This window comes from Achromobacter denitrificans NBRC 15125, assembly GCF_001571365.1.
GTDB classification, from domain to species: Bacteria; Pseudomonadota; Gammaproteobacteria; order Burkholderiales; family Burkholderiaceae_B; genus Achromobacter; species Achromobacter denitrificans.
Genome location: NZ_BCTQ01000045.1, coordinates 1 through 41,453, shown reverse-complemented (window position 1 = coordinate 41,453; position 41,453 = coordinate 1). Strand labels below are relative to the sequence as shown.

The following is a 41,453-nucleotide window of genomic DNA, read 5'->3' as shown; positions in this document are numbered from 1 at the left end:
CCGCCTTGGCGGCCGCCGGGGCAGCGGCAGAGGCGGCGGCAGGCGCGCTGCCCTCGACCACGACCACGATCGAACCCTTGGCGACCTTGTCGCCGACCTTGACCTTCACTTCCTTGACCACGCCGCCCTGCGAGGCGGGGATTTCCATCGAGGCCTTGTCCGACTCGACGGTGATCAGGCTCTGTTCGGCCTTGATCGTATCGCCCACGGCGACCATGACTTCGATGACTTCGACTTCCTTGAAGTCGCCGATGTCCGGCACTTCGATCTCGACCGGGCCGCTGGCCGCGGCCGGCGCGGCCGCTTCAGCCTTGGCGGCGGGCGCGGCGGCGGCGGCGGCCTGCTTGGGCGCTTCCTTGGCTTCCGCCTTGGGCGCGGCGGCCTCGGCCGAGGCGCCCTCTTCCACTTCCAGCACCACGGCGCCCTCGGCGACCTTGTCGCCGACCTTGACCGCGATGGACTTCACCACACCGCCCTGCGAGGCGGGGATTTCCATCGAGGCCTTGTCCGACTCGACGGTGATCAGGCTCTGCTCGGCCTTGATCGTGTCGCCCACCGCCACCAGCACTTCGATGACTTCCACTTCCTTGAAGTCGCCGATGTCGGGAACCTTGATTTGCACGACGTTGCTCATGTCTCTTTACCCTCAGGCGTATTGCGGGTTGGCTTTGTTCGGATTGATGCCGTACTTCTTGATGGCTTCGGCCACCTTTGCGACGGGCACCTTGCCTTCATCGGCCAGCGCGCGCAGCGCGGCGACCACGACGAAGTGGCGGTCCACTTCGAAGTGCTCGCGCAGCTTCGAGCGGAAATCCGAGCGGCCGAAACCGTCGGTGCCCAGCACCTTGTATTCGCGGCCCTTGGGCACGAACGGACGGATCTGGTCGGCGAACAGCTTCATGTAGTCGGTCGAGGCGATGATCGGGCCTTCCGTCTTGGCCAGCTGCTCGGTGACGTAGGCCACCTGCGGCTTCTTCTCTTCGGGATGCAGCATGTTGTGGCGCTCGGCATCCAGGCCGTTGCGACGCAGTTCGGTGAAGCTGGTGACGCTCCACAGGTCCGAGGCCACGCCCCAATCGGCTTCCAGCAGTTCCTGGGCGGCCATGACTTCGCGCAGGATCGTGCCCGAGCCCATCAGTTGCACGCGGTTCTTGCCCTTGCCGTGCGACTTCAGCTTGTACATGCCGCGGATGATGCCTTCCTCGTCGCCCTGCGTGAGGCCGGGCTGCGGGTAGTTCTCGTTCATCACGGTCAGGTAGTAGTACACGTTCTCCTGGTCTTCCACCATGCGCTTCAGGCCATGCTGGATGATCACGGCCAGCTCATGGCCGAACGTGGGATCGTACGAGACGCAGTTCGGGATCGTGGACGCCAGGATGTGGCTGTGGCCGTCCTCGTGCTGCAGGCCTTCGCCGTTGAGCGTGGTGCGCCCCGCGGTGCCGCCCAGCAGGAAGCCGCGCGCCTGCATGTCGCCGGCCGCCCAGGCCAGGTCGCCGATGCGCTGGAACCCGAACATCGAGTAGTAGATGAAGAACGGGATCATGATGCGGTTGTTCGAGGAGTACGACGTGGCCGCCGCGATCCACGAGCTCATGGCGCCCGCTTCGTTGATGCCTTCCTGCAGGAGCTGGCCGTCGGCCGCTTCCTTGTAGTACATGACCTGGTCCTTGTCGACCGGGGTGTACTTCTGGCCTTCCGGCGCGTAGATGCCGATCTGGCGGAACAGGCCTTCCATGCCGAAGGTGCGCGATTCGTCGGCCAGGATCGGCACGACGCGCGGACCCAGTTCCTTGTCGCGCAGGACCTGGTTCAGGATGCGCACGAAAGCCTGGGTGGTGGAGATCTCGCGGCCTTCCGCGGTGGGCTCCAGCACGGCCTTGAAGGCGTCCAGCGCCGGGGCCTTGAGGTGCTCGTCGGCCTTGGCGCGGCGGTGCGGCAGGTAGCCGCCCAGCGCGGCGCGGCGCTCGTGCAGGTACTTCATTTCGGGCGAGTCGTCGGCCGGCTTGAAGTACGGCAGGTCGGCCAGCTGGTCGTCCGGGATGGGAATGGCGAAGCGGTCGCGGAATTCGCGGATGGAATCCAGCTCCAGCTTCTTCTGCTGGTGAGTCGGGTTCTTGGCCTGGCCGACGTGGCCCATGCCGTAGCCCTTGATGGTCTTGGCCAGGATGACGGTGGGCTGGCCTTCGTGCTTGGTGGCGGCGTCGAACGCCGCGAACACCTTGTGCGGGTCATGGCCGCCGCGGTTCAGGCGCCAGATGTCCTCGTCGCTCATGCGCGACACGGCTTCCAGCAGCTTCGGATGCTTGCCGAAGAAGTGCTCGCGCACGAACTTGCCGTCGTTGGCCTTGTACGCCTGGTACTCGCCGTCCACGGTGTCTTCCATGATCTGGCGCAGGATGCCTTCCTTATCGTGCGCCAGCAGCGGATCCCAGTAGCCGCCCCAGATCAGCTTGATCACGTTCCAGCCCGAACCGCGGAAGTCGCCTTCCAGTTCCTGGATGATCTTGCCGTTGCCGCGCACCGGACCGTCCAGGCGCTGCAGGTTGCAGTTGATCACGAAGATCAGGTTGTCGAGCTTTTCGCGCGCGGCCAGGGCGATCGCGCCCAGCGATTCCGGCTCGTCCATTTCGCCGTCGCCGCAGAATACCCAGACCTTGCGGCGGCTGGTGTCGGCGATGCCGCGGGCGTGCAGGTACTTCAGGAAACGCGCCTGGTAGATGGCCATCAGCGGGCCCAGGCCCATCGACACCGTCGGGAACTGCCAGAATTCCGGCATCAGCTTCGGGTGCGGGTACGAGGACAGGCCCTTGCCGTCCACTTCCTGGCGGAAATGGTTCAGCTGGTCTTCGGTCAGGCGGCCTTCCAGGTAGGCGCGGCCGTACATGCCGGGCGAAGTGTGGCCCTGGAAGTAGACCAGGTCGCCGCCGTGGCTTTCGTCTTCCGCGTGCCAGAAGTGGTTCTGGCCGCAGCCGATCATGGTGGCCAGCGAGGCGAACGAGGCGATGTGGCCGCCCAGGTCGCCGCCATCGGGCGGGTTGTGCTTGTTGGCCTTGACCACCATGGCCATGGCGTTCCAGCGCACGTACGAACGGATGCGGGCTTCCAGCTCCAGGTTGCCGGGATGCGCCGGCTCCAGGCCGGGGGGAATCGTGTTGACGTACGCGGTGTTCGGCGAGAACGGAATGTGGGCGCCGGAACGACGGGCTTCGTCGATCAGGCGTTCGAGCAGATAGTGGGCGCGCTGAGGTCCTTCACGATCAAGGACTGCCGCCAGGGCTTCGAGCCACTCCTGGGTTTCAAGGGTGTCTTCGTCGTTGGCAGCCTGTACGGCGCCAGCCTGGGCGAAAGAGGACATCGTGTGTCTCCTGTTTGAGTTCGTTCGTGACCACACCCGCTTATTTATCTACTCGCGGACATTGCATGGTAGCCGGGATCATCCGGGCTACCATGTCATGCATGGGTCGGGGTGTTCTAGAGACCTGCCATCGGGGGGTTCCCTATCAGCCGGCATTCTAAGAAAGAAGAGTAACCGGTCGCAAGGAAAATTTCATGTTGCGGTACGGCATTTCATAATACGAAAAATTGACCGCAAACTGAACACTTTCGCCTCATCCTTTTTAGTATGTCCTCCAAAAGGAGGCGTTGATTCCCGGCAATTCCCCGCCAACACGCACTAAAATGCGCGGTCTATCCGCCCCGAATTCCATGTCCAGCGCGCCCAAGTCCAATATTCCTACGCCGTTCCACGATCACGCCCGCACTCGCCGGCGGGGGGTGTACTGGGTCACGCCCGCGATGGTGCTGATCCTCTACATCTGTGTGATGGCGGTGTTCTTCTGGTTGCAGCGCATCCATGACGACAGCGTCATGTTCGTGACGATCGACCAGGAAATGCGGCAGCAGCGCCTCATCTGGGTGGTGCTGGCCCTGTCCTGCGTGATCGTCATCAGCCTGCTGATGCTCTGGCGGTACACGCGCTTTCGCTCGTCGGCCGAGGCAGCGCTGATCGCCGAGACCGGTTTCCGCCGCGCGATGGAGAACTCCATGTCCACCGGCATGCGCGTGCTGGACATGGAAGGCCGCATCGCCTACGTGAACCCGGCTTTCTGCCGGATGATCGGCTGGAACGAGGCCGACCTGATCGGCCGCAGCCCGCCCTTCCCCTATTGGGTGCCGGGCCGCCACGAACAGCACCAGCACACCCTGGACGTGCTGATGTCCGGCAAGACGCCCAGCAGCGGCCTGGAAGTCGAGGCCCAGCGCCGCGACGGTTCGCGGTTCACGGCGCGCATGTACGTGTCCCCGCTGCTGGATCCCAACGGCAACCAGATCGGCTGGATGACCTCCATGACCGACATCACCGAGCCCAAGCGCATCCGCGAGGCCCTGACCGCCGCGCACGAGCGCTTCATGACGGTGCTGGAAGGCCTGGACGACGCCATTTCGGTCACGGCCGACACCCACGACGGCCTGGAACTGCTGTTCGCCAACCGCACCTACCGCCGCGTGTTCGGCGCGCAGACGGGCGGCCACGACGAGCTCCTGGCCGGCCGCCGCGGCCGCTTCACCGACGAATCCGTGGAGGTCTTCGCGCCCTCCGTGCAGCGCTGGTTCGAAGTGCACCACCGCATGCTGGCCTGGACCGACGGCCGCCGCGTGCGCATGCAGGTGGCGCGCGACATCACCGAGCGCCGCGTGCACGAAGAAGCGTCGCGCGTGCAGCAGGAAAAGATCCAGCTCACCAGCCGCCTGACCACCATGGGCGAAATGGCCTCGTCGCTGGCGCACGAGCTGAACCAGCCACTGACGGCCATCGCCAACTACAGCATGGGCGCCGTCGCCCTGGTCAAGGCCGGCCACACCAGCCCCAACATGCTGCTGCCCGCGCTGGAGAAGGCCGCCTCGCAGGCCGAACGCGCCGGCAAGATCATCAGCCGCATCCGCGAATTCGTGAAGCGCAGCGAGCCCCGCCGCCAGCGCGTGGCCATCGGCCGCATTGTCGACAACGCCATCGGCTTCGCCGAGATCGACGCGCGCAAGCGCCGCATCCGCATCGACAGCTTCGTGCCGTCGAACGCCCCGGACGTCCTGGCCGACCCGATCCTGATCGAACAGGTGCTCCTGAACCTGTTGAAAAACGGGCTGGAAGCCATGGAAAAGAGCGAATCCGACGAACTCAAGGTCGCCGTGATCCTGCACGACCAGCACATCGAAGTGGCGGTGGTCGACCGCGGCCACGGCCTGGCCGAACCCGAACGCCTGTTCGAACCTTTCTTCAGCACCAAGACCCAGGGCCTGGGCATGGGGCTGAATATCTGCCGTACCATTATCGAATCGCATCACGGCCGCCTGTGGGCAGACCCCAATCCCGCCGGCGGCACCATCTTCCGCTTTACCCTGCCCTGCGCTGCGACCCAGACGCAGGCCCAGAACGATCAGTCAGAGGAGTTGCACGCATGAACACGCCCCACCTGTCGAGCACGGTATTCATAGTTGACGACGACGAAGCGGTACGCGATTCGCTGCGCTGGCTATTGGAAGCCAATGGCTATCGCGTGCGCGCCTATGCCAGCGGCGAATCCTTCCTGGAAGACTACGACGCCGGCCAGATCGGCGTCCTGATCGCCGACGTGCGCATGCCCGGCATGAGCGGCCTGGAACTGCAGGAGCAGCTGATCGCCCGCAATGCCCCGCTGCCCATCGTGTTCATCACCGGCCACGGCGACGTGCCCATGGCCGTGTCGACCATGAAGAAGGGCGCGGTGGACTTCCTGGAAAAGCCGTTCAACGAATCCGACCTGCGCGAAATCGTGGCGCGCATGCTGGAGCAGGCGACGCAGCGCGTCAGCAAGCACCAGGCCCAGAAGGACCACGAAGCGATGCTGGCGCGCCTGACCGCGCGCGAGCAGCAGGTGCTGGAGCGCATCGTCGCCGGCCGCTTGAACAAGCAGATCGCCGACGACCTGGGCATCAGCATCAAGACCGTCGAGGCGCACCGCGCCAACATCATGGAGAAACTGGAAGTGACTACCGTAGCCGACCTGATGAAGGTCGCCTTGGCCAAACCGGAGGCGCATGCATGAGCCGCCGGGCAACCCCCAAGGCGAAGACCGAAGCGCGCAGCGCGGAGGTTTCCGTATGACAGCAAGGATTATCGATGGCGCCGCCCTGTCGCAGCGCATCCGCGAAGAAGTCGCCCAGCGCGTTTCCGCCCTGGCGGCGAAGGGAATCCGCCCCGGCCTGGCCGTGGTGCTGGTGGGTGAAGACCCCGCCTCCCAGGTTTACGTTCGCAACAAGGTCGCCGCCTGCGAAAAGGCCGGCCTGCATTCCGTGAAAGAGCAGTACCCCGCCGACATGACCGAGGCCGACCTGCTGGCCCGCATCGGCGAGCTGAACCGGGACCCGTCCATCCACGGCATCCTGGTGCAGTTGCCCCTGCCCAAGCACATGGACTCCCACAAGGTCATCGAGGCCATCGCGGCCGAGAAGGACGTGGACGGCTTCCATATCAGCAACGCCGGCCTGCTCATGACCGGCCAGCCGCTGTTCCGCCCCTGCACGCCCTACGGCGTGATGAAGATGCTGGAATCCGAGGGCGTGACCTTGCGCGGCGCCGAAGCCGTGATCGTTGGCGCCAGCAATATCGTCGGCAAGCCCATGGCGATGCTGCTGCTGCAGGCGGGCGCCACCATCACCATCTGCAACTCCAAGACGCGCGACCTGGCCGCCCAGACCCGGCGCGCCGACGTGCTGGTGGTCGCTACCGGCAAGCCCGGCATGATCGACGGTTCGATGATCAAGCCCGGCGCCGTCGTCATCGACGTCGGCATCAATCGCGGCGCCGACGGCAAGCTGTGCGGCGACGTGGACTTCGCCTCCGCCCGCGAAGTGGCCGGCGCTATCACGCCCGTGCCCGGCGGCGTGGGCCCCATGACCATCGCCATGCTGCTGGTCAACACCGTCGAAGCAGCCGAGCGCAAGGCATGACGTAGGATGGGTGAAGCGCGAGAGTTCCTAGGCAAGAACCCAGGTGCTCAACGCGCGAAACCCATGCGGCCGTGGGCAGACAGCGCCCCTGTGCAGGCCGAAAAAACAATCTGCCCACGGCCGCATGGGTTTCGCGCGCTGGAGGGCAGCGTTCTAGCTTGAGAACTCTCGCGCTCCACCCATCCTACTTGCATTCTCCGGAATCGCCCTTATCTGATTCCTGTACTCATTCCTGCCGCTACCGCCATGTCCCAGAACCCCCTGCTCGCCCCTGTTTCCGATCTGGTCGATTATGCGGCCGTCAAGCCCGGGCATATCGTGCCGGCCGTCGAGGAGCTGCTGGGCATCGCCCGCCAGGCCGTCGACGCGGCGGCCGACCCCAAGCTCGCGCCCACCTGGGAAGCCGTGGTCGAGCCGCTGGATACCGCTTCGGAGCGCCTGTGGCGCGCCTGGTCGGTGGCCGGCCACCTGAACGCCGTGGTCAACACGCCGGAGCTGCGCGAGGCCTATAACGCCGCCCTGCCCCTGGTGACCGAATTCTCCACCTGGGTCGGCCTGCACGAAGGCCTGTACAAGCAGTACCAGCGCCTGGCCGCCGCCCCCGATTTCGCGTCCTGGACGCCGGTGCGCCGCCGCATCGTGGAAATGGCGCTGCGCGATTTCCGCCTGAGCGGCGTCGAACTGCAAGGCGCCGACCGCGAGCGCTACGCGGCCATTTCCGACCGCGAGGCCCAGGCTTCGCAGAAGTTCTCCGAAAACGTGCTGGATTCGATCGACGCCTGGTCGCTGCTGGTCGAAGACGAATCCCGCCTGGCCGGGATTCCCGCCGACGTGCGGGCCGCCGCCCGCGCGGCCGCCGAGGAAGACGGCAAGCAAGGCTGGAAGCTCACGCTGAAGATGCCCTGCTACCTGCCCGTCATGCAGTACGCCCAGGATCGCTCGCTGCGCGAGGCGCTCTACCGCGGCTACGGCACGGTGGCGTCCGAACAGGGCGACGCCCAGTTCGACAATTCCCCCCTGATCGAAGAGCTGCTGGCGCTGCGCGCCGAAGAATCCGGCCTGCTGGGCCTGGGCACCTTCGCGGCGCTGCGCCTGCAGACCCGCATGGCGCGCGACGCCCGCGAAGTCACCGTGTTCCTGCGCGACCTGGCCGCGCGCGCCAAGCCCTACGCCCAGCGCGACCTGGCCGAACTGACGGCCTACGCGGCCGCCGAACTCGGCCTGGACGAACTCCAGCCCTGGGACGTGCCCTACGCCTCGGAGCGCCTGCGCGAATCGCGCTACGCCTATTCCGAAGACGAGGTGAAGCAGTATTTCACCGAGCCGCGCGTGCTCTCCGGCCTGTTCGAAGTCATCGAAACCCTGTTCGACGTGCGCCTGGCGGAAACGCCGGTGTCGTCGTGGCATGGCGACGTGCGCGGCGTGCGGGTGGAAAGCCCCGACGGCGCGCTCATCGGCCACCTTTACCTGGACCTGTACGCGCGCGCCGGCAAGCAGAGCGGCGCCTGGGTCGACAGCGAGCGCACCCGCCGCGTCGTAGCCGGCCAGGTGCAGACGCCCATCGCCTACCTCACCTGCAATTTCTCGCGCCCCAACGGCGACCGCGCCGCCGTCCTGACCCACGACGACGTGATCACGCTGTTCCATGAAACCGGCCATGCCCTGCATGCCCTGCTGTCCGAGGTGGACGAGCCGGGCGCGGCCGCCTTCGCCAGCGTGGAATGGGACGCCATCGAACTGCCTTCGCAGTTCATGGAGAACTTCTGCTGGGAATGGGCCGTGGTGCAGAAGCTGTCCGCCCACGTGGACACGGGCGAGCCGCTGCCGCGCGCGCTCTACGACCGCCTGGTCGCCGCGCGCAACTACCAGAGCGGCATGCAGACGGTGCGCCAGATCGAGTTCGCGCTGTTCGACATGCTGATGCACGACCGCGCCAAGGGCGCTTCCATCGGCGAGGTGCTGGAGCTGCTGCAGGAAGTGCGCAAGGAAGTGGCCGTGCTGTTCCCGCCGGCCTGGCACCGCCTGCCGCATGCGTTCTCGCACCTGTTCGCGGGCGGCTACGGCGCGGGCTACTACAGCTACAAGTGGGCGGAGGTGCTGTCGGCCGACGCCTACGAGGCCTTCGAGGAAGCCGCCGCCCGGCAAGCCGGCAATGCGCTGGGCACGCTGGACCCGGCGACGGGCGCCCGCTTCCGCCGCGAGGTGCTGGCGGTGGGCGGTTCGCGCCCGGCGGCCGACTCCTTCGCCGCCTTCCGCGGCCGCGCCCCGCGCATCGACGCCCTGCTGCGCCACAGCGGCATGACGCCCGCCTGATCGCCCGGCGCCCCCGCGTTCTCCGACGGCCCGCCTCGCGCGGGCCGTCGCGCTTTCCGCGCCTCGCTTGCGCCAGAGCAAGCCGCGGCCACATCGCCGCGCGCACCGGCGGCCGCCCCGAGGCCACGTCCCCGGCTTGCGGGTAGAATCGAAAGGTTTACCCCTTTACCCGCCCTTGGACTCATGCGACACCTCATTTCCGGCCGCGCCTGGCGCGGCCTGCTGTTGGCTCTGTGCGTGTTCCTTGCCGCCTGCGGCGACAGGAACGTCGATTGGACGCTCTACAACGTGAAGGGGCACCTGCCCGACCTCAAATTCTCGCTGCCCGGCGCGGGCGGCAAGACGGTCAGCAGCGACGACCTGAAGGGCAAGACGGTGCTGCTCTTCTTCGGCTACGCCAGCTGCCCCGACATCTGCCCCACCACCATGGCGCAGTTGACGGCCGTGTTGCAGAACCTGGGCGACAAGGCCCGCGACGTTCGCATCCTGTTCGTGAGCGTGGACCCGCACCGCGATACGCCCGACATCCTGCAGGCCTACGTCAATGCCTTCAACAACAGCGCCATCGGCGTGACGGGCGACGAAAAGCAGATCGCGGACCTGGCGCGCCGCTACCGCGTGGCCTACCAGATCGAGAAACCGCGCCCCGGCGACGCCGCCGACATGTACGAAGTCACGCACAGCCGCGGCGTGTACATTTTCGACAAGGACGGCAAGGCGCGCCTGCTGGCCTCCGACACCGACAGCATCGAGGCGCTCACCAAGGACGTGCGCCAGCTCATCGACCTGACCTCCTGAGGCGACGCGCCGCATACCAGTTGTTACAGCCGGCATGCCCGGGGCATGGGTATCATCTGTGCACACTGCCCCCTTTTACTCTCCAAGGAGTACGCGCATGAGCATCATCATCATGATCATCGTCGGGTTCATCGTGGGCCTGATCGCCCGCGCCATCATGCCCGGAGACCAGAACATGGGGATCATCATGACCACCATCCTGGGGATCATCGGCGCCGTCGTCGCCGGTTTCCTCGGCCAGTCCCTGGGCTGGTACGCGCCCGGGGAACCCGCGGGCTGGATCGGATCGGTCGTCGGCGCGATCATCGTGCTGTTCGTGGTGGGCCTGATCGCCAAGAAGCGCACCTGACGTTTTGCCGGGTTTGAAATGAAAACGGGCCGATCAAACGATCGGCCCGCTTTTTTTGCGTGGAACGGCGACGGGGGAGCGATGATGGGTTGCGCGATGGACGCCGGCCTGCCAGGCCAGGGTTTTTCGCGCTTTGCCCATCCTACCGGGCTGCCACCGTGCGCTCGGTCCAGCCGCCGCCCAGCACCTTGTACAGCGTGACCAGGTTGGCCAGGCGGGCCAGGCGCGTATCCACCAGGGCCTGCTGCGAGCTGTAGAGCGAGCGCTGGGAATCCAGCACGCTCAGGTAGTCGTCGATCCCCTGGCGGAAGCGCTGGTCGGACGCATCGTAGGCGCGCTGGTTCGCTGCCACCAGCAGCTGCTGCGCCTGGATCTGCTCGTCCAGCGTGCCGCGCCCGGCCAGGGCGTCGGCCACTTCGCGGAAGCCCGACTGGATGGCCTTCTCGTACTGCGCCACCTGGATGTTCTTCTGCACCTTCGCCAGGTCCAGGCCGGCCAGCAGCGAGCCGCCGGCGAAGATCGGCACCGTGATCTGGGGCACGAAGCTCCAGGCGCCGGAACCGCCTTCGAACAGGCCGCCCAGGCTGGCGCTGGCCGTGCCGGCCGAGCCGGTCAGGCTGATGGTCGGGAAGAACGCGGCGCGCGCGGCGCCGATATTCGCGTTGGCGCCCTTGAGCTGGTGCTCGGCCGCGCGGATGTCCGGCCGCCGCGCCAGCAGGTCCGAGGGCAGCCCGGCCGGCAGCGTGGTCGGCAGCATGCCGTCGTCCAGCTTGACCGCGCTATCCAGCGCCGCCGTCATCTCGGGCGACAGGGGCTGGCCCACCAGCAGCACGAGCGCGTTGCGGTCCTGCGCGGCCTGGCGCGTGTATTGCGACAGGTTGCGTTGCGCGGTGCGCAGCGACACTTCGGCCTGGCTCAGGTCCAGCGCCGTGGACAGGCCCTGGTCATAGCTTTGCTGCGTGAGCTTGAAGGAGTCCTCCTGGCTCTTGAGCGTGTCGCGCGTGAGCGCCAGCAGTTCCTGGTCGGCGCGCATGGTGAGGTAGGCGTTGGCCACCTCCGCGATCAGCGTGAGCTGCGTCGCCGTGCGCGTTTCGTCCAGCGCCAGGTAGGATTCCAGCGCCTTGTCGCTCAGGCTGCGGATGCGGCCGAACAGGTCCAGCTCCCAGGCCGACATGGCGGCGCCGACCTGGTAGCTGTGGCTGGTGGTGGCGCGCCCGCTGGCCGACAGGTCGGCCGGCGAACGCTGGGCCGTCTCCTGGCCGGCGATGCCCACGCTGGGCATCAGGTCGGCGCGCTGGATGCGGTACTGCGCGCGCGCCGCCTCGACGTTGAGCGCCGCGACCCGCAGATCGCGGTTGTTGGCCAGCGACTGCTCGATCAGCTGTTGCAGCAGCGGATCGCCGAAGAAGTCGCGCCAGCCGATATCGGCCGTGGCCATGCCGCCCGGGTCGGCGGGCTGGGCCGCCTTGTAGGCGGCGCCCTGCGGGTAGGCCGTGTCGATCGGCGCGTCCGGCCGTTCGTAGGTGGGGGCCAGCGAGCAGCCCGCCAGGGCCGCCGCCAGGGAAACAGACAGCAAGGTTCTCATCGGGAATGTCATTGCGATTGTCCTTCCGCGGACACGTTCTGCGAGCCATTGGCGCTCACGTCGTGCACGTCCACGTTTTCGCTCATGCGCTTGACCTTGAATACGCGCAGCATGATCACGAAGAAGGCCGGAACGAAGAAGATGGCCAGGAAGGTGCCGGTCAGCATGCCGCCGATCACGCCCGTGCCGATGGCGTTCTGGCTGCCCGAGCCGGCGCCCGACGAGATCGCGAGCGGGGTCACGCCCAGGATGAACGCCAGGGAGGTCATCAGGATGGGACGCAGGCGCTGGCGAGCGGCGTGGATGGCCGATTCGGTCAGGCTGGCGCCCGCCTCGTAGTGCTCCTTGGCGAACTCCACGATCAGGATGGCGTTCTTGGCCGCCAGGCCGATGGTCGTGAGCAGGCCCACCTGGAAGTACACGTCGTTGGACAGGCCCCGCATCAAGGTGGCGAGCAGCGCCCCGATGATGCCCAGGGGCACCACCAGCATCACCGCGGACGGAATCGTCCAGCTTTCATACAACGCCGCCAGGCACAGGAACACCACGATCAGCGAGATGGCGTACAGCGCCGGCGCCTGCGCGCCCGACAGCCGCTCTTCGAACGACAGGCCGGTCCATTCGAAGCCCACGCCCACCGGCAGCTGGGAGGCCAGCCGTTCCATTTCCTCCATCGCCGCGCCCGAGCTGTAGCCCGGCGCCGCCTGGCCCTGGATGTTGTAGGACGGCACGCCGTTGTAGCGGTTCAGCTTCTGCGGGCCGAAGCTCCAGGTGGCCTTGGCGAAGGCCGAGAACGGCACCATGTCGCCCGCGTTGTTGCGCACGTACCATTTGTTCAGGTCTTCCGGCAGCATGCGCGAGGAAGCCTCGCCCTGCGCGAACACCTTCTTCACGCGGCCACGGTCGATGAAGTCGTTGACGTACGACGAACCCCAGGCGGTGGCCAGCGTGCTGTTGATGTCCGACACCGCCACGCCCAGCGCGCGCGCCTTTTCGCGGTCGATATCGAGCTGGTACTGCGGCGCGTCTTCGATGCCGTTAGGGCGCACGCCCCGCAGGACCGGGCTCTTGGCGGCTTCGCCCAGCAACTGGTTGCGCGCGGCAAGCAGCTTCTCGTGGCCCACGCCGGCGCGGTCCATCAGCTGGAAGTCGAAGCCGGTGACGTTGCCCAGTTCCATCACGGAGGGCGGCGGCACCACGAACAGCTGGGCGCGGCGCTCGGTCTTGGCGAAGTGCGCGTTGGCGCGCTGCGCCACGGCGCCGGCCTTGAGGCGGGCGTCGCCGCGCTCTTCCCAGTCGCGCAGCTTGATGAACAGGATGGACGCGTTCTGGCCGCGGCCGCCGAAGTTGAAGCCGTTGACCGCGAACACGGAGGTGACGGCGTCCTTTTCCTCGTTCAGCAGGTATTGGGTGGCGTCGTCGATGACGGCCTTGGTGCTTTCCGCGGTGGCGCCGGCCGGCGTCTGGATCTGGGCGAACAGGATGCCCTGGTCCTCGTCCGGCAGGAACGCGGTGGGGATGCGGGTGAACATCCAGCCCATGGCGATGACCAGGGCCAGGTAGATCACCATCAGGCGCTTGGTGCGGTTCAGCCCGCGCGCCACGCTGTTGGCGTAGCCGTGGCTGCTGCGGTCGAACATGCGGTTGAACCAGCCGAAGAAGCCCCGCTTCGAGCCGTGGTGGCCCTTGGGTATGGGCTTGAGCAGGGTCGCGCACAGGGCCGGCGTGAACACGATGGCCACGATCACCGACAGCACCATGGAAGACACGATGGTGATGGAGAACTGGCGATAGATCACGCCCGTGGAGCCGCCGAAGAACGCCATCGGGATGAACACGGCCGCCAGCACCATGGCGATGCCGATCAGCGCGCCCGTGATCTGCGACATGGACTTGCGGGTGGCCTGCTTGGGGGTCAGGCCCTCCTCGGCCATCACGCGCTCCACGTTCTCGACCACCACGATGGCGTCGTCCACCAGCAGGCCGATGGCCAGCACCATCCCGAACATGGTCAGGGTGTTGATGGAGTACCCGAAGGCCGCCAGCACCGCGAACGTGCCGAGCAACACCACCGGCACGGCCAGCGTGGGGATGATGGTGGCGCGGAAATTCTGCAGGAACAGGTACATCACCAGGAAGACCAGGATGATGGCCTCGACCAGCGTCTTGAACACTTCATGGATCGACAGGCTGACGAACGGCGTCGTGTCGTACGGATAGACGACGTCCATGCCCGGGGGGAAGTACGGCTTCAGGTTGTTGATGGTGTCGCGCACCGCCTGCGCCGTATCCAGCGCGTTGGCCCCCGGCGCCAACTTGATGGCCAGGCCCGAGGCCGGCTTGCCGTTGTAGAAGCTGTCGATGGCGTAGGTCTGGCCGCCCAGTTCGATGCGCGAGACGTCGCCCAGGCGCACCTGGGAGCCGTCGGCGTTGACCTTGAGCAGGATGCGGCCGAAGTCTTCCGCCTTTTCCAGGCGCGACGGGCCGATGATGGTGGCGTTCAGCTGCTGGCCGCGCACGGACGGCAGGCCGCCCAGCTGCCCGGACGATACCTGGACGTTCTGCTCCTTGATGGCCGCCACCACGTCGACGGTGGTCAGGCCGTAGTTGACCAGCTTGGCGGGATCCAGCCAGATGCGCATCGCGTACTGCGAGCCGAACAACTGAAAGTCGCCCACGCCCTGCGTGCGGCTGATGGGATCCTGGACGTAGGACGCGACGTAGTCGGCCAGGTCGTCCTTGGTCATCGTGCCGTCGGTGGAGACGAAGCCCGCCACGATGAGGAAGTTCTTGGTGGCCTTGGTGACGCGGATGCCCTGCTGCTGCACTTCCTGCGGCAGCAGCGGCTGCGCCAGGGACAGCTTGTTCTGCACCTGCACCTGCGCCGTATCCGGGTTGGTGCCCTGCGTGAAGGTCAGCGTGATGGACATGCTGCCGTCGGAGTTGCTTTCCGAGGAGATGTACTGGAGGCCGTCCAGGCCATTCATCTGCTGTTCGATCACCTGCACCACGGTGTCCTGCACGGTCTGCGCGGAGGCGCCCGGGTAGGTCACCGCGATGCCGATGGCCGGCGGCGCGATGTTGGGATATTGGGAGACCGGCAGCTTGAGGATGGACAGTGCGCCGGCCATCATCAGCACGATTGCGATCACCCAGGCGAAAACCGGCCTATCGATGAAAAACTTTGCCATGCGAGGCTCCCTGACTACTGCTGCTTCGCCGTCGCGGCCGCTTGCGGTTGCTGTGCTTGCGGCGCGTTGGCGCTGGCTTCGGTGGCGACCACTTCAACCCCCGGGCGCACCATCTGCACGCCTTCCACGATGACCTTGTCGCCGGCGGCCAAGCCGTCGGTGACCAGCCACTTGTCGCCGATCGCGCGATCGGTCTTCAGTTCGCGCAGTTCCACCTGGTTCTTGGCGTTGACCACCAGGGCGGTCGGCATGCCGCGCTGGTTGCGCGTCACGCCGCGCTGCGGCACCAGCAGGCCGTCGGCGGCGACGCCATCGGCCAGGCGGGCGCGCACGAACATGCCCGGCAGCAGGCGGCGGTCGGGATTGGGGAACACCGCGCGCAGGGTCACCGAGCCCGTGCCCTGGTCCACGGTCACTTCCGAGAACTGGAGCTTGCCCTGCTGCGCGTATTGCGAACCGTCTTCCAGCGTCAGCGTGACGAGCGCGGCCTGTTCGCCGTCGGCCTTCTTCAGCTGGCCGCTGGCGAGCGCATTCTGCAGGCGCAGCAGCTGGACGCTGGATTGGGTGACGTCGACGTAGATCGGATCGATCTGCTGCACCGCCGCCAACGCGGAGGTCTGGTTGGCCGTGACCAGCGCGCCCTCGGTCACCGAGGAACGGCCGATGATGCCGTCGATGGGCGAGAGCACCTTGGTATAAACGAGGTTGATGCGCGCCGTGTCGAGCGCGGCCTTGGCCGACAGCACGTCGGCGGCGGCCTGGTCGCGCGAGGCGACGGCGTTGTCGTAGGTCTGCTGGCTGACCGCGCGGGTGGCCACGAGCGGCTTGTAGCGCTCGGCCAGCAGCGCTGCCGTCTTCTGCTGGGCCTGGGCGCGCGCCAGCGCGGCCTTCTGGCTATCGAGGCTGGCCTGGTAGAGCGCCGGGTCGATCTGGTAGAGCTGCTGCCCCGCCTTGACCTCGCCGCCTTCGGTGAAAAGCCGCTTCTGGACGATGCCGTTGACCTGGGGACGGACCTCGGCCACGCGGAACGGCGCGGTGCGGCCCGGCAGTTCGGTGGTCAGGGAAACCGGTTGCGTGGTGAGGGTCACGACCGTCACCTGCGGCTTGCCCGCCTGGGGGGCCTCCTGCTTCTTGCCGCAGGCGGCCAGCGTGAGTGCCGATGCCGTCAGCGTGGCAACCGCCGCGCCGCGCCACATAGCGCTTTTCTTGTTCATAGATTGCATTCCCGATTTCCAAAAAAGTACCCATGCCGCGCACCTATTGCGCGGGGCTGGCGGCCTCCCGAGGGGGCCGTTGTTGCCTGGGAGCGTCCCGGCGGCAAAAACGCTACCCCGGACCGTGCGGATACGGTCCGCTTGGACAGGCCGGGTGGATTTGCCTCGGACACGCAGGCTGGGCTTGGTCGCATTGCTGCATTGCAGAACCCGCATTCTGAGTTATCCCGCCCCAGAAACAAAGAGGCGTGAAGAGAAAACATCATTCCATTTATGGGACAATTTCCAAACCCTTGATATGACAGAATTCCGCCATGAAACGCTTGCAAGGCATGGAACTTTTCGTCGAAGTCGCGAAAACGCGCAGCTTCAGCCGCGCCGCGGCGACGCTCGGCGTCCCGAAATCGACCCTGTCCCGCCAGGTTGCGGAACTGGAACGGTCGGTCGGCCTGCGCCTGCTCAGCCGCACCACGCGCAAGGTCGAACTGACCGACGCCGGCCGCCTGTACTTCGAGCGCTGCCAGCACATCGTGGCCGAGGCGCAGATCGCCCATGAGGAACTGCAGAAGCTGGTGGACACGCCCGCCGGGCCGCTGCGCGTGAACATGCCGGCGGATTTCGGCACGGATTTCCTGGCTGAATCGTTCATGGAATTTTCCCGCCGCTACCCCGATGTCACGTTTTTCCTGGATCTGGCCAACCCGGACCACGCCTCGCGCGTGTTCCAGACCTGCGATATTTCCATCGAGATCGGCGAACTGCCCGATTCGACACAGATTGCGAGGCTGCTGGGCATGCTGCCCGCCCACCTGTATGCCTCGCGCGACTACCTGGAGAAGCACGGCGAACCCCGGCATCCCAGCGACCTGACCCGGCACGAGTGCATAGAGTTCCGCGCCGAAGGCGCGGGACGCGTGACGCGCTGGCCCCTGACCAACGGCAGCCAGCACATCGAATTCACGCCAGGGAACCGCTTTTCCGTCAACGGCGTCGCCATGGCCCGGCGCCTGGCCATGCTGGGCGCGGGTATCGCGGTGCTCGTGGGCGGCCAACTGGCCGAACAGCAATCGGGCCAATTGCAGCGGGTGCTGCCTGACTGGCAGCTGGGGCCGTTCCCGGTCTACGCGGTCACGGAGACGCGGCTTCTCCCCGCCAAGACCCGGATCTTCATCGAATTCCTGATGGAGCGCCTGGGCAGCAGCGGGCAGGCGAAGGATACTCCCGCTTTCATGACATAGCGCCGAATTGGAAACAGACTGAAAAATCTGGCGCCCGCCGACAACAGATGTCGGCCAGGACGATCAATCCGGCCGGCGGCCGCCGCTCAGAAGCGCTCGTCTTCGCGCAGGTAGCGCCATTGGCCCAGGGGCAGGTCGCCCAGGGATACGCGCCCGATGCGCACGCGCTTGAGGCCCACCACTTTCAGGCCGACCAGTTCGCACATGCGGCGGATCTGGCGCTTTTTGCCCTCGCGCAGCACGAAACGCAGCTGGTCGCTGTTCTGCCAGCGCACCTGGGCCGGCTTGAGCGCCTTGCCGTCGAGCGACAGGCCGTGGTTCAGCAACGCTAGCCCGTTTTCGGACAGGCCGCCCTGCACCCGCACCAGGTATTCCTTGTCGACGCTGGAGTCCTCGCCGATCAGGTGCTTGGCGATGCGGCCGTCCTGCGTCAGCACCAGCAGGCCCTGCGAATCGATGTCCAGCCGGCCGGCGACCGCCAGGCCGTCGAGGTGCCCGCGCTCGAAACGCCGGGGCTCCCGGTCGCCCGCGTAGCGCGAGCGGGCGTCGATCAGCGCGACCGCGGGCGTATAGCCCTTTTCAGCCTGGCCCGACACATAGCCCACCGGCTTGTTGATCAGGATGGTGACGCGCGCCGTCTGGCGCGCCTGCGCGGCGCGTTCCAGGGTGATGACCTGGTCGGGGAAGGCCCGGGCGCCCAGTTCGGACACCACGGCGCCGTCCACGCGGACCCAGCCGCGTTCGATATAAGCATCAGCCTCCCGGCGCGAACACAGCCCGCGCTCGGACATGAGCTTGGAGATACGTACTTTTTCCATGGGCGATATTGTAGGCGGACGCGCGGGCCCGGCGGCCGGCCGGCTTGCGGACAGGCGCAAGGCTGTTGCCATCGCGATGGACATGGCCATGGCCGGGGCTGCGGCATTGCGCCGCAGGGCTGCGGCCGCTGCCTGGCGGCGCTCTTGGCATAATACGCAGCCATGACAAGCCAAGCAGCACTTCCCCCTCCCCTCGCTCCCGGCTGGCTGGCGGCCGCCCCGCCCCTCCTGCCTCCAACCATGCGGCATTGGCTGTTTCGTCCCGGCGCGCTCACCGCCGGCCTGCGCCAGGTCGGCCACGTGCGCCTGCGCGTGCTCGCCGAATATGCCGACGGCGCCCCGCCGGACGAGGCGCGCGCCATGCGCATCGCGCCCGGCAGCCCGGTCTGGGTGCGCGAGGTCTTGATGTCGGTCGACGGCGTGGACAGCGTGCCCGCCCGCAGCCTCACGCCGCTCACCGCCTCGCATGGCGCCTGGCAGGGCATGCGCCGCCTGTCGACGCGGCCGCTGGCGGACATGCTCTATCACGACCGCACGGTCATCCGCTCGCCCTTCGCCTGCCGCAGGCTGGCATCGCCGGTGCCGTTCCACGCGACCGCCCTGCGGGCGCTGGACGCCGCCCGCCAGGATCCCGAGGCGGTCCGCGTCTGGGCGCGCCGCTCGGTGTTCTGGCGCATGGGCCAGCCGCTGCTCGTGGCCGAATGCTTCCTGCCCGGTTTCTGGGCCCTGACGTCCGGCAAGGCCGTCCCTCCCCTGCAAGCGCACCAACGCACGCCCGGCGCCCGCTAGCGCCGGACGAGGCCCGCGCCGGCGTCGCGCAACGCGCGCTTGCCCGCGCATCCTGACGGGCGTATAGTTTCCGACAACGGAAACTATTTGAGCTCACAATGGACCCCCAGCCCCGTCCGCTCGATCAGCTGTTCGCCGCCCTGGCCGACCCCAACCGGCGCGCCATGGTGGAACAGCTCAGCCGCGGCCCCGCCACCGTCAAGCAGCTGGCCGAACCGGCCGGCATGGGACTGCCTTCGGCGGTCAAGCACCTGCAGGTGCTGGAAAACGGGGGCATCGTCATGTCGGAAAAGGCCGGCCGCACCCGGACCTACCGCATGCGGCCCGGCGCCTTCCGCCAGATCGACGATTGGGTGCGCCAACGCGAGGCCGCCATGGAGGCGGCCTTCGACCGCCTCGTGCAGGCCATGCACGACATTCCCCCCGAGGAGGACACGCCATGACCGCCCCTGCCATCGAACACGCCACTTTCGTCATCGAACGCGAGCTGCCCGCCAGCCCGCGCGATGCCTACCGCTTCTGGTCCGAGCCTCGCCTCAAGCAGCGCTGGACCAGCTGCCATCCCGACTGGACGGTGCTGGAAGAGCGCCTCGACTTCCGGGCCGAGGGCACCGAATCCAAGCGCTGGCGCACGCCCGAAGGCGCCGAGCAGACCTACCGGGCGGCCTACCTGGACATCGTGCCGGGCGAGCGCATCATCTATGCCTATGAAATGGGGATGGGCGGACAGCGCGTCTCGGCGTCGCTGGTAACGGTGGAATTCACGCCCGTCGGCACGGGCACGCTGATGCGCTACACCGAGCAGGCGGCCCTGCTCGACGGCAGCGGCGCGCAAGGCCGGCGGATCGGCACGGAAGCGGGGCTGGACCGGCTGGCCGAGATGATAGTCGCCGGCATGGCCGAACTGCATTGACGGCCGCGGGCGGGGCCGCCGGCCGGCTCAGCCCTCGTAGGCCTTGCCGCGCGCCAGCAGCTCCGGCGTGCCGATGACGGCGTTCAGGCCGTCGAAATCCAGCATCCCGTCGCGCCAGGGCGCGGTGGTGCCGTGGCGGCGCAGGCTGGCGTAGTAGCCCTGCAAGGTGCGCGCCACGGCGCGCGCCGTGCCGCCCGGGAAGATGACGATGCGGAATCCCAGTTCCGTCAGGGCCTCGGCGCTTTGCACCGGGGTCTTGCCCCCTTCCACCATATTGGCCAGGAGCGGCACCCGCGCGGCGTAGCGCTCGCACGCCGCCCGCATCTGTTCGGGGGTGCGCAGCGCCTCGATGAAGAGCGCGTCCGCGCCGGCTTCCAGATAGGCCTCGGCGCGGTCCAGCGCGGCCTCCAGCCCTTCCACGGCAAGCGCGTCCGTGCGCGCCAGGATCAGGGTCGATTCGTTCGTCCGGGCGTCCGCCGCCGCTTTCAGCTTGCCGCACATCTCGGCCGCCGGGATCACGGTCTTGCCGTCCAGGTGGCCGCAGCGCTTGGGGAAGGTCTGGTCTTCCAGCTGGATCATGGCCGCGCCCGCGCGCTCGAAGCCGCGCACCGTGCGCTGCGTGTTGAGGGCGTTGCCGAAGCCGGTGTCGGCGTCCACGATGACGGGCGCGGCCACCCGTTCGGTGATGCGGGCCAGCGCGTCCTCGACCTCGGTATAGGTGGTCAGGCCGATGTCCGAGCGGCCCAGCCGCGTATAGGCGATGGACGCCCCGGACAGGTACAGCGCGTCGAAACCGGCCTGCTCGGCGATCAGCGCCGACAGGGCGTCGTAGACGCCGGGGGCCAGCACGGCGCCGGCGGCGAGCCGGGCGTTGAGATTCTGGTTCTGCATGGTTGGTTTCCTGAGTCCGGGCGCTAGGGCCTATTGACAGTAAAAGGAGCCTCGCTCAGGCCCTGGCCGAGTTCGCGCCCGAGCAGCGCCGCCGCGGTCGCCGCGGCAATGTGCCCGCCGGCCACCGCGCTGAGCAGTCCGTTGCCGGAGAGATAGCCCGACACGTCGTTGCCCGATACGCCGCGGGCCGCCCCGCCGGCGGCCAGCAGGTTGGGCAGCGGCAGGCCGGCCTGGTCGAGGACGCGGCAGCCCGCGTCGATGTCCAGCCCGCCCTGGGTGTGGAACAGCGCGCCCGTCACCTTGACCGCATGGAACGGCGCCTGCAGCGCGCGCTCGAAGCGCCGGCCGTGGGTATCCGCGGCCCCGGGGCAAACGCCCGCCAGGGTTCGGCCCAGCGTGTCCGCGTCGCAGCCGATCAGCGCGGCCAGCGCCGGCAGATCGGCGCAGGTCTTCAGCGCCTGGCCGGCCTCGGCCTCGACGAAGTCGGGGAAGCTGCGCGCCAGCGCCAGGGTGCGGTCGTCGAAGACGTTCCAGGCCACGCCGCCGGGCTGCGCCAGCACGTGGACGGCGGCCTCGGAATAGCCGGCGGTCTCGTCGTGGAAGCGGCGCCCCTCAAGATTGATCTGCACGCCGCCATCCATCATGACGGCCCAGGAGATCAGCGCGCCCTGCGGCGTGGCCCAGGAGCCGTGGCCCTGGTAGCCGCCCAGGTCGGCCAGGCGCGCGCCCAGCTGCCGGCCCCATGCGATGGCGCTGCCGTCGTTGCCCACGTGGCCGCCGTAGACGGCCTCGCGCATGGCGGGCAGATGCTCGCCCACCATGGCGGCGTTGCCGCCGAAGCCGTTGCACGCCAGGATCAGCACGTCGCAGCCGATGACGTCCATCGAACCGTCCGGCCGTTCGCAACCGATGGCCGACACCCGGCCCTGCTCGTCCGCCCAGATGCGCCGCGCCAGCGCACGGGTCAGCAGATAGGCGCCCGCGCCGGTGGCGGCGCGCTCCAGCGCGGCCACCAACGCCGCGCCGGTGCGTTCGGGCAGGGTATGCATGCGGCGCGCGGTATGGCCGGGATACAGGAACCCGTCCAGCACGTCGAAGCGCAGGCCGTGGCGAGCCAGATTGTCCACGGCCGCCGCGGCCGCGCCCGCGTAGGCGGCCACCAGTTGCGGCGCGGCCGTGCCGTGGGCCTTGGCCTGGATGTCGGCGGCGAAGCGCTCGGCGTCGTCCTCGATGCCCGCTGCCCGTTGCGCCGCCGATCCCGCCGCCGGGATGAAACCGGAGGACAGGGCCGTGGAGCCGCTGGGCGCGGCGTCGCGTTCGATCAGCACGGTTTCGATGCCCGCGTCGGCCAGGCGCAGCGCCGCGGTCAGGCCGCAGGCGCCGGCGCCGACGATGACGACCGGCACGTGCATCGCATCCGCGCCGGGCGCGGGGCCGCGCAGGACGGTAGGTCCGCTCATCACGCTCCGAGCGCCTCCAGGAAATCCTGGCAGGACAGCACGTCGGCCACGGTGCGCAGGTCGGCCAGGGCCGCGTCGTGCATGGCGGGCGTGGGGGCCGCGCAGCCGTCGGCCAGGACCGAGACGTGGTAGTCGCGCATATGGGCGTCGCGGGCCGTGCTGGCCACGCCGCCGTTGGTGACGATGCCGGCGATCACCACGTTGGCGATCCCCGCTCGGCGCAGGACCCAATCGAGTTGGGTATTGAAAAAGGCGGAGTACGCGACCTTCCACACGGACACGTCCACCAGCCCGTCCAGTTCGGCCACGTTGGCCTGTCCCGCCGAGCCCGCCGCGAAATCGCCCTTGCGCAGGAAGGGGCGCAACTGCCTCAGGTGCGGCGAAATCATGGGCTCGCCGTGCGCGTCGGGCCACAGCGTGAACTGGCTGGCCGCGACGAAACCGCCTCGCGCCTTGAGCGCGCGCGCCACCGGCGCCACGCGCGCCGGCAAGGCCCGCGCCTGGGGGCTGACCGCGCCGCCGCGGTCGTAGGCGCCGCCCGGCACCAGGAAATCGTTCTGCAGATCGACGACGATCAGCGCGGTGCTGCGGGGATCGAGGGTAGACATCATCTGCTCCTAGGAAGCCTGGCGGGCGATCAGCAGATTGCCCAGGGAATCGACGCGGCCGGTGAAGCCGGGTTCGATCCAGATGGTGGTGTCCGGCTGCTCCAGGACGGCCGGGCCGGCCACCTCGGCGCCCACCGGCAGGTCCAGGCGCGCATAGCGCACGGCGTCGTGCCAGCGGCCTCCGTGGAAGACCCGCTGCGTGCCCAGCGCCTGCGGCATGTCGCGGCAGGTCGGCGCCAGCAGCGCCAGGTCGAACTTGGGCCGCTGGCCGATGCGCGCATAGCGCAGGTTCAGGATCCGGATGGGAATGCCGGCGAGGCTGCGGCCGAAGGCGGCGCGGTAGGCGCGCTCGAACGCGGCGGCGATGCCCGCCCGGTCCAGTTCGCCGCGGCCGACCTCGACGCGCACCGTGTGGCTCTGGCCCACGTACAGCATGTCCAGTTCGATGCTCTCGCGGATGCCCTCGAAGGCCACGCCGGCGGAATCCAGGCGTTCCTGGCAGGCCTGCGCCAGGCCGTCGATGCGGGCCAGCAGGTCGCCGGCGTCCAGGGCATCGAGCGCCACGTTCAGGGTCTGCACGCCGTCGTGGCGCATGTCCGCCATCACGCAGCCCAGGGCCGAGGTAACGCCGGGATAGCGCGGCACGATGCCGCGGGCAGCGTCCACCTCGTTCATCATGGCGCAGACGTGCAGCGCGCCGCCGCCGCCGAACGGCATATAGGCGAACTTGCGCGGATCGTGGCCGCGCTCGATGGACACGAGGCGGATCGCGCCCGCCATCTTGGCGTTGGCCACGGTCAGGATCGCTTCCGCCGCCGCGTGCGCGTCCAGGCCGAGGGGCCGGGCGACGTGTTCCTCGATGGCGGCGCGCGCCAGTTCCACGTCCATCTTGGCCAGCAGGCCGCCGCCCAGCGGGCGCTCGGCCGCGATGCGCCCCAGCAGCACGTTGGCGTCGGTGACGGTGGGCCGGGTGTTGCCCCGGCCGTAGCAGGCGGGTCCGGGCACGCTGCCGGCGGACTCGGGACCCACTTGCAGCAGGCCGCCGGCGTCCACGCTGGCAATCGAACCGCCGCCCGCGCCTATGGTTTCGATCTGGATCATGGGCGCGCGCACCACCATGCCGAAATCGATCGAGGTCTGCGCCGACAGCGCGGCTTCCCCGCCCGCCACCAGCGACACGTCGAACGAAGTGCCGCCCATGTCGCCGCTGACCACGTCCGGAAAGCCCGCCGCCCGCGCGATGGCGGCGCAGGCGATCACGCCGGCCGCCGGGCCCGACAGCGCCGTGCGCACCGGCACGTCGCATGCCGTCTGCCGCGACATCACGCCGCCGTTGCTTTGCACCACCAGCAGTTCGCCGCCGAAGCCGTTGGCCTTCAGGTCCGATTCCAGCCGCCGCAGGTAGCTGCCCACCACCGGCTGGAGCGCCGCGTTGAGCGCCGCCGTGGAGCAGCGCTCGAATTCGCGGATCTCCGGCAGCACCTCGGTGGCGGCGGTGACGTTGCCGTTGGGCCAGACCGCCCGCACCCGCGCCGCGGCCTGCGCCTCGTTGGCGGGGTTGGCGTAGGCATTGACGAAGAACAGGCAGACCGCGTCGCAGCCCTGCTCCAGCAGCGCGCGCGCCGCCGCTTCCACCTGGTCCAGGTCCACCGGCGTATGCAGGGTGCCGTCGGCCAGCACCCGCTCTCGGACTTCCAGGCGCAGGTCGCGCGGCACGACAGGCTCGTAGTTGCCGCGCAGGCCCCAGGTCTGCGGACGGTCGCGCCGGCGCATTTCCAGCACGTCGCGAAAGCCCTCGGTGGTGATGATGCCGGTGCGCGCCACCTTGCGCTCCAGCAGCGCATTGGTGCCGACCGTGGTGCCGTGGACGATGGTGGCGATGGCGTCGGCGCCGTCGGCCACCCGGGCGATGCCGTTCATGAAGCCGCGCGCTTCCTCGCCGCGCGTGGAAGGCACTTTCACCACGCTGGCGGTGCCCGCCGCTTCGTCCAGCACGAAAATATCCGTGAACGTGCCGCCCACGTCCACGCCCACCACCAACCCTTGTGCCGCGCTCATGCCGCCTGCTCCTTCAGAATTCCGCTCACATACCCCATCCTGACGTCGTGCTCGCGCGCCGCCGCCGGCCGCTCTGCCGGCTCGCCATAGCCGCCTCCGCCCGGCGTCTCCAGCCGCACCCGGTCGCCGCGCCGAAGCGCGATGCCCAGCATCTTCGAGCGCATCGGCGGGGCCAGCCATTCGCCGTCCCGCTGGTAGCGGAACACGTTCAGCGCCGCCTCGCCGCCGCCGGCGATGCCCTTGGGCGCGCTGCGGCCGCGCTCGCCGAAGATGAAGGCTTCGGCGCTGTCCTCCAGCAATTCGATTTCGTAGATGGCGCCCAGGCCGCCGCGATGCGCGCCGTCGCCGGCCGAATCGGGGCGCAGGGCCCATTGCGTGAAGCGCACGGGATACGCGGCCTCCAGGATTTCCAGCGGCGGGATCGTGGCGGTGGAGATGGGCGCGTTGCCGTGGCTGAGGCCGTCGCCGTCCGAATGGCCGCCATGGCCGCCGCCGAAGAAGCTGAACATCACCCAGCGCTGGCCGCGCCGGGCGGCATCGCTGCGGTAGCCGGCGATGGACAGCGCGTTGATGGTGCCGTAGGCCTGCGCCATCGCGCGCGCCGGGTCGGCCTGGGCCATGGCGCAGAAGATCACGTCGATCATGCGCAGGATGGTTTCGGTATAGCCGCCCACGGGGCGCGGCCGATCCGCCGATATCAGCAGGCCGTCGGGCAGCGCCACCTCCACCGCGTCCAGCACGCCGGCGTTGGCGGGCACGTCCGGGAACAGGTGCTTGAGCGCCACGTAGCAGGCCGCGATGGCCGTCGCGCGGGAGATGTTCACCGGGCCGGCGCAGGCCGGCGAGGTGCCGTTGAAGTCCAGCACCAGCCGCTCGCCGTCGATGCTGAGCTTGAGCGCGATGCGCAGCGGCTCGTCGCGCACGCCGTCGTTGTCCAGCATGTCCTCGAAGGCATAGTCGCCGTCGGGCAGGCGCGCGATGTGGTCGCGCATCAGGCGCCGCGCCCGTTCCCGCAGCGTGTCCAGGGATTCGAGCACCGTGGCGTCGCCATACTCGTCCAGCAGGCCGTCGAGCCGGCCGGCGCCCAGTTCCAGCGCCGCCAACTGGCCGTTCAGGTCGCCCCACAGGCTGTCGGGCAGCCGAGTGTTGGCCTTCAGGATGGCCAGCACGTCCGGGTCCAGCACCCCGGCGCGCACGATGCGCACCGGCGGAATCTGCACCGCCTCCTGCCAGCATTCGGTGGCAGCCGGGTTGTAGTTGCCCGGCACCGCGCCGCCCACGTCGTGCCAATGCGCGGCCGACGCCAGGAAGCAGAACAGCGCGCCGCCCCGGAACACCGGGCGCACCAGCTTGAAGTCGTTGGCGTGCGTGCCGCCTTCGTACGGATCGTTGAAGAGCCAGACGTCGCCGTCGACCATGCCGCCGCGCTCGGCGGCCGCCTTGGCCGCGGCCTTGACCGCGAAGGCCATCGCGCCCACGAACACCGGCAGGCCCGACTTGCCCTGCACGAGCGTCGCGCCGGTGGCCGCGTCGTACATGCCGTGGCAGGCGTCGTGGGCTTCGGCGATGATGGGATTGAACGCGCTGCGGTACAGCGTGGCGTCCATCTCGTCGGCAATCTGTTCCAGGCGGCCCTTCAGGACAGCGAGTGTGACTGGATCTAGCATGATATGGTTCCTCGGGATTTGCGCTGTTTCAGCAGGTTCAGCAGTCCGCCGGCCTGCACCATTTCCAGCAGGAAGGCCGGCACCGCCTCGCATTCGAGCGGCGCGCCTTCGGTCGAGGCGCGGACGATGCGGCCGGCGGCGGGGTCCAGGGAAATGCGCTCGCCTTCGGCCAGGGTCTCGGCCTGGCCGCAAGTCAGCAACAGCAGCCCGACGTTGAAGGCGTTGCGGAAATACAGGCCGTTGAAGGACGGCGCGATCACCGCCGCGATGCCCAGGCGCACCAGGGCGGCGGCGGCCTGCTCGCGCGACGAGCCGATGCCGAAGTTGGGGCCGGCCACCAGCACGTCGCCGGGCCGCGCCTGGGCGGCGAACTCGGGCCGCACCCGCTGCAGGCAATGGCGGGCGATCTCGTCGATGCCGAACTTCATGTAGGCGCCGGGCGCCAGCGCGTCGGTATCGATGTCCGCGCCCACTCGCCAGACGCGATGCGTCGTAGCCTGATCGGTCATGCCATGAACTCCCGGGGATCGGCGATCCGGCCGGCGACGGCCGAGGCCGCCACCGTGTAGGGCGAGGCCAGGTAGACCTGGGCGGTCTCCGAGCCCATGCGCCCCTTGAAATTCCGCGCGGTGGTCGAAATCACGCTGGCGCCGTCTGGGATCGACCCGCCGTAGCCGGCGCAGGCGCCGCAGGTGGTGGGCAGCAGCTCGGCGCCCGCCTCGCGCAACGCCTGCATGACCCCTTCCCGCTCCGCCTGCCGCTGGTCCTGCCGGCTGGCGGGCGCCACCATCAGGCGCATGCCCGAAGCCAGGCGCCGGCCGCGCAGCACGCCGGCCGCGGCGCGCAGGTCTTCCAGCTTGGCGCCGGTGCAGGCGCCGATGTAGGCGACCTGCACCGCCACGCCGCGGTATTCGTCCACGTCGCGCGCATTGGCCGGGCTGTGCGGCGCGGCCACCTGGGGCGCGAGCGCAGCGGCGTCGAAGTCGTGCCAGTCGGCGTCGGCGCCTTCGTCGCTGCGCCAGCGCGCCAGGTCGGGCGCGTCTTCCACCCCGGCCTCGCGCAGGTAGGCGGCCGTAGTCTCGTCGGGCGCGATCAGCCCCACCTGGGACCCCAGCTCGGCGCTCATGTTCGACAGGGTCATGCGCTCCTGCATGGACAGCGCGCGCACCGCCTCGCCGCAGAATTCCACGGCCTGGTAGCGGCCGCCGTTCATGCCGTAGCGCCCGATCATGCGCAGCATCATGTCCTTGGCGGTCACGCCGTCGGGCAGGCGGCCGTTCCAGCGCATCATCAGCGTGCGCGGCACTTTCACCCAGATTTTCCCCGTGACCGCCACGCCCAGCATCTCGGTGCTGCCGATCCCGAACATGTACGCGCCGAACGCGCCGCCCGTGGGCGAATGCGAATCCCCGCCCACGCAGAACATGCCCGGCCGGATATGCCCGTGCTGCGGCACGACCACGTGGCAGATGCCGACCGAGTCGTACACGTTGGGCAGCCGCTGCTCGGCCGCCCAATCCCGGGCGATGCGCACGATGCGGCGGGATTCGTCGTCGGATTCCGGCACATAGTGGTCGATGACCAGCACCACCTTGGCGGGATCCCACAGCGTGGCGCCCAGTTCCTGCAGCATGGGCTGCAGGCGGCGCGGGCCGCTGGAATCGTGGAACATCGCCAGGTCCACCGCGCAGGTAACGATTTCGCCCTCGGCCACCGCGTCGCGGCCACAGGCCGCCGCGATCAGCTTCTGGGCCAGCGTTTGAGGCTCGGCCATGGCTACATCCCGAGATAGGCCCGGCGCACGTCGTCGCTGGCCATCAGTTCCGGGCAGGCGCCGCTGTAGCGCACCGCCCCGTTTTCCAGCACGTAGGCGCGCTGCCCCGTTTCCAGGGACTGGCCCACGTTCTGCTCCACCAGCAGGATCGCGAGGCCGTCGCCGTGCAGCCGCTGGATCAGTCCGAACAGTTCCTCGACCATCAGCGGCGACAGGCCCAGCGAGGGTTCGTCCAGGATCAACAGGCGCGGCTCGGCCATCAGGCCGCGGCCGATCGCCAGCATTTGCTGCTCGCCCCCGGACATGGTGCCGGCCAATTGCGCCAGCCGCTCGCGCAACCGCGGGAAGATGGACAGCACTTTTTCCAGATTGGCGGCCCGCCGCTCGCGGGCGCGGGTGAAGGAGCCCAGCTCCAGGTTCTCGCGCACGCTCAGGTTCGGGAACACGCGCCGGCCTTCCGGCACCTGGATCAGCCCGGCCTTGACCACGTCGCGATAGTGGCGGCCGGTGAGGTCGCGCCCATCGAAGCGCACCGTGCCCCCCCAGGGCCGGCACAGCCCGCAGACCGTGTTGTTCAGGGTGGACTTGCCGGCGCCGTTGCTGCCCAGCAGGACCACGATCTCGCCTTCGTCCACGCGCAGGTCCACGCCGCGCAGCACCTCCATGCGGCCGTAGCCGGCCCGCAGGCCCTTGACCTCCAGCAGCGCCGCGCTCATGCCCGCCCCCCCTGCGCGGCCAGCCTCGCAGCGGCGCCATGGCCCAGGTAGGCCTCGACCACGGCGGGGTCGCGCGTCACTTCGCCCGGCGAGCCGGATGCGATGAGCCGGCCCTGGGCCAGCACCCACACATGCTCGGCCAGGCTCATCACGGCGCGCATCACGTGTTCGATCATCAGGACGGTCACGCCGTCGTCGGCCAATTGCTTCACCACCGGGATCATCTCGTCGATCTCGCTGGGGTTCAGCCCCGCGAGCACTTCGTCCAGCAACAGCAGCCGCGGCTGCGTGGCCAGCGCGCGCGCCAGTTCGAGGCGCTTGCGCCCTGCCACCGTCAGGTCGGCCGCCGGCCGGTCCAGCAGGGCTTGCAGGTTGACGCGCGCCGCCACGGCCTCGGCCTCGGCCAACGCCTCGCGCCGGTTGCCCAGGCGCAGGTGCGCGCCCACCGCGATGTTCTGCCGCACCGTCTGCGCGCCGAAGGGCTGCACGATCTGGAACGTGCGGGTCAGTCCCAGCCGGGCCGATTCATGCGGCGGGCGGCCGGTAATGTCCTCGCCCGCGAAGCGCACCGAACCCGCTCCCGGCTTGAGGAAGCCCGACAACAGGCCGAACAGCGTGGTCTTGCCCGCGCCGTTGGGGCCGACCAGGGCGGTCAGCGAACCCCGCGGCACATCGAGGCTCACGTCCTGGACCGCCTTCAGGCCGCCGAAGGTGATGGAAAGGTTGCGGGCTTGCAGCAGGATCTCAGGCACGGGCGCGCTCCTTGAAGCCGACCAGCCGGCCCAGCGACTGGCCGCAACCGGTAATGCCTCGGGGCAGGAACATCACGATCACGATCAACACCGTGCCGTAGATCACCATGCTGATTCCCGGCAGCTCGCCGAACAGGTTGCGAGTGACATCGCTGAGGGCATGCAGGGCCACCGCGCCCAGCACCGGGCCCCACAAGGTGCCCAGCCCGCCCACGATGGCGCCCACCAGGGCCTCCACCGACACGGCCGGCCCGAAGGCGATGCCCGGGTCGATGTACTGGAACACCTGCACGTAGAAGGCCCCCGCCGCGCTCATGAACGCGGCCGACAGCGCGATGCCGCCCAGCTTCACGCGCAGCGGATTCACGCCGATGGCGCGCGCCGCGTCCTCGTTGTCGCGCACCGCCTGGAGGTAGGCGCCGAACCGGGAATGGCGCAGCCAGGCGGTGACGACGAGCGCCAGCAGCACGAAGCCCAGCAGCAGGTAGATGTAGCCGCGGCGCGAGCCGAACTGCATGTTGGCCGCGCCTTCCTGCAGCGGAACCATGAGCCCGACCCCGCCTCCGGTGAACGAGGCCGACAGCGCCAGGATGCGGAACACCTCGGCGAACGCCAGCGTCACCAGCGCGAAGTAGGAGCCCTTCAGGCCGTAGCGGAACGTCAGCCCGCCGACCGCCAGGCCGACCAGCGCGCCCAGCGCGATGGCCAGGGGCAGGACCAGCCAGGGATTGAGGCCCAGGTTCAGCTGCCCCAGCGCCTGGGCGTAGGCGCCCACGCCGAAGAACAGCGCGTGGCCGAACGACAGCTGGCCGCCGTAGCCGCCCAGGATGTTCCAGGCCTGCGACAGCAGCGCCGCGTACAGCGACATCATGACGAAAGTGAGCGCCACGCCCGATTGCGTCAACGCGGCCGCGGCCGCCAGCGCCAGGCCGAACAGCGCGATTGCGAATAGATCCCTGCCCATGCTCAGCTCCTCGCCCCGAAAAGCCCCTGCGGGCGAAACAGCAACACCGCGATGAAGATCGCGAAAATGCCCATCTGGCCCAGCGAGTCGCCCAGGAACAGGCCCCCGATGGACTCCACCACGCCGATCAGCAGGCCGCCGGCCAGCGCGCCCACGAAACTGCCCATGCCGCCCAGCACCACGATGGTGAAAGCCACCAGCACGAATCCGCCGCCGACCTGCGGATTCACGTAATAGGCCGGCAGCAGGAAGCAGGCCGCCGCGCCCAGGCAGGCCATGCCGATGCCGAACGACAGCGCGTAGACTTTCTCCACGTCGATGCCCATCAGCTTGGCGCCCTGCTTTTCCTTGGCCACGGCGCGGATGGCGCGCCCCAGGTCCGTGCTGCGGATGATCCAGAACAGCACCGCCGCCACCGCCAATGCGCCGCAGAAGGCGATGATCTTGGGCAGCGCGATCATGGCCGGCCCGATCTCCACCGTGGACAGCGTGTAGGCGGTGTCGATGGTGCGCGTATCGGACTTGAACCAGACCAGCGCCAGGTTCTCCAGCACGATGGCCAGCCCCAGCGTGACCAGCAGGATGTTCTCGTCCTTGCCGTGGCTGGCGCGGTTGATCACGAAGCGCTGCAGGGCGTAGCCCAGCAGGAACATGCCCGCCACCACCAGCGGGAGGGCCGCGTAGGGATCGATGCCCAGGCGCTCCTTCAACAGGTACACGGCGTACAGCGCCACCATGAGGGCGGCCCCGTGGGCGAAGTTGATGATGTGCAGCACGCCGTAGATCAGCGTCAGTCCCAGCGCGATCAGCGCGTATACCGCGCCGGTCGTCAGGCCGTTGAGCACCGAGGAAAAGAGGATGGCGGGATCGAGCATGCCCGGACTCAGGCCTTCAGCGGGAAGATGGGGTCGGCCTGCCGGTAGTCGGCGGGGATGACCACCTTGATGTCGCCGCCGATCACCTGCGTGAGCAGGGGCTGCGCGCCGGTGTTCTGGCCGTTCACGAACTTGGTCGGCCCGTAGGGCATGATGTTGTCCGAGAAGGTGCTGGACGCCAGCGCCTCGATGATGGCGGCGCGGTCGGCGGACTTGGCGCGTTCCAGGGCGTCCGCCAGCAGCAGCACCGAGGTGTACGTCATGAACACTTCGTAGCTGAAATAGGCGCCCTTCTCCTCGACCCGCGCCTTCAGCGGGGCCACGCGCGCGTCCTTGGGATTGAACCAGTGGTTGCAGTCGATGATGCCGTTGGCGATGTCGGGGAATTCCTTCAGGAACTTGTAGCTGGAGGCCGCGCCCCCGAGCACCGAGTAGATCGCCTTGGGCTGCACCTTCTGCTGCTTCATGGCGCGCAGCAGCAAGGCATATTCGTTGTAGTAGTTGGCCGGGATCACGATGTCCGGATTGAGGGACTTCATGCGCAGCACGATGTTGTTGAAATCGCGCGTGGGGTTCGGGTGCTTCACCACGTCCTTGATCTCGAAGCCGTGCTGCGGCAGCGACTTGGACAGCAGCGCCGCCGTGCCCGTGCCGAACAGGGAATCCTCGTGCACGATCATCACCGTCTTGGCCGGCTTGCCCGCCGCGTCGTTCAGCGCCGCGAGGTCGGTGATGGCGCGTTCGCTACAGGCGCGGTAGCCCGGTCCGAAACGGAAGGTGTTCTTCAGGCCGCGCTCGACGATCTGGTCGGCCACGCCCACGTCCACCACGTGCGGCAGGTTGTACTTGGCCGCGGTCTGCGTGGTGGCCAGGCAGATCGCCGAGGCGTAGGCGCCGACGATGGCCGACACGCCCGCCTCGTTCATTTTCTCGACTTCCGCCGAACCCGCCTCGGGCCGAGACTGCGCGTCGCCCAGCACGGCTTCCAGCGGCGCGCCGCCCAGCGACTTGATGCCGCCGGCCTTGTTGATGTCCTCGATGGCGAGCAGCGCGCCCAGGCGGCACTGCTGGCCCGAATACGCGAGCGCGCCCGTCACCGGATGCAGGATACCGACCTTCACGGGCTTGGCGCCCTGGGCGCGGGCAACCCACGGCGCCGACACCAGGGCGGCCGCGGCGGCGGATTGATAGAGGAAAGTGCGACGCGAATTCATGGGCGATCTCCGAAGGGCTCCCGTAGGGGTCCGGTAGGGTTCAATGGAATTGGGCCGACAGCTCTTCGCTGACCCAGACCTTGGCGTCGATGCTGCCGACGCGTGACAGCTGCAACTGGTACTGATAGCGGTCGGGCCGGTACAGGCCCTGCAGGAGCTGCACGGGCCGCTCGTTCACGTCGCGCACCAGGCGCGTCACGGCCAGCAGGGCCGAGCCGACGGCCACGTCGAGGTGGCGCGCCACCTGCGCGTCGGCCAGCCGGGCCGAAATGGTCTGCGTGGCGCCGCCGAACTCCACGCCGGCCGCCTCCAGCAGCATCAGCAGGGGTTCGCGCTCCAGGTCCTCGCGGGTGAAATCGGCGACGGCCCGCGGCACGTAGGTGGTGATGTGCGACAGCGGGCCGACCTCGGTGCTGCGCACCCGCAGGCTCTTGTGCACCGGCGCGCCCGCCGGGATGTCCAGCGATTCGGCCACCGAAGGCGGCGCCGATACCAGCGCGCTGTCCAGCACGCGCACGGACGTGCGCAGGCCCATGTTGACGATGTTCTCCAGCAGGCCGGTCAGGTGCGCCTTCTGCTGCGGATTGGGCGCGGCCTGGCCGGCGGGCGCGGCGGGCGCGCGCAAGGGCCAGGTCCCCAGGCCGGGCCGGCGCGACACCAGCCCGTCGGCCACCAGCATTTCCATCGCCTTGCGGATGGTGATTCGGGCGACGTCGAACTGCTCGGCCAGCGCGTGTTCTCCCGGGACGCCATCCTGATCGAAACGCCCCTCCTGCAGTTGCTCGCGAAGGACGAGGTAGATCTGGTGGTACTTCGGAAGCGGTAGTGTGGTTCCCATGGCGGGAACTCTAGGGGTGTCCTAATGTACCGTCAATGGAACAAATGGCCTTGCGGGTTGTTCTATCGGGAAAACACTGAGGGCGCGGATTCGATGCGATTGCGCCCGAGTTGCTTGGCGTTGTAGAGGGCGCGGTCGCTGCGGCCCAGCGCCAGCTCGGCGTCCGCATCCAGGGTGTGCATGGTGGAAATCCCGATGCTGACGGTGAGCGGAATGCAGCGCCCGCCGGCCGAGAACGGCGCGTCGGCGATGCGCTGCTGCACCCGCGTCGCGAACGCGCGCGCGCGTTCCAGATCGGTGTCCGGCAGCACGATGGCGAACTCCTCTCCGCCGATGCGCCCCACCAGGTCGACCGCGCGCAGCTGGGTCCGCAGCGTGTTGGCGAAATGCTGGAGCACGCCGTCGCCGATGGCGTGGCCCCAGGTGTCGTTGATGTGCTTGAAGTGGTCCAGGTCGCACATCAGCACCGCGGCGCAATCGCTGCCGTGCCGCTTGATGCGCGCCAGCTCCGCCGCGATGCGCGACATGAAATGGCGGCGGTTGGGCAAGGTGGTCAGGGCGTCGGTGGCGGCCAGTTCGCGCAGCTCGAAATCGGCGCGCTTGCGGTCGGTGATGTCGGTCACGAAGCCGTGCCAGACCACCGAGCCGTCGGGCCCCGTGCGCGGGCTGGCGGCGCCCTGGCGCCAGCGCAGACCCTGCCCGGGCAGGCAAACCCGGAATTCCAGGTGCCACGGCGTCTGGGCCGCGGCGGCCGCCTGCAGCGAGGCATGGTAGCTGGCCAGGTCGTCGGGATGGACGCGCTGCTCGATCGCGGCGGCATTGTCCTGCACGTCGCCGGGCATCAGTTCGAACATGTCCCAGATCCCCGCGCTCACGTAGAGGAACCGCGAGCCGCCGTCCTGCCGCTGCCCGCATTGGAAAACCATGCCGGGCACCGCGTCCGTGAGGTTGACCAGCAGGTCCGCCGTGCGCTGCAGCCGCTCCGACATCGCGCGCATGACGCTGATGTCGGTGGTGGTGCCCATCATGCGCAGCGCCCTGCCCGCTTCATCGCGGCTGACGACCTTGCCGCGGCTGCATATCCATTTGTAGCTGCCATCCTTGCAGAGGATGCGGTGCTCGACTTCGTAGCTTTCGGTCTTGCCGTCGAAATGCGCCTGCATGGCGTCGCGCACGTAGTCGGCGTCGTCGGGATGCAGGCGCTTGTAGGCGTCTTCGATGCGGTTGGAGATATCGGACTCGCCGTAGCCCAGCAGCGCCTTCCAGCCCGCCGAGTAGGTGATTTCACCGGTGACGACGTTGCGGTCCCAGACCCCGGTGCCGCTGCCGGCGATCGCCATCGAGAGGTTGCGGGCCTCGTCGCGCCAGCTGTCCTCGGCCGCCCGCTCGGCGGCCAGCGCCCGGCGCTTTTCCACGGCCGCGGCCGCCAGGCCGGCGAAATCCTCCAGCGCGCGCCGGTCGTCGTCATTGAAGCCGCGCGGCTGGCCGTGCAGCAGCCAGAACGTGCCGAGCTGCCGGCCGTCGCTGGCGACCAGCGGGCATTCGGCGGAAAAAGGGAGAGATCCGGGCGCGGCGCCCGCGGGCGGCGGCGACCCGGCCCGGGCCTGCCAGACGCCGTCGGCGTCGCTGCAGGCCACCAGCGCCATGTCCACGCCGAACTGGCGCCTGGCCAGCCGGGCCAGCCTGTCCAGCGGGCCGTCGGGCTCAGGCTGCGCTCCGCCCGCGCCCTCGACGGGTGCTGGTGCAGGTGCGGAAGGAAAATCACCTGTAGCGCGCATTTCAGCCCTGATCACACGGGGTTCATCTTGCGGCCAGCGTACCGGCCTTGGATGACATTTTGTCACGTTCCGCACCAAAATGGCATTGTTTTGAACGATATGATTCTCGGCCTATGAGCCCCCCGCCCCGCGTGCTTCCGAACCCCTCCCGACGCCTCTGGCTATGGGCCCCCGCCTGCCTCTTCGCCCTGCATGGCGCCGCCGTCGGCGCCCTGCCGCTCGACCGCAAGGCGGAGAACCTGCGCTACCGGCAATGGCTGGCCGGCTTCAAGCAGGACCTGTCCCGGCTGCGGCGATTGGCCGACCCGGGCGCGGCGGACCTGGACAGCCTGTTCGCCGGGACGCTGGTGCCCGGATCCCGGGCCACGCGCCTGGTCGGCGAGCTGGCCCAGGCGAGCGCGGGCGCTTCTTCGGGCAGCGCCCACGACGGCGGGATCGAGCGCGCCTTCCTGGCCGCCCTGTCCGACGCGGTGGTGGCGGGCGACGGCGGCGACTACCCGCAAACGGAAACGGGGTCCCGGCGCCCGCCGCAACCGCTGCGCGTGCGCTACATGCACGTGGACGGCGGCGGCCGCCTGGAGCGCTACTTCAACGATCCGGAGATCTTCAAGCCCTATCGGCTGCCCGCGCCGGGCGTCCTGGCGCGCGATGCCTACCCTTTCCTGCTGTTCGAAACACGCGAGGGCCATCTGCGGCTGGGCGGCGTCTCCCGGGAATTCTGGGAGCTGGTGAGGTTCATGGACGGCCTGTCCTATGCGTAGGCGGCTCGCCCTGGCGCTGGCCGCAGCCCTCCATGCCGGCGCGGCGCTGGCCGGCTGCGGGCCGGCCGACGTCGATTTCACGGCGCCGCCGGCCTGGCCCGCGGTGCCGGTGTCCGTCGCGCTCGGGCAAGACCGGGTCCTGCTTGGCCGCGACGGCGCACGCGTGCCGGCGCGCCACGCGCCCGTCTGGCTGGCCGAGGCCGGCGACCCGATGCCCCAGACCTGGATGGACCGGGTCGACTGGGCCGCCTATCCGCCGCACGCGGACTCGCCCGCGCCCACCCGGCTCTATTTCGACGCCGCCGGCCGACTGTGCCGGGTGGAAAGCTATGACACCGGGCAGCGGGGCCGCGCGTCGCCGCCCCTGCTGTCGGGCGGCTTCGCGCTGGAATACGATGCCGCCGGCGCCCTCGTCCGCGCGGTCGAGTACGACCAGACCGCGTACCGGGCGCCGCCCGTCTACACGGCGGTGCGCCAGGCCTGCCTGAAGCGCGACGGCCGAGGCGCCCTGACGGAATTCGTCGGCGGCGACTGCGGGGACGCCGGCAAGACCGCCGCGGCCCGGCGCTATGTGCGCGATGCCTCGGGCAAGCTGCTGCGCGTCATCGACAGCACCGCGACGGGCGCGGCCGTGTCGGTCCAGGCGTACGACGAGCAGGGCCGGCCGTCGCAGCGCTATGCGGGCCCGGAGGCCGCGCGCGGATCCGGCGCCGAAGGCGACGGCGCCCATCCCCATGCCGTGCCCGCCGCCCAGCCCGACCCGCTCTACGTGCTGGAGCGCAAGCGCCTGGCGAACCTGGCCGACGGCGTGCCGGACGCGGACTGGCGCATCGTGCGCATCGCCGCGGACGTGGCGCTGGACGACCCGGAAGACGCATCCTGGAATCCCGCCGCGCAGGCCGTGCTGGCGCGGGGCGTCGTGGATCCGCAGGGCCGCGCGGCGCTCTCCGCCGAGGAGCAGGCGCGGGTCTGGGACGCGATGCATGAGGCGCCCGGCCGGATCTTCTGGTACCGGGATCCGATGAGCCGCGTGCAGCTGGTGCCGGCGATGCCGCAGGCCCGGTGGCGGGCCTGCGCGGATCCGGCCAACCTGGCCGCCGACGCCTGCGGCTGAAGGGTCAGGCCGCCCGCGGCCGCGTATCCACGGCCAGGCACAGCAAGGCCGTCAGCAGGGCAAGGCCCACGTGCCCGGCATAGATGGGCGAGAAGTCCTCGTGCCCCGCGACGCCCTGCCCCAGCAGCAGCACCGTGAGCGCCACGCCCAGAACGCCGCCGATCTGCCGCGTGGCCTGGTTGACCGCGCTGCCCACGGCGTAATGCTGGGTGGGCAGGCGGTTCACGGCGGCGCCCGACAAGGACGGCAGCACCATGCCCACCCCGATCCCGCTCAGCAGCAGCCCGGGCAGCCACTGGCTAAGGTAGGCCGGCTCCGCCCCCGGCACCAGCAGGAACCACAGCCCGCTGGCCGCGTACACCAGCGATCCGCCCACCAGGAAAGGCCGGTGGCCCATCCGCGCGGCCAGCCTTCCCGTGAGGATGGCGGTGGGCATGACCAGCAGCGGGCCGGGCGTCACCGCCAGGCCGGCGCGCGGCAGGCTGTAATGCCACACGCCCGTCATGTAGAAGAAGAAAGCAAAGAACATCATTGCGAACGCGATGCCGAAGCTGAGCGTGGCCAGGTTCACGTAGCGATAGGTGCGGTGGCGGAACAGCGACAGGTCCACCAGCGGATGCGGCGTCGCCCGCGCCCACGGCACGAACGCCACGAGGGACACGAGCCCGACCGCCGCCGCCACGATCAATTCGCCGCGCTGCCAGGCCGGCGATTCCGACTGCACGATGGCCAGCGCCAGCGCGCCCACCCCCACGATCAGCAGCGTCATGCCCACGCCGTCCACCCGGCGCCGGGCATCCGGCTTGACGGATTCCTTCAGCAGGCCGGCGCCGAACCACAGCGACAGCGCGCCCAGCGGCAGGTTGATGTAGAAGGCCCACGGCCAGCCCGCGACGTCCACCACGAAGGCGCCCAGGCTCGGGCCCACGGCCGCGGCCAGGCCGCCCACGGCGCCCCACAGACTGACCGCCACGGCGCGCTGCGACGCGGGAAAGGCGGCCAGCACGATGGAGAGCGAGGCTGGCGTGAGCAGCGCGGCGCCCACCGCCTGCAACACGCGCGCGGCGATCAGCCAGCCTTCGCTGCCGGCCAGGCCGCAGGCCGCCGACGCCGCCAGGAACAGCACCACGCCGCCCATGAACATGCGTTTGCGGCCATGGGTGTCGGCCAGACCGCCCGACGGGATCAGCATGGCGGCGAACACCACCGTATAGGCGTTGAGCACCCACGACATATCGGCGGCCGACGCGTCGGGGAAGCCCGCCCGCAAGGCCCCGAAGGCGGCGTACAGCATGGTGCTGTCCAGGGACACCAGGAACACGGCGATGCTGGCGACCCAGAACACCGGCCAGGGAGAGGCCGCGGGCGCGGACGGCGCGGCGGAAGTGGCGGTGGCATGCATGGCGCGGCCTCCTCAGGCTTGCAGGTAGACGGCCGGGCGGACCGACAGGCCCAGCTTGACCGCGCGGGTGGCCTCGTCGGCCAGCACTTCTTCCTCGCCCGCCTCCAGCGCATCGAAGGCCTCGCTCACGATGGCCTGCGGCGTGGATTTGGGCGCGTCGATGCCGCGGGTCAGGTCCGTATCGACGAAGCCCATGTGCAGGCCGAGCACCTGCGTGCCCTGCTCCCGCAGCTCGTGGCGCAGGCCGTTGGTCAGGGCCCAGGCGGCCGACTTGCTCATGCCGTACACGCCCAGCAGCGGGCGGTTGATCCAGCTGGCGATGGACAGCACGTTCAGCAGCGCCCCGCCGCCATTGGCCGCCAGCGCCGGCGCGAAGGCCTGCGCCATCAGCAGCGGGCCGATCAGGTTGGTCTCCAGGTGGCGGCGGGCCGAGTCCGCGCTGCCGGCCGCCAGGAAGCCCCCGGTCGCGGCGATGCCCGCGTTGTTGATCAGCACGGTCACGTCGCGGGCGCGCGCCGCGACGGCGGCCACCTCGTCCGGCCGGGTGACGTCGAGCTTGACGGGCTCCACGCCCTCCAGCCGCACCGTCGACGGATCGCGGGCGGCGGCGTAGACCTTGCGCGCGCCCCGGGCCAGGGCTTCGCGGGCGAAGGCCAGGCCCAGGCCGCGATTGGCCCCGGTAATGAAAACGACGGCGTTCTTGAGTTCCATGATGGATTTCCTCTGTGCGGCGGTGCCGCGGCGGACCGGAAAAGGTCGGGTCTATCGAAATATGATGATCATCATATTCATGGCGGGTAAAAAGGCCGCGCAATGCGGCCCGGGAAAAATCGGGTCAGGAAGCTGGCGGATCCTCGCGCTCGTACTGGTCGAGGATGGCCTTGCGCGCCGAGGCCAGCACGGCGCGCCCCCGGTCGTTGTCGCCCAGGGCCCGGGCCAGTTGCAGGGCGCCCACCAGCGTGCTGGTCACGGCCACCGCCGCATGCTCGTCCGCCGCGGCGGGCAACACCTTGCGCACGCCTTCCAGCAGCCGCCATACCCGGTCGGCCGCCGCCTCGCGCACGTCGGCCGACTGGCGCGGAATCTCCGAGGCCAGCGCCGAAACCGGGCATCCGCGCTCGCAGCCGGCCAGGTGGGCCTCGCTCAGGTAGGTGTCCACCCAGGCGCGCAGCGGGCTCGCGCCCTCGGTGCGGCGCTGCGCCATGCCTTGCATCAGGCGTTCCGCGCCATCGCGGCCGGCGCGCTCCATGGCGGCGGCGAGCAGCGCGTCGCGCGAGGCGAAATGCGCGTAGAAGCCGCCATGGGTCAGGCCCGCCTCTTTCATTACCTCCGCCACGCCCACGCCCGCATAGCCCTCGCGCCGGATCGCGCGCGCGGCCGCGTCGACGATGCGTTCGTGGGACAACTCCTTGCGGGTGGCGGGACGGGTCATGGCCGCGGGACCTTGAATATGATGATCATCATATTACGGCCCCGCCCCCTGCGCCTGCAACTGTTTTTTAGCGGGGACAGGTTCTATCTAACGCCAGGCTTCCGGCTCGATGCTGACTTCGCCCTTGTCGGCCGAGAAATACACCACCCCGTCCGAGATATTGGCGTTCAGCTGCATGGTGCGCTCGGCCAGCCCGGCCAGCGCCTTGGTCTGCTCCACCGGCAGGTTGACCACCTTCAGGTTGCGGGTGCGCTCAAGCTTGTTCTTCACGCCATCCCACCAGATCTTGCTTGCCGACCCGCCATAGCAATAGACGATGACTTCGTCGGCCCGGCCGCAGGCGCGCAGGATGCGGCGTTCTTCGGGCTGGCCGACCTCGATCCACAGCTTGACCGCGCCGGTCAGGTCCTTGGCCCAGAGGTCCGGCTCGTCGGTATCGCTCAGGCCCTTGGTGAAGCTCAGGTCTTCCTGCGCATGCAGCGCGAAGGCGACCAGCCTCACCATCATGCGCTCGTCGGTTTCCGAGGGATGGCGGGCGACCGTCAGCGAGTGGCTGCCGTAGTAGTGGCGGTCGGTGTCGGCGACGTTGAGTTCGGCCTTGTAGATGGTGGCGCGCAGGGCCATGGCGAGAATCCGTTGAATGAAGCAAATGGCTGAAGGCCGCCATGATACCGCCTGCTCCGCCCGGATCCTGCCGCTGGGCCGCGGCCGCCGCCGGCGCTACACTGGCCGCCTGCCCGGATCCTCCCGCCCGACATCCCCATGACCGCCACCGCCGCCCTGCTCGCCTTCACCCTGGCCGCCGCCATCCTGACCGTTACGCCGGGCATGGACAGCGCGCTGGTGCTGCGCACCGCCGCCGTCGAGGGCGGCAGGCGCGCCTTCATGGCCGGGCTGGGCATCTGCGCGGGCTGCCTGGTCTGGGGCGCCATCGCCGCGTTCGGGCTGGGTTCC

36 protein-coding genes and 1 pseudogene are annotated in these 41,453 nt (G+C 69.1%); 13 read left to right on the top strand and 24 right to left on the bottom strand.

Annotated features, from left to right (window positions below):
* Together ADE01S_RS26820 and aceE are read right to left on the bottom strand one after the other, a co-directional pair.
* The coding region (locus ADE01S_RS26820) for a biotin/lipoyl-containing protein (protein WP_303621339.1) at positions 1-634 on the bottom strand (634 nt) is incomplete at its 3' end.
* Between the two features lie 12 nt (positions 635-646).
* A complete protein-coding gene (aceE, locus tag ADE01S_RS26815) occupies positions 647-3,355 on the bottom strand; it encodes a pyruvate dehydrogenase (acetyl-transferring), homodimeric type (RefSeq protein WP_062684818.1) in 2,709 nt (902 codons plus the stop codon).
* A 350-nt stretch (positions 3,356-3,705) separates the two neighbouring features.
* On the opposite strand from aceE, the gene ADE01S_RS26810 reads away from it, so the two are divergent.
* From ADE01S_RS26810 to ADE01S_RS26785, 6 genes are all read left to right on the top strand, one after another.
* Positions 3,706-5,460: a PAS domain-containing sensor histidine kinase gene (locus ADE01S_RS26810; RefSeq protein ID WP_043545732.1), complete on the top strand. Its 1,755-nt coding sequence runs from the start codon at positions 3,706-3,708 to the stop codon at positions 5,458-5,460.
* A complete protein-coding gene (locus ADE01S_RS26805; protein ID WP_062684817.1) occupies positions 5,457-6,083 on the top strand; it encodes a response regulator transcription factor in 627 nt (208 codons plus the stop codon). Before ADE01S_RS26810 ends, ADE01S_RS26805 begins: the two co-directional genes overlap by 4 nt.
* A 55-nt stretch (positions 6,084-6,138) precedes the next feature.
* Complete coding sequence (gene folD / locus ADE01S_RS26800) at positions 6,139-6,987, top strand: bifunctional methylenetetrahydrofolate dehydrogenase/methenyltetrahydrofolate cyclohydrolase FolD (protein ID WP_062684816.1); 849 nt, start codon at positions 6,139-6,141, stop codon at positions 6,985-6,987.
* Between the two features lie 246 nt (positions 6,988-7,233).
* Entirely contained in the window at positions 7,234-9,300 is a 2,067-nt protein-coding gene (locus ADE01S_RS26795; RefSeq protein WP_062684815.1) for a M3 family metallopeptidase, read from the top strand.
* 183 nt (positions 9,301-9,483) lie between these two features.
* Positions 9,484-10,098, top strand: a complete 615-nt coding sequence (locus ADE01S_RS26790) for an SCO family protein (protein ID WP_062684814.1) — start codon at positions 9,484-9,486, stop codon at positions 10,096-10,098.
* Positions 10,099-10,195: 97 nt separating this feature from the next.
* Entirely contained in the window at positions 10,196-10,447 is a 252-nt protein-coding gene (locus tag ADE01S_RS26785; protein WP_062684813.1) for a GlsB/YeaQ/YmgE family stress response membrane protein, read from the top strand.
* A 142-nt stretch (positions 10,448-10,589) separates the two neighbouring features.
* Here the strand turns inward: ADE01S_RS26785 and adeC are convergent, their stop codons facing one another.
* From adeC to ADE01S_RS26770, 3 genes are read right to left on the bottom strand one after another with little or no spacing between them, the layout of a single operon-like run.
* Positions 10,590-12,044: an AdeC/AdeK/OprM family multidrug efflux complex outer membrane factor gene (gene adeC, locus ADE01S_RS26780; RefSeq protein ID WP_062684812.1), complete on the bottom strand. Its 1,455-nt coding sequence runs from the start codon at positions 12,042-12,044 to the stop codon at positions 10,590-10,592.
* Positions 12,041-15,223: an efflux RND transporter permease subunit gene (locus ADE01S_RS26775; protein ID WP_062684811.1), complete on the bottom strand. Its 3,183-nt coding sequence runs from the start codon at positions 15,221-15,223 to the stop codon at positions 12,041-12,043. The genes adeC and ADE01S_RS26775 overlap by 4 nt, the downstream gene beginning before the upstream one ends.
* A 14-nt stretch (positions 15,224-15,237) precedes the next feature.
* Positions 15,238-16,437: an efflux RND transporter periplasmic adaptor subunit gene (locus ADE01S_RS26770; protein ID WP_062684810.1), complete on the bottom strand. Its 1,200-nt coding sequence runs from the start codon at positions 16,435-16,437 to the stop codon at positions 15,238-15,240.
* A 332-nt stretch (positions 16,438-16,769) separates the two neighbouring features.
* Between ADE01S_RS26770 and ADE01S_RS26765 the strand changes: the two genes are divergently transcribed.
* On the top strand, positions 16,770-17,675 hold the full coding sequence (locus ADE01S_RS26765; RefSeq protein WP_062684809.1) for a LysR family transcriptional regulator: 906 nt from the start codon (positions 16,770-16,772) through the stop codon (positions 17,673-17,675).
* 86 nt (positions 17,676-17,761) lie between these two features.
* Here the strand turns inward: ADE01S_RS26765 and ADE01S_RS26760 are convergent, their stop codons facing one another.
* On the bottom strand, positions 17,762-18,493 hold the full coding sequence (locus ADE01S_RS26760; RefSeq protein WP_062684808.1) for a pseudouridine synthase: 732 nt from the start codon (positions 18,491-18,493) through the stop codon (positions 17,762-17,764).
* A 162-nt stretch (positions 18,494-18,655) separates the two neighbouring features.
* Between ADE01S_RS26760 and ADE01S_RS26755 the strand changes: the two genes are divergently transcribed.
* The 3 genes from ADE01S_RS26755 (at position 18,656) to ADE01S_RS26745 (ending at position 20,195) form a co-directional block, all read left to right on the top strand.
* The gene (locus ADE01S_RS26755) at positions 18,656-19,282 is read left to right on the top strand and encodes a chorismate--pyruvate lyase family protein (RefSeq protein ID WP_062684807.1); all 627 of its coding nucleotides are present in this window, start codon (positions 18,656-18,658) and stop codon (positions 19,280-19,282) included.
* Positions 19,283-19,380: 98 nt separating this feature from the next.
* Positions 19,381-19,725, top strand: a complete 345-nt coding sequence (locus ADE01S_RS26750; protein ID WP_062684806.1) for an ArsR/SmtB family transcription factor — start codon at positions 19,381-19,383, stop codon at positions 19,723-19,725.
* Positions 19,722-20,195: an SRPBCC family protein gene (locus ADE01S_RS26745; RefSeq protein WP_062684805.1), complete on the top strand. Its 474-nt coding sequence runs from the start codon at positions 19,722-19,724 to the stop codon at positions 20,193-20,195. Before ADE01S_RS26750 ends, ADE01S_RS26745 begins: the two co-directional genes overlap by 4 nt.
* Before the next feature lie 27 nt (positions 20,196-20,222).
* Here ADE01S_RS26745 and ADE01S_RS26740 read toward each other — a convergent pair whose 3' ends face one another.
* The 14 genes from ADE01S_RS26740 to ADE01S_RS26675 form a co-directional block, all read right to left on the bottom strand.
* Complete coding sequence (locus tag ADE01S_RS26740) at positions 20,223-21,086, bottom strand: isocitrate lyase/PEP mutase family protein (protein ID WP_062684804.1); 864 nt, start codon at positions 21,084-21,086, stop codon at positions 20,223-20,225.
* A gap of 23 nt (positions 21,087-21,109) precedes the next feature.
* Positions 21,110-22,546: an FAD-dependent oxidoreductase gene (locus tag ADE01S_RS26735; protein ID WP_062684803.1), complete on the bottom strand. Its 1,437-nt coding sequence runs from the start codon at positions 22,544-22,546 to the stop codon at positions 21,110-21,112.
* Complete coding sequence (locus ADE01S_RS26730) at positions 22,546-23,154, bottom strand: cysteine hydrolase family protein (RefSeq protein ID WP_172600305.1); 609 nt, start codon at positions 23,152-23,154, stop codon at positions 22,546-22,548. Before ADE01S_RS26730 ends, ADE01S_RS26735 begins: the two co-directional genes overlap by 1 nt.
* A gap of 9 nt (positions 23,155-23,163) precedes the next feature.
* A complete protein-coding gene (locus tag ADE01S_RS26725) occupies positions 23,164-25,212 on the bottom strand; it encodes a hydantoinase/oxoprolinase family protein (RefSeq protein WP_062684801.1) in 2,049 nt (682 codons plus the stop codon).
* Positions 25,209-26,879, bottom strand: a complete 1,671-nt coding sequence (locus ADE01S_RS26720) for a hydantoinase B/oxoprolinase family protein (protein WP_062684800.1) — start codon at positions 26,877-26,879, stop codon at positions 25,209-25,211. Before ADE01S_RS26720 ends, ADE01S_RS26725 begins: the two co-directional genes overlap by 4 nt.
* On the bottom strand, positions 26,873-27,388 hold the full coding sequence (locus ADE01S_RS26715) for a LeuD/DmdB family oxidoreductase small subunit (RefSeq protein ID WP_062684799.1): 516 nt from the start codon (positions 27,386-27,388) through the stop codon (positions 26,873-26,875). The genes ADE01S_RS26720 and ADE01S_RS26715 overlap by 7 nt, the downstream gene beginning before the upstream one ends.
* Entirely contained in the window at positions 27,385-28,653 is a 1,269-nt protein-coding gene (locus tag ADE01S_RS26710; RefSeq protein WP_062684798.1) for a 3-isopropylmalate dehydratase large subunit, read from the bottom strand. The genes ADE01S_RS26715 and ADE01S_RS26710 overlap by 4 nt, the downstream gene beginning before the upstream one ends.
* A 2-nt stretch (positions 28,654-28,655) precedes the next feature.
* A complete protein-coding gene (locus tag ADE01S_RS26705; RefSeq protein WP_062684797.1) occupies positions 28,656-29,369 on the bottom strand; it encodes an ABC transporter ATP-binding protein in 714 nt (237 codons plus the stop codon).
* Positions 29,366-30,121, bottom strand: a complete 756-nt coding sequence (locus tag ADE01S_RS26700; protein WP_062684796.1) for an ABC transporter ATP-binding protein — start codon at positions 30,119-30,121, stop codon at positions 29,366-29,368. Before ADE01S_RS26700 ends, ADE01S_RS26705 begins: the two co-directional genes overlap by 4 nt.
* Positions 30,114-31,085: a branched-chain amino acid ABC transporter permease gene (locus ADE01S_RS26695; protein ID WP_062684795.1), complete on the bottom strand. Its 972-nt coding sequence runs from the start codon at positions 31,083-31,085 to the stop codon at positions 30,114-30,116. Before ADE01S_RS26695 ends, ADE01S_RS26700 begins: the two co-directional genes overlap by 8 nt.
* Before the next feature lie 2 nt (positions 31,086-31,087).
* Positions 31,088-31,960, bottom strand: coding sequence for a branched-chain amino acid ABC transporter permease (locus ADE01S_RS26690; protein ID WP_062684794.1), 873 nt, complete (start codon positions 31,958-31,960; stop codon positions 31,088-31,090).
* Positions 31,961-31,968: 8 nt separating this feature from the next.
* Positions 31,969-33,174: an ABC transporter substrate-binding protein gene (locus tag ADE01S_RS26685; RefSeq protein WP_062684793.1), complete on the bottom strand. Its 1,206-nt coding sequence runs from the start codon at positions 33,172-33,174 to the stop codon at positions 31,969-31,971.
* 40 nt (positions 33,175-33,214) lie between these two features.
* The gene (locus ADE01S_RS26680) at positions 33,215-34,012 is read right to left on the bottom strand and encodes a GntR family transcriptional regulator (protein WP_062684792.1); all 798 of its coding nucleotides are present in this window, start codon (positions 34,010-34,012) and stop codon (positions 33,215-33,217) included.
* Between the two features lie 62 nt (positions 34,013-34,074).
* Entirely contained in the window at positions 34,075-35,790 is a 1,716-nt protein-coding gene (locus ADE01S_RS26675) for a sensor domain-containing diguanylate cyclase (protein WP_062684791.1), read from the bottom strand.
* Positions 35,791-35,903: 113 nt separating this feature from the next.
* Here ADE01S_RS26675 and ADE01S_RS26670 point away from each other — a divergent pair, with 113 nt between their 5' ends.
* Positions 35,904-36,551 carry a hypothetical protein gene (locus ADE01S_RS26670; protein ID WP_062684790.1) on the top strand — a complete coding sequence of 216 codons (648 nt, stop codon included), beginning with the start codon at positions 35,904-35,906 and terminating at the stop codon, positions 36,549-36,551.
* The gene (locus ADE01S_RS26665; protein WP_062684789.1) at positions 36,544-37,665 is read left to right on the top strand and encodes a hypothetical protein; all 1,122 of its coding nucleotides are present in this window, start codon (positions 36,544-36,546) and stop codon (positions 37,663-37,665) included. The genes ADE01S_RS26670 and ADE01S_RS26665 overlap by 8 nt, the downstream gene beginning before the upstream one ends.
* Before the next feature lie 4 nt (positions 37,666-37,669).
* Here ADE01S_RS26665 and ADE01S_RS26660 read toward each other — a convergent pair whose 3' ends face one another.
* From ADE01S_RS26660 to ADE01S_RS26645, 4 genes are all read right to left on the bottom strand, one after another.
* Positions 37,670-39,067, bottom strand: coding sequence for an MFS transporter (locus ADE01S_RS26660; RefSeq protein ID WP_062684788.1), 1,398 nt, complete (start codon positions 39,065-39,067; stop codon positions 37,670-37,672).
* 12 nt (positions 39,068-39,079) lie between these two features.
* A complete protein-coding gene (locus ADE01S_RS26655) occupies positions 39,080-39,778 on the bottom strand; it encodes an SDR family oxidoreductase (RefSeq protein WP_062684787.1) in 699 nt (232 codons plus the stop codon).
* 124 nt (positions 39,779-39,902) lie between these two features.
* A complete protein-coding gene (locus tag ADE01S_RS26650; protein ID WP_062684786.1) occupies positions 39,903-40,499 on the bottom strand; it encodes a TetR/AcrR family transcriptional regulator in 597 nt (198 codons plus the stop codon).
* An 87-nt stretch (positions 40,500-40,586) separates the two neighbouring features.
* On the bottom strand, positions 40,587-41,123 hold the full coding sequence (locus tag ADE01S_RS26645) for a YaeQ family protein (RefSeq protein WP_062684785.1): 537 nt from the start codon (positions 41,121-41,123) through the stop codon (positions 40,587-40,589).
* Between the two features lie 138 nt (positions 41,124-41,261).
* On the opposite strand from ADE01S_RS26645, the pseudogene ADE01S_RS26640 reads away from it, so the two are divergent.
* A pseudogene (locus ADE01S_RS26640) lies at positions 41,262-41,453 on the top strand (LysE family translocator); the annotation flags it as partial.

What these genes read in the sequence shown, in the direction of transcription:
- aceE (WP_062684818.1), bottom strand. Translation starts at nt 3,355, where the DNA reads ATGTCCTCTTTCGCCCAGGCTGGCGCCGTACAGGCTGCCAACGACGAA.
- ADE01S_RS26810 (WP_043545732.1), top strand. Translation starts at nt 3,706, where the DNA reads ATGTCCAGCGCGCCCAAGTCCAATATTCCTACGCCGTTCCACGATCAC.
- ADE01S_RS26805 (WP_062684817.1), top strand. Translation starts at nt 5,457, where the DNA reads ATGAACACGCCCCACCTGTCGAGCACGGTATTCATAGTTGACGACGAC.
- folD (WP_062684816.1), top strand. Translation starts at nt 6,139, where the DNA reads ATGACAGCAAGGATTATCGATGGCGCCGCCCTGTCGCAGCGCATCCGC.
- ADE01S_RS26795 (WP_062684815.1), top strand. Translation starts at nt 7,234, where the DNA reads ATGTCCCAGAACCCCCTGCTCGCCCCTGTTTCCGATCTGGTCGATTAT.
- ADE01S_RS26790 (WP_062684814.1), top strand. Translation starts at nt 9,484, where the DNA reads ATGCGACACCTCATTTCCGGCCGCGCCTGGCGCGGCCTGCTGTTGGCT.
- ADE01S_RS26785 (WP_062684813.1), top strand. Translation starts at nt 10,196, where the DNA reads ATGAGCATCATCATCATGATCATCGTCGGGTTCATCGTGGGCCTGATC.
- adeC (WP_062684812.1), bottom strand. Translation starts at nt 12,044, where the DNA reads ATGACATTCCCGATGAGAACCTTGCTGTCTGTTTCCCTGGCGGCGGCC.
- ADE01S_RS26775 (WP_062684811.1), bottom strand. Translation starts at nt 15,223, where the DNA reads ATGGCAAAGTTTTTCATCGATAGGCCGGTTTTCGCCTGGGTGATCGCA.
- ADE01S_RS26770 (WP_062684810.1), bottom strand. Translation starts at nt 16,437, where the DNA reads ATGAACAAGAAAAGCGCTATGTGGCGCGGCGCGGCGGTTGCCACGCTG.
- ADE01S_RS26765 (WP_062684809.1), top strand. Translation starts at nt 16,770, where the DNA reads ATGGAACTTTTCGTCGAAGTCGCGAAAACGCGCAGCTTCAGCCGCGCC.
- ADE01S_RS26760 (WP_062684808.1), bottom strand. Translation starts at nt 18,493, where the DNA reads ATGGAAAAAGTACGTATCTCCAAGCTCATGTCCGAGCGCGGGCTGTGT.
- ADE01S_RS26755 (WP_062684807.1), top strand. Translation starts at nt 18,656, where the DNA reads ATGACAAGCCAAGCAGCACTTCCCCCTCCCCTCGCTCCCGGCTGGCTG.
- ADE01S_RS26750 (WP_062684806.1), top strand. Translation starts at nt 19,381, where the DNA reads ATGGACCCCCAGCCCCGTCCGCTCGATCAGCTGTTCGCCGCCCTGGCC.
- ADE01S_RS26745 (WP_062684805.1), top strand. Translation starts at nt 19,722, where the DNA reads ATGACCGCCCCTGCCATCGAACACGCCACTTTCGTCATCGAACGCGAG.
- ADE01S_RS26740 (WP_062684804.1), bottom strand. Translation starts at nt 21,086, where the DNA reads ATGCAGAACCAGAATCTCAACGCCCGGCTCGCCGCCGGCGCCGTGCTG.
- ADE01S_RS26735 (WP_062684803.1), bottom strand. Translation starts at nt 22,546, where the DNA reads ATGAGCGGACCTACCGTCCTGCGCGGCCCCGCGCCCGGCGCGGATGCG.
- ADE01S_RS26730 (WP_172600305.1), bottom strand. Translation starts at nt 23,154, where the DNA reads ATGTCTACCCTCGATCCCCGCAGCACCGCGCTGATCGTCGTCGATCTG.
- ADE01S_RS26725 (WP_062684801.1), bottom strand. Translation starts at nt 25,212, where the DNA reads ATGAGCGCGGCACAAGGGTTGGTGGTGGGCGTGGACGTGGGCGGCACG.
- ADE01S_RS26720 (WP_062684800.1), bottom strand. Translation starts at nt 26,879, where the DNA reads ATGCTAGATCCAGTCACACTCGCTGTCCTGAAGGGCCGCCTGGAACAG.
- ADE01S_RS26715 (WP_062684799.1), bottom strand. Translation starts at nt 27,388, where the DNA reads ATGACCGATCAGGCTACGACGCATCGCGTCTGGCGAGTGGGCGCGGAC.
- ADE01S_RS26710 (WP_062684798.1), bottom strand. Translation starts at nt 28,653, where the DNA reads ATGGCCGAGCCTCAAACGCTGGCCCAGAAGCTGATCGCGGCGGCCTGT.
- ADE01S_RS26705 (WP_062684797.1), bottom strand. Translation starts at nt 29,369, where the DNA reads ATGAGCGCGGCGCTGCTGGAGGTCAAGGGCCTGCGGGCCGGCTACGGC.
- ADE01S_RS26695 (WP_062684795.1), bottom strand. Translation starts at nt 31,085, where the DNA reads ATGGGCAGGGATCTATTCGCAATCGCGCTGTTCGGCCTGGCGCTGGCG.
- ADE01S_RS26690 (WP_062684794.1), bottom strand. Translation starts at nt 31,960, where the DNA reads ATGCTCGATCCCGCCATCCTCTTTTCCTCGGTGCTCAACGGCCTGACG.
- ADE01S_RS26685 (WP_062684793.1), bottom strand. Translation starts at nt 33,174, where the DNA reads ATGAATTCGCGTCGCACTTTCCTCTATCAATCCGCCGCCGCGGCCGCC.
- ADE01S_RS26680 (WP_062684792.1), bottom strand. Translation starts at nt 34,012, where the DNA reads ATGGGAACCACACTACCGCTTCCGAAGTACCACCAGATCTACCTCGTC.
- ADE01S_RS26675 (WP_062684791.1), bottom strand. Translation starts at nt 35,790, where the DNA reads ATGCGCGCTACAGGTGATTTTCCTTCCGCACCTGCACCAGCACCCGTC.
- ADE01S_RS26670 (WP_062684790.1), top strand. Translation starts at nt 35,904, where the DNA reads ATGAGCCCCCCGCCCCGCGTGCTTCCGAACCCCTCCCGACGCCTCTGG.
- ADE01S_RS26665 (WP_062684789.1), top strand. Translation starts at nt 36,544, where the DNA reads ATGCGTAGGCGGCTCGCCCTGGCGCTGGCCGCAGCCCTCCATGCCGGC.
- ADE01S_RS26660 (WP_062684788.1), bottom strand. Translation starts at nt 39,067, where the DNA reads ATGCATGCCACCGCCACTTCCGCCGCGCCGTCCGCGCCCGCGGCCTCT.
- ADE01S_RS26655 (WP_062684787.1), bottom strand. Translation starts at nt 39,778, where the DNA reads ATGGAACTCAAGAACGCCGTCGTTTTCATTACCGGGGCCAATCGCGGC.
- ADE01S_RS26650 (WP_062684786.1), bottom strand. Translation starts at nt 40,499, where the DNA reads ATGACCCGTCCCGCCACCCGCAAGGAGTTGTCCCACGAACGCATCGTC.
- ADE01S_RS26645 (WP_062684785.1), bottom strand. Translation starts at nt 41,123, where the DNA reads ATGGCCCTGCGCGCCACCATCTACAAGGCCGAACTCAACGTCGCCGAC.